Origin of the sequence: Ramlibacter sp. 2FC, assembly GCF_005503345.1 — a bacterium.
Lineage (GTDB): Bacteria > Pseudomonadota > Gammaproteobacteria > Burkholderiales > Burkholderiaceae_C > SCMQ01.
Genome location: NZ_SCMM01000008.1, coordinates 1 through 55691, shown reverse-complemented (window position 1 = coordinate 55691; position 55691 = coordinate 1). Strand labels below are relative to the sequence as shown.

Below are 55691 nucleotides of genomic sequence, written 5' to 3'. Positions count from 1 at the left end.
CATCGGCCATGCCGCTTTCTACGCGGTGGGCGCCATGGCCGGCGCCATCGTCGGCACGCAGTGGGGACTGCCGTTTCCGGTGGCCCTGCTCGCCGCCGCGGGGCTGGGCGCCGTGGTCGGCGTGCTGGCCGGCCTGCCGTCGCTGCGCGTGCGTGGCCTGTATTTCCTGCTGTCGACGCTGGCCATGCACCACATCGCCAAGTTCGTCCTGTCCGAGTACCAGTACAAGTTCTTCGATGTGGTCGGCATCCCGTTCCAGGAAGCCAAGCTCGGCTCGTTCGTGCTCGACACGCCAATGCGCTGGTACTTCTTCCTGCTGCCGGTCGTGATCCTGGTCTTCCTGGGCCTGCGCAACAGCATGCGCTCGCGCGAGGGCCGGGCGCTGCTGGCCATGCGCGACCACGAGCTGGCCGCCACGTCCGCCGGCATCGACGTGCGGGTGCTCAGGCTCAAGGTGTTCGGCCTGAGCTCGTCGATCGCGGCGGTGGCAGGCTGCCTGTATGCCTACTACATGACCAACGTGAACGCGGAATTCTTCAACCTCAACTTCGCGATCCAGTTCATCGCCATGATCATCATCGGCGGCATGGGCTCGTTGGCGGGTGCGGCCATCGGCGCGGCGCTGTGGCTGCTGCTGCCGGCCGTGATCACCGGCTTCGCGACCCAGGCCGGCGCCTCCGGCGCGGCCTGGGCCCAGTTCCTCAGCGCCAACAAGCCGCAGATGGTCAACCTGACCTTCGGCGTGCTGGTGGTGCTGCTGCTGATCTTCGCGCCGGGTGGCATCGCCGGCCTGGCTCGGCAGCTGCGCAACAAGTATCTTTCGGGACGGGGCGGCCAATGAATACGGTGCTGGAAGTCAAGGACCTGTCGGTCGCTTATGCCCGCAAGGGCTTGGCCCTGGACGGCGTGTGCCTGGCGGTGCCCCAGGGCAGCATCGTGGCCCTGCTGGGCGCCAACGGCGCGGGCAAGACCACGCTGATCCGGGCCATCTCGGGCCTGCTGAGCCTGCATGGCGGCGAGGTGGTCGCGGGTGACGTGCTGATGCAGGGCCAGCCCGTGCTCGGCCTGCCTTCGCACCGTCTGGTGCGCATGGGCATGGCCCAGGTGCCGGAAGGCCGGCTGGTCTTCAAGCAGCTCAGCGTCGAGGAAAACCTCGAGGTGGGCGCGGCCATCCTGCCGCGCTCGGCCGTGCGCGAGCGCATGGACGCGGTCTACCAGCTGTTCCCGCGCCTGCTGGAGCGGCGCAAGCAGGCCGCCGGCTGGCTTTCGGGCGGCGAGCAGCAGATGCTGGCGCTCGGGCGCGCCCTGGTGGCGCGGCCCCACCTGCTGCTGGTCGACGAGCTGTCGCTGGGGCTGGCACCGCTGATCGTCGAGGCCATCTACAAGCAATTGCGGGTGGTGGGCGAAACCCTGGGCACCTCCATGCTGATCGTCGAGCAGAACGCCAAGCTGGCGCTCGAGTTTGCCGCCACGGCCTATGTGCTGGAACGCGGCCGCATCGTGCTGTCCGGCCCCGCCGCCGAGGTGGCGGCCAGCAAGGCCATCCACGAGTCCTACCTCGGCGCGCGGCGCGAAGGCGCCGGCAAGGGCCGGGCCGTCGCTGTCAACGAGGAGTCGAACGCATGAGCGCGCCCCTGCTGGAACTGGAATCGCTGCAGATGCGGTTCCAGGGCCTGACGGCCCTGGACAAGGTGTCGTTCACCATGGCGGCCGGTTCCGTCACCTCGGTGATCGGCCCCAACGGTGCGGGCAAGACCACGCTGTTCAACTGCGTGACCGGGATGTACCGGCCCACCGGTGGGCGCGTCAGCTTCGCGGGCGCCGACATCACCGGCATGCGCGCCCACCTGGTCTCGCGCCATGGCATCGCCCGCACCTTCCAGAACCTCGCCCTGTTCTCGGGCCTGACGGTGCTGGAGAACCTGCTGGTGGGCACCTACCTGCAGGGCCGCTCCGGCCTGCTGCAAGGCATGGTGCTCTCGGGTCGGGCGCGTGCGGAGCAGGCCTCGGCGGTGGCCGCCGCCCACCAGGTGCTCGAGTTCCTCGGCATGGTCCACCTGGCGGGCGCCATGCCCGGCGAGCTGCCCTACGGCCAGCAGAAGCAGGTCGAGTTCGGGCGCGCGCTGATGCAGAAGGCGCGCCTGGTGCTGCTCGACGAACCCATGGCCGGCATGAGCGGCGCGGAGAAGAGCGCCATGACCACGCTGATCCAGCGCGTGCGGCAACAGTACGGCATGAGTTTCCTGATCGTGGAGCACGACATCCCGGTCATCATGGAAATCTCGGACAAGATCGTGGTGCTCGACTTCGGCCGCAAGATCGCCGAAGGGACGCCGTCCGAGATCCAGGTCGACCCGGTGGTCATCGCGGCCTACCTGGGCACGGCCGACGCCGCGGAGGCGGAGCCGGCCTGACACGGGCCGGCTGCCATCCTGGAGTCTTCATGAACACCCTAGAGACGGACCACGGCCCGCGCAGGCCGGCCTACGAGGCGCTGGCGCACGACCTCAAGAACCGCGGCATAGACGCGGTCTTCGGGCTGATGAGCGATGACGTGGCGCTGTTCGTCAGCACCCTCGACGCCATCGGCGTCCGGTTTCACGCCGCGCGCCACGAGAACAACGCGGTGGCGATGGCCGAAGGCTATGCCGCGGCCACCGGCCGCCTGGGCGTGGCGATCCTGGGCCGGGGGCCGGCGACGGCCAATGCCCTGAACGGCGCGATGTACGCGCTGCGCACCGGCTCCCCGGTGCTGCTGATCCTCGGCGCCTCGGCCATGGCGCAGCGCTCGTCGGGCGGGCAGGCCCCGTCGCCAGACCCCAAGGCCTTCAACGTGCAGGGCGTGCTGGGCGCGGCCGGCTTCAGAAGCTTTCTGGCCACCGATGCGCAGACCGCCAGGCAGATGCTGGCGAACGCCATCGACGCCACGCAGCAGGGCACTTGCGCGGCCCTGCTGCTGCCCAGGGACGTGCAGGCCGGGCTGGTCGACGACCCGGGGCCCATGGTCCCGCCCTGCGCCGTCCCGGCGGCGCAGGGGCCGCGCGTGGCCGCGCGTCCTGCGGCCATCGAAGCCGCCGCGACCCTGCTGGGCAGGAGCCGCAGGCCGCTGTTCGTGGTGGGGCTGGGCGCGCACCGCAGCGGCGCGCGCGAGGCCCTGGAGCGGCTGGCGGACCAGGTCGGCGCGGTGCTGGCCACCACGCTCAAGGCCAAGGACATGTTTCGCGGCCATGCCTACAACCTGGGGATCATCGGCTCCTTCTCGCATGGGGCAGCGCGCCGCCTGATCGACCAAGCGGACTGCGTCGTCGTGTTCGGCGCGGGCATGAACCCGCGCACCACCAGCTACGGCAGCGCGCTGCCGCAGGATGTGCCGCTGATCCATGTCGACCTCGCGCGGGCGAACATCGGGCGCTGGTTCCACGCCGACGTGGCGCTGGTCGCCGACGCGCGGTCCGCCGCCGAGCAGCTGATCGGTGCGCTGCCCGAACGCGCCGCGGCGGACAAGCCGTTCCACACCGAGGACACGCGCCTTCGCCTCGCCGAGTTCGACCCGGCGAGCGAGTTCCAGCCGGCCCATACGGCGCGCACCATGGACCCGCGTGCGCTGGCCATCGAGCTCGATCGCCTCTTGCCCCAGGACCGCAACGCCGTCTACGACGCGGGCAACTTCCTGCAGATCCTGCCCTACATCTCGGTGCCGGGGCCCGACCAGCTCAAGAACTCGGTCGATTTCGCCTCCATCGGCATGGGGTTCGGTACCGCCCTGGGCTTCGCGCGAGGCGCGCCGCAGCGCCCCACGGTGCTGTTCGTCGGCGACGGCGGCTTGCTCATGACCCTGGGCGAGCTGGAGACGGTGGTGCGCGAGGACATCCCGCTGGTGATCGTCGTGATGAACGACTGCGCCTACGGGGCGGAGCTGCACTTCCTCAAGATGCGGGGCATGCCGGTGACGACCTCGCTGTTTCCCGATGTGGACTTCGCGCCGGTCGCTCAGGCTTTTGGCTTCCATGCGGAGACCGTGCGCACGCTCGACGAGCTGCGCCGGCTCGCGCCGCTGCTGCAGAACCCGCAGGGCCCGATCCTGCTGGACTGCAAGATCAACGCGTCGGTGGCCGCCGCGTTTCACCTCGAATCTGCCGAGCACGAACGCAAGAAGGCGTGAGTGGACGGGGACGAAGCTTTCAACAGGAATTCATGATCATGACCATCCAGGACCCGACCGATCCGCGGCAATACGACGTGATCATCATCGGCGCCGGATTTGCCGGCCTGTACGCGTTGCACCGCATGCGCGGCATGGGTCTGTCGGCCCGCGTCTACGAGGCCGGTCCGGAAGTAGGCGGCGTGTGGTTCTGGAACCGCTATCCCGGCGCGCGCTGCGACGTGGAAAGCCTGCAGTACTCCTACTCCTTCTCTCCCGAGCTGGAGCAGGAATGGGTCTGGACCGAGAAGTACGCCACCCAGCCCGAGATCCTGCGCTACATCCGGCATGTGGCGGAGCGCTTCGACCTGCGGCGCGATATCCAGTTCAACACCCGGGTGGAGGAGGCCGTCTACGACGAGGCCGGCGCCCGCTGGGAGCTGCGCACCGAGGCCGGCGAGCGGGTGTCCGGGCGCTTCTGCGTGATGGCCACCGGCGCGCTGACGGTGCCGCAGCTGCCGGACATCCCCGGCATCGAGCGCTTCGCCGGCAAGATTTATCACACCGCGACCTGGCCGCACGAGGGCGTCGACCTGTCGGGGCGGCGGGTCGGCGTGATCGGCACGGGCTCCTCGGGCATCCAGGCGATACCGGCGATCGCCAAGCAGGCCGAGCAGCTGGTCGTTTTCCAGCGCACCGCCAATTTCTCGATCCCGGCCTGGAACGGGCCGCTGCAGCCCGAAGTCCAGCAGACCTGGAAGAAGGACTACCGTGAGCACCGCCGCCGCGCGCGCGAGGTCGGCACGCTGTACGAGTTCAGCGACAAGGCGGCCTCGCAGGTCGGCGAGGAGGAGCGCCAGCGCGAGTACGAGCGGCGTTGGCAAAAAGGGGGCGTGAACTTCGTCCATTCCTTCAACGACCTGATGGTCGACAAGCAATCCAACGACACCATCGCCGAGTTCGTACGGGCCAAGATACGCGCCACGGTGAAGGATCCGCAGGTGGCCGAATCCCTGTGCCCCAAGGACCATCCCCTGGGCTCCAAGCGCATCTGCGTGGACACGGGCTACTACGAAACCTACAACCGCGACAACGTCAAGCTGGTCGACCTGAAGAAGACGCCGATCCGCGAGGTCTCGGCCAGCGGCGTGCACGCCGGCGATGTACACCACGAACTCGACGTGCTGGTGTGCGCCACCGGCTTCGACGCCGTGACCGGCGCGCTGCGCCACATCGACATCCGCGGCCGCAACGGCCAGCAGCTGTCCAGGAAATGGGCCGAGGGGCCGCGCAGCTACCTGGGCCTGATGACCAGCGGCTTTCCCAACCTGTTCATCATCACCGGCCCCGGCAGCCCCTCGGTGCTGGTCAACATGGTCGTCGGCATCGAGCACCATGTGGGCTGGATCTGCGACTGCCTGGACCATCTGCGCCGCCAGGGCCTGGCCAGCATCGAGGCCGGCCAGGCCGCCGAGGACCGCTGGGTCGAGCATGTGAACGCGGCGGCGAACAAGACGTTGTTTCCGCTGGCCAACTCCTGGTTCCTGGGCGCCAACGTGCCCGGCAAGCCCAGGGTGTTCATGCTCTATGCGGCCAAGCTCTGGGTGTACCGCCAGGAATGCCAGGCGGTGGCGGACAAGGGCTACGAGGGCTTCACGCTGGCTGCGGTGCCGCGCCCGGCGCTGGCAGAGGCGCCATGAGGCCCGCGCCCCAGGGCCGCGACGCGGCGGGCGACGGCCCGCGGTTTCAGGGCCGCATCGCCGTGGTCACCGGCGGCGCCAGCGGCATAGGCAAGGCCTGCGCCGAGGTCCTGGCGGCGCAAGGCGCCACGGTCGCCATCGCCGACCGCGACCTAGTCAACGCGCAGGTCGTGGCTCAGGCGCTGGGTGGCAGGGCCTACGCCATCGACGTGAGTGTCCCGCAGGACCTCGAGGCCCTGGCCGAGTGCATTGAGGCGGAGCTTGGCCCGGTGGCGCTGCTGGTCAACGCGGCGGGCATCATCCAGGGCCCGTCGGTGCGGCCCGAGGAACTGCCGTTCGACACCTACGACCGGGTCTACGGCATCAACCTGCGCGGCACCCACGCCGCCTGCGTGGCCTTCGGCCGGCGCATGGCGGCCCGCCGGCGCGGCGCCATCCTGAATCTGGCCTCGATCGCCGGCATGCGCTCCACGCCCCTGCATGCCTACGGCCCGATGAAGGCCGCAGTGATCGGCCTCACGGAGAACCTCGCTGCCGAATGGGGGCGCTGCGGCGTGCGTGTCAACTGCCTGTCCCCGGGGCCGGTGCTCACGCCCGCCCTGGAGGACGCCATCGACAAGGGCCTGCGCGACCGCCGGCGCATGGAAGACAGCGCCGCCAGCGGGCGCATGGTCATGCCGCGCGAGGTGGCGCTGGCGGCCGCCTTCCTGCTGTCGGACGAGGCGTCCGCGATCACCGGCGTCAACCTGCCCGTGGACCACGGCTGGCTGGTGGCCAACTCCTGGGCATCGTTCGGAGGCTTGCGTTCGCACACATCATGAAAGACCTGGATGAGCCCGGACAGATACCTGCGCAGCTTCGACGTCATCGGTCTGCTGGCGCGGCACAAGGACGGTCTGCGCCTGACCGAGATCAAGGAGGCGCTGGCCCTGCCGGTCAGCAGCGTGCACAACATGCTGCAGACCATGGTCACGGCCGAGGTGCTGAACGTCACGCCCGAGCTGCGCTATTCGATCGGCCCGCGCGTGGTGGGCATCGCGCTGTCCACCCTGGCGTCCCTAGACGTGCGGACCCTGGCGCGCCGTCACCTGCAGGACTTGGCCAGGGCCATTGGTGACGACGTCTACCTGGGGCTGAACCTGGGCCAGCGGGTGCTCTATGCCGACCGCTGCTCGGGGACCCAGCGCGTCTCGCTGGACATACGCCTGGGCGAGCCGCTGTACCTGCATGGCACCGCGACCGGCAAGCTGTTTGCCGCCTACGACGCCCGGCTGGCCAGCCAGGCGCTGGCCAGCCCGCTCAAGAAGCTGACCGCCCACACCATCACCGACCCCCGGCAACTGAGCGCCGAGTTCGAGCGCATCCGCAGCCGAGGCTACGCCAAGAGCGAAGACGAGGCGGTGGACGGCGTGGTGGGTTATGCCATTCCCATCCGGCAGGCGGACGGCACGCTGGCCGCCGCCATCCATGTCTCGGTGATCGGCCAGCGGGCGACCAGGTCGCACGAGCGAAGGCTGATCGACGCAGCGCGGGATTGCGCCGCCCAGGTGGAGCGTAGCCTGGGCCATGTCAGTCCCGATCGCTTTCCTGCGGGCGTCGCCTGAAGTTGCAGGCAAATTCATCGATGAAGTTGATGTTTTCGCATCAAAACATGTGACTTTTTTTTATAGGAATGCCTTTCTACACTGACTTCAACTTGATGTTGATTCAGAGCAAGCATTCCAAAGGAGACTCCATGAAGCTCGGCTTTTTCACCATGCCCATGCACCCGATCGGCAAGGATTGGCAACTCTCCCTGAAGGAGGACCGCGAGGCCTTCATCCTGGCCGACCAGCTCGGCTTCGTCGAGGGCTACGTGGGTGAGCATGCGACCGACCCGGAGGAGAACATCACCTCGTCCGCGATGTTCATCGCGACCCTGGTCGACGCCACCAGGAACATGAAGCTCGGCACCGGCACGACCAACATGCCGAACCAGCACCCTGCAGCCATCGCCAGCAACATCGCCATGCTCGACCACCTGCTGGGCGGGCGCTTCATCCTCGGCATCAGCCCCGGCGCGCTGCCCTCCGATGCCGAGGTGTTCGGCAACATGGACCTGCCGCGGCCCGCCATGTTCCTCGAGTCCATCAACCACGTGATCAAGCTGTGGACCACCCAGCCGCCCTACGACCTCAAGGGCGACTTCTGGAACATCTCCACCGCGCGCACCCACATCCCGGAAACCGGCATGGGCACCATCCCGCTGCCGCTGCAGCGCCCGCACCCTCCCATCGTGGTGACAGCGGTGGCGCCCTTCTCCCAGGGCATCGCCGAGGCCGCCGCGCGCGGCTGGGATCCCATCTCCGCCAACTTCCTGCTGCCGATGTGGGTCAAGACGCACTGGACCAAGTATGTGGAAGGCTGTGCCCGCATCAACCGCACGCCCGACCCGGCCAACTGGCGGGTGGCCAAGACCGTCTTCGTGGCCAAGGACGACGCGACGGCGCGCGCCTACGCCATGGGCAGCGATGGCCCCTACTACTACTACTACCGCGCGCTGTTCAACAAGCTCAAGCGCCGTGGCGCCCTGGGCGTGTTCAAGAGCGACCCCAAGATGCCCGACGAGGCCGTGACCCTGGAGGATGTGATGGAGAAGCTGGTGATCCACGGCTCGCCGGCCAAGGTGGCGGACAAGCTTCATACGCTGAAGCAGGAAACAGGCGAGTTCGGCACGCTGCTCTACGCGGGCGTGGACTGGAAGGACCCGGCGCTGGCCCGTGACTCCATGGTGCTGATGGCGGAGAAGGTGCTTCCGCTGATGAACGCCTGACAGCGGGGCGCAGGTCGCGAGTGACGATGGAAATGAAACAGGTCCTGCTCGACGGGCAGCACGACGGCCGCCAGCTGCGCAACGCGCTCGGCCGTTTTCCGACCGGCGTGACGGTGATCACCACCCGCACGCCCGGCGGCAAGATGGAGGGGCTGACGGCGAACTCGTTCTCCGCGCTCTCCCTGGATCCGCCCCTGGTGCTGTGGAGCATCAACCGCAAATCGCAGTCGGTGGCGGGCTTCCTGGCGTCGGGCCACTTTGCGATCAACGTGCTGCGCGCCGAGCAGACCGACCTGTCGCACCGCTTCGCCACCCCGCACGAGAACAAGTTCGAGGACCTGGCCGTGGCGCAAGGCGTGGGCGGCTCGCCCCTGCTGGAGGGCGTGCTCGCGAACTTCGAGTGCGAGACCGAGACCACGATCGAAGGCGGCGACCACCTGCTGTTCGTCGGCCGTGTGCACAAGATCGCCTACGGCGAAGGCGAGCCCCTGATCTTCAATTCGGGGCGCTACTGCACGGCCCAGCCGCTGCGCGCGGGATCGGCCGAGTCCGATCTGAAGAGCATCTGGGCGGGCCTGGGCTGAAGCCGCACCGCCCGCGATTCGAGCAAGCAAGAGGAAGAGACAAGACATGACGAAAATGCCGACCAGCCGGACCATACCGGCGCTGCTGGACGAGCAGGCGGAAAAGTTCGGCGAGCGCGAGGCCGTTGTCAGCGGCAGCGAGCGCCTGAGCTACCGGGCGCTGCGTCTGGCGGTGCGGCGCGCGGCCAGGGGTTTGCTGGCGCTGGGCGTGCAGCCGGGCGACCCTGTGGCGATCCTGATGGGCAACCGCACCGAGTGGATCGTGGCCTTCCTGGCCGTGCAACAGCTGGGTGCGACGGCCGTGGGCCTGAACACCTGGGCCACGCCGCGCGAGATGGCGTATTCGCTGGCCCATGCCGAGGTGAAATACCTGATCGCGGTGGAGCGCCTGCGCAGGAACGACTACCGCGCCATGTTCGAGGCCATGCAGCCCCTGGCGAGCAGCCTGCCGGCGCTGCGCAGCATCGTCTGGCTGGCGGCCGAGCCCGACGCCCGCCCCGCGCCGCCCGGCGAGCTGACCTGGGAGCGCGTGCTGGCCATGGGCGAGCAGATCCCCGAGGCGCGGGTCGACGCCGCGGCCCAGGCGGTCGATGGTGACGCGGTGGCGCTGCTGCTCTACACCTCCGGCTCAACCGCCGCACCCAAGGGCATCCTGCTGCAGCACCGCCTGTGGATCGCCAACGCCTGGAACATCGGCGAGCGCCAGAAGGTGACCGAGCAGGACAGGCTGTGGCTGGCCGTCTCCCTGTTCTGGAGCTTCGGCAGCGTCAACGCCCTGCCCAACATGCTGAGCCACGGCGCCTGCGTGGTGCTGCAGGAGTCCTTTGATGCCGGCGAGGCCCTGGCCCTGATCGAGCGCGAACGCTGCTCCATCATGTACGGCACGCCCAACATGGTGCAGGCGCTGCTCGAGCATCCGAGCCGGCCCGGCCGCGATCTGTCGTCGCTGCGCAGCGGCGCCATGATCGGCACGCCCGAGCAGCTGATGGGGGCGGTGAACCTCGGGGCGCGCGAGATCTGCAACGTCTATGGCCTCAGCGAGACCTACGGCAACTGCGCGGTCATCGACGCCAAGGAGCCGCTGGCCGTGCGCCTGCAGTCGGTCGGCCAGCCGTTGCCGGGCGTGACGCTGCGCATCTGCCACATGGAAACCGGCCAGCCGCTGCCGGCGGGCGAGGTCGGCGAGATCCGGGTGAAGGGGCCGCTGTTCCTCGCCTACTACAAGGACGAGGAAAAGACCCGCGAGGCCTACGACGCGGACGGCTTCTTCCACACCGGGGACCTCGGCATGCTCGACGAGGCGGGTCGCCTCTACTACCGCGGCCGCCTCAAGGAGATGGTCAAGAGCGGCGGCATCAACGTCGCGCCGATCGAGGTGGAGGAGGCGCTGATGCGCCACCCTGCGGTGCGCACCGCCTACGTCATCGGCATGCCCGACCCCCATCTGGACGAGGTGCTGGTGGCCATCGTCATTGCGCGCGAGGGGGCGTCGTGCACCGAGGAGGAGCTGCTGAAGTTCTGCAAGAAGGAGCTGGCGGCCTACAAGGTGCCGGCCCGCTTCCGAATGGCCACCGACGACGAGCTGCCATTGACGACCACGGGCAAGGTGCAGAAGATGAAGCTGCGCGAGCTGCTGCAGGACGCGCCTGCGACCTGAGAAGGAAGTACCATGGACAGCAACGACACCCCCAATCTCCGGCCCAACGCGTGGGGCCGCTGGGGCCCCGAGGACGAAGCCGGCGCCCTCAATTTCATCGGCGCGGCACAGGTCAGGCGCGCAGCCGGCCTGGTGCAGACCGGCGAGGTGATCCGCCTGGCCCAGCCGCTGTCGCACAAGACGCCGGTGCCGCGGCACCGTTCCGGGCTGCAGCATTTCATGGGCCGCGACGGCGGCGACTACGCGGCCGGGGCCAAGCGCCCCGGTGGCTTCCAGTTCGCCGAGGACACGGTGGTCATGCCGCTGCACATCGGAACCCACATCGACGCGCTCTGCCACGCCTGGTGCGAAGAGAAGATGTTCAACGGCTACCGCGAGACCACCATGCGCAGCACCTCGGGCGCGACCCGGCTGGGCGTGGAGAAAATGCCGCCGGCGTTCACGCGGGGCCTGCTGATCGACATGGTCAAGCGGCGCGGCCGCACCTTGGAGGCCGGCGAGGTGGTGACGCGGCGCGACATCGAGGCCTGCCTCGCACAGGCCGGCCTGAAGGTCGAGGCCGGCGACGCGGTGCTGCTGCACACCGGCTGGCTGGCGTCGCAGCTGGGTAACCCCAACATCGACTTCAATATCGAACCCGGCATCGACCACGAGGCGGGCCTCTGGCTGGCGCAGCAGGAGGTGGCGCTGATCGGCGCCGACAACTTCGCTGTCGAGGTGCTGCCTTTCGCCGAGGGCACGGTGTTCCCGGTGCACCAGTGCGTGATACGCGACTTCGGCATTCCGCTGCTCGAGGGCCTGATGCTGGAGCCGCTGGCTCGAAGCGGGCGAAGCCAGTTCCTGTTCGTCGCCGCGGCGCTGCCGATCGTCGGCGCCACCGGCAGCCCGCTGACGCCGCTGGCCGTGCTCTGAGGCGGAACCGAAAGCCTGCATGAAAAAGAACCGACCGCTCGAGGGCATCCGCATCCTCGAGATCGCCTCGATGATCTTCGGCCCGCTGGCCGGCCAGTACCTGGGCGACATGGGTGCCGACGTGATCAAGCTCGAGCCGCCGGAGGGCGACCTGACGCGCGCCATCGGGCCGCGGCGCTCGCCGCTGATGGGCGCCTTCTTCCTGACCAGCAACCGCAGCAAGCGCAGCATCGTGGTCGACCTGAAGCAGCCCGAAGGCCGGGAGATCCTGCTCAAGCTGGTCGCCAAGACCGACGTGCTGCTGCACTCGCTGCGCACGCCGGCCGCCAGCCGGCTCGGCCTCGATTACGCCAGCCTGTCGAAGGACAACCCCGGCCTGGTGTACTGCCATGTCACCGGCTATGGCGACGAGGGCCTGTACGCCGGCCGACCCGCTTACGACGACATCATCCAGGCCGCCTCCGGTCTGGCGGACCTGCAGACCGTGGTTGCGGGCCAGCCGCGCTTCGTGCCGACCATCATCGCCGACAAGATCAGCGGCGTGCACGCCGCCTACGCGATCACGATGGCGCTGCTGCACCGCGAGCGCACCGGCGAAGGCCAGCAGGTCGACGTCGCGATGTTCGAGACCATGTCGGCGTTCAACATGATGGAGCACCAGTGGGGCCACGCCTTCGAGCCGCCGATTGACAAGATGGGCTATGCGCCGGTGGCCACTGCCTCGCGCCGGCCCTACAGGACCCAGGACGGCTACCTGGCGCTGCTGCCCTATTCGGATGCCAACTGGCGCCGTTTCTTCGAGCTGGCCGGCGAGCCCCAGATCATGGAAGACCCGCGCTTTGCCAGCTTCGCCGCGCGGCAGACGCACTTCCGCGAAGTCTGGGACGAGATCGAGCGCCAGGTCGCGCGCAAGACCAACGCCGAATGGCTGGCGCTGCTGTCCGGTGACGACATACCGTTCTCCGTGGTGAACCGGCTCGAGGACCTGCCCAGCGATCCGCACCTGCAGAGCGTCGGCTTCTGGAGCATCGTCGAGCACCCCACCGAAGGCGCGCTGCGCCTGCCCGCCAATCCCGTGAAGATGAGCGCGTCGCCTCCCGAGGTGAGGCTGCTGCCGCCGACGCTGGGCCAGCACAGCGTCGAGATCCTGCGCGAGATCGGCTACGACGAAGCCCGCATCTCGGCCCTGGTCGGCGCGGGCGGCGCCTGCAAAGGCAATGCGTGAGCGGGGCACGTAACTTGTACGCATTCCAAGCATCCGATCGAACAACATGATCCCGCGCACCATCTTCAGCCCGGACCACGAGGCTTTCCGTGATACGGTCAAGCGATTCATCGAGGAGCATGTCACCCCCTTCCATGCGGAGTGGGAGAAGGCCGGCCAGGTCCCCCGCTCGCTGTGGAAGAAGGCCGGCGAGCTCGGCCTGCTGTGCGTCAACGTCCCTGAGGAATACGGCGGCCTGGGCGCCGACTTCCTGTACAGCGCGATCCTGATCGAGGAGATGGCGCGCGTCGGTGCCACCGGCCCGACCTTCTACTTGCATTCGGACATCGTCGCGCCCTATATCGTCGACTTCGGTACCGAGGAGCAGAAGCGCAAGTGGCTGCCGAAAATGGCGACCGGCGAAGTGGTGGTGGCGCTGGGCATGAGCGAGCCGTCCGGCGGCAGCGACGTGCAGAACATCCGCACCCAGGCCATCCGCGACGGCGACGAGTACGTGATCAACGGCCAGAAGGTGTTCATCACCAACGGCCACAGCGCCGACCTGCTGCTGCTGGCCTGCAAGACCGACCCCAAGCAGAAGGCCAAGGGCGTCAGCCTGATCCTGGTGGAAACCAAGCGCGAGGGCTTCACGCGCGGCCGCAAGCTGGAGAAGATCGGCTGCAAGGCGCAGGACACCTCCGAGCTGTTCTTCGCCGACCTGCGCGTCCCGGTGTCCAACCTGCTCGGCACCGAAGGCGGCGGCTTCGCCGTGCTGATGACGCAACTGGCGCAGGAGCGCCTGATCCAGGCCATCCGCGGTGTTGCCGCTTCCGAGGCGGCGCTGGAGTGGACGCGCGCCTACGCCGCCGACCGTAAGATGTTCGGCCAGACCCTGGCCGATTTTCAGAACACCCGTTTCACGCTGGCCGGGCTGCATGCCGAGGTGCTGGCCCAGCGCGTGTTCGTCGACCGCTGCATGGAGCTGCACCTGCAGGGCAAGCTCGACCCCGTCGATGCCGCCTCCTGCAAGCTGGTCGCCACCGACCTGCAGTTCAAGGTGATGGACCAGTGCCTCCAGTTCTTCGGCGGCTGGGGCTACATGTGGGAATACCCGATCGCGCGCGCCTTCGCCGACGCCCGCATGTGCCGTATCGGCGGCGGCACGGCGGAGGTGATGAAGCAGATCATCGCCAACTCGCTGCTGCCCAAGGTCCGCAAGGACTGAATTCCAGGGATTTCGACGAGAAGAACTTCCCGTTCGGGCCCCCGCTGACCAGTTTCAATCCCCCACAAACCGAGGAGACATCCCATGACCCAGTTCCGATGCAGCTTGATCCAGGCAGCCGTTTTCGCCGCCGCCAGCGTGGCCTTCGCCGCCGCCGTCCACGCCCAGGACGCCTGGCCCGGCCCCACCGTGAAGGTGATCGTGCCCTTCACGGCCGGCGGCGCATCCGACGTGCTGACCCGCCTGCTCTCCGAAAAGCTGCAGGCCAGGCTCGGAGGCAACTGGGTCGTCGACAACAAGACCGGCGCGGGGGGCAACATCGGCATGGAAGCGGTCAAGAGCGCGCCGCCCGACGGCAACACCATCGGCTCGGCGACCATCGGCACGCTGTCGATCAACCAGTTCCTGTTCTCCAAGCTGAACTACGACCCGGTGAAGGACTACGCCTATGTCTCCAAGGTCTGGGAAAACTGCAACGCCTTCGTCGTCGCGCCCGGCAATCCGGCCAAGAACATCAATGAGTTCCTGGAGTGGGCGAAGAAGCAGCCCAAGGGCGTGAGCTACGGTTCGGCCGGCGTCGGCACCACGCCGCACCTGGCCGGCGAGATGTTCCGGCATCGCACCGGCCTCAACGCGGTCCACATCCCGTTCCGCGGCGCGGCGCAATCGATGCCCGCGCTGATGGCCGGCGATACCGACTTCGCGATCGACAACATCGCCAGCTACACGCCGCTGATCAAGACGGGCAAGGTCCGGGCGCTGGCCGTGACCTGTCCCGAGCGCTGGCCCACCATGCCCGAGGTGCCGACCATGGCGGAATCGGGCGTGAAGGACTTCGTCGTCACCTCGTGGGGCGCGTTCGTGATGCCCAAGGGCACGCCGCCCGCGATCGCCAACAAGGTCTCGGCCGCGATTGCCGAGATCGCCAGGGATCCGGCGGTCCAGGAGAAGTACCTCCAGACGGGCGCCATCCTGAAAGCCACCACGCCCAAGGAAACCGAGGCCTTCGCCGAGCAGGAGCGGGTCAAGTGGAAGGAAGTGGTCAGGCTTTCCGGCGCCAAGATGGACTGATATGGCCTTGGTATCCTCCCGCACCATCGATCCTGACGCGCTGAGGCAGCCAGTCAGCGCCGTCGCGGGCACGGGCAGGTGTCGCGTGGCCGTGATCGGGGCCGGCGCCGCCGGCCTCTGCGCCGCCCGGCACCTGATCGCTCGCGGCGTCGACGTGGTGGTCTACGAACTCGGCAGCTGCATCGGTGGCCTCTGGGTCTTCGGCAACGACAACGGCCTCGCGCCAGCCTACCAGTCGCTGCACCTGAACTCCGAAGCCAGGGTGACGGCGTACCGCGACTTCCCGTTTCCGGACGGCGGCCCGCTTTATCCGGACCACCGTCAGGTGCGCAGCTACCTCGAGGACTATGCCGAAAAGTTCAACGTCAAGCCGCGGATCCGCTTCCGCTCGCGCGTCGTCGACATCGCGCCCCTGCCCGGCGATCGCTGGCGGGTCAAGCTCGAGGACGGTGGCGGCGGCGATTTCGACGCGGTCGTGGTCGGCAGCGGGCACCAGGGCTCGCCCTCGCATCCGGGCTGGCGCAAGGACTTCAGCGGCGAATACCTGCACTCGCACAGCTACCGCATCCCCGAGCCGTTCCGCGGCAAGCGCGTGCTGGTGGTCGGCATGGGCAACAGCGCGGTGGACATCGCGTCGGACATCTGTGTCGTGACCGAGTCGACCACCATCTCGGCCCGCTCGCCGGTGCTGGTGATGCCGCGCATGCTGTTCGGCGTGCCGACCTCGCGCGTTCTGGGCAGGCTCGAAAGGAACTGGATGCCCTGGCCGGTGCGCCGCACGATCCGCGAAGTGCTGACCCGCATCGTGCACGGCCGCATGGAGCAGTGGGGCTTCACCACCCCCAAGAGCAGAACCCATCCGACCAGCCATCCCAGCCTGATGTCGCATTTCGTCTGGGACCGGATCAAGGCCAAGCCCGGCATCGAGTCGGTCAAAGGCCAGGAGGTGCGCTTCGCCGACGGCACGATGCAGACCTTCGACACCGTGATCGCCGGCACCGGTTACAACGTCGACCTGCCTTTCCTGGCGCCGGAATTGCGGCCGCTGGAAGGACACAAGCTGGAGCTGTTCCTGCGGGTCGTCCATCCGACGCGGCGCGGCCTGTATTTCATCGGGCTGTTCAACGTGGCAGGCGGCGGCAACATCCGCATGATGGACGACCAGGCCGAGTGGATCACCGATCTGGTCACAGGCGAGATCGCCCCGCCGGATGCCGCCACGATGCGGGCCGTGATGGAGGAGGAACAGGCTTTCCTGCGCAAGCACTATCCGGCGGCGCCCCGCTATGCGCTGGAACTCGACCCCGCGTTCTACCGCAAGCAGCTCAGGCGCGAACGCCGGCAGGCGCGGATGCGCCGCGCCCGACAGGCCGCGCCGGCAGCGCAGGCCGGCCAATGAACCCATGATGCAAGGAGACTGACTTGTCCCTCCGTGACAAAGCCTGCGTCACAGGCATAGGCGAGACCGCGTACATGCGCGGCTCGACCAAGACCGCGTTCGAGCTGCAGATCGAGTCGTCGCTGAAGGCGATCGCGGACGCCGGCCTCACGCCCAAGGATATCGACGGCGTGATCCCGATCGGCATCGTGAGCGGCACCGCCGACGATTTCATCGAGAACTTCGGCATCCCGGACCTGCGCTTTTCCGCCGTGATCCCGCATGGCGGCGCCAGCCCGACGATGGCTCTGCAGTGCGCGGCCGCGGCCGTGGCCGGCGGTGTCTGCAACCATGTGCTGATCACCTTCGGCCGCAACGTGACGGCTGCGGCCATCACCAAGGCTGGCGCGCGCATCCACACCATGCCGCAGTTCCACTACGTCACCGAGTTCGAGTACCCGATGGGCGCGATCGCGCCGGCGCAGCTGTATGCGCCGATGGCGCGCCGGCACATGGAGCTGTACGGCACGACGGTGGCGCAGTTCGGCGAAGTGGCGGTGGCGCACCGCGAGCACGCGCTGCTCAACGACAACGCGATCATGAAGAAGCCGATCACGCTTGAAGACCACGCCCATTCGCGCATGATCTCCGACCCGTTCCGGCTGCTCGATTGCAGCCTGGAGAGCGACGGCGGCGCCGCCTGCATTGTCAGCGCCGCCGATCGCGCCGCCGACCTGAAGCACCGCCGCGTGTTCATCTCCGGCGTCGCGGAGGGCCATCCCGACTCGCCCGGCTCGATCACGCAGCGTCCCGACATGACCAGCCTGGGCATCAAGAAGGCCGCGGCCCGCGCCTTCGCCATGGCCGGCGTCACGCATACCGACATCGATGTCGCGGAAATCTACGACTGCTTCACCTATGCGGTGATCCGCCAGCTGGAAGACCTGGGCTTCTGCGCCAAGGGCGAGGGCGGTCCGTTCGTGCAGGGCGGGCGCATCAAGCTGGGCGGCGCGCTGCCGGTCAACACCCATGGCGGCCTGCTGTCGCAGGCGCATGTCTGGGGCCTGAACCACATCGTCGAACTGGTGCGGCAGCTGCGCGGCGACGCCGGCCGCGCGCAGGTCAAGGATGCCGAAGTGGGCCTCGTGAGCGGCTACGGCGACATGGGCGATGGCGCCCTGGCCATCATGCGGAGGGGCTGAACATGACGACGACGACAACCACGACGGCGACGCTGACGGAAACCCCGAAGCCGCTGCCCCAGATCAGCGAGATCTCGCGGCCGTACTGGGAGGCGGCGGCCCAGGGCCGGCTGGTGCTGCAGTGCTGCGCCCACTGCGGCAAGGTCCGCCACTACCCGCGCCCGCTGTGCGATGCCTGCTACTGCGATGCCGCCGAATGGAAGCCGGCCAGCGGTCGCGGCAAGGTGCACAGCTGGACGGTGGCGCACCACGCGTTCCACAAGGCTTTCGCCGCCGAGCTGCCCTACACGCTGGTGACGGTGGACCTCGACGAGGGCGTGCGCGCGCTCGGCCGCTGGCAAGGCGGTGCGACGCCCGTGATCGGCCAGGCCGTGCAAGGCCGGTTTGACCGCAGCAACGAGTTCGGTGGCAACCTGGTGTTCACGCCGGCAGGAGGGTGAGCGCGGGACTCGCCGTCCTCGCACGGGCGGTGGCCGATAATCGGCGTCGAACGGCCGTCCACCGAGCGATGCGATGAAACAAGTCACCCTGCTGAACCTCGAGACCCTGTGCTGCATTGCCAAGCTCGGGACCTTTCACGCCGCGGCCCAGAAGATGAACGCGTCCCAGCCGGCGATCTCCGCCCGCATCCGGGACATGGAGTCCGCCCTGGGCGTGGCCCTGTTCCGGCGCCAGGGGCGGCGCATGGAGCTCACCTTCCAGGGGCGCGAGCTGGTGCAGATGGTCGAGCCGCTGCTGCGCCGCCTGGACAGCGTGGTGGGCGCGCTCGACAATCCGGAGGCCGCCACCGGCATCGTACGCATCGGCGCGGGCGAGATTGCGGCACTGAGCTGGTTTCCGGTCTTCATTGCCCGGCTGCGGCAGCTGATGCCCAAGGTGACCTATCAGGTCGAGATCGACCTCACGGCGGCGATGCGCCAGCGCCTGGAGGCTGGCAAGCTCGACGTGGCCCTGTTCGCCGGGCCCGTGACCAGCGTAGACACCCGATCGGCCTCGCTGGGCCGGGTGCGCATGTGCTGGATGATGGCGCCCTCCCTGATGGCGCGGTCCGAGCCCGCCCGTTCGCCGCGCGAATTGCTCGAATCTCAGGCCATCTGGTCCCTTTCCAAACCATCGGCCAGCCATTCGATGACCATGGCCATGCTGCGTGACCTGGGCGTGGCGGCCGATGCCATCGGCACCTGCAACCACATCATGGCGCTGATCGAGATCATCGTGAGCGGCGCGGGCGTGGCCTTGCTGCCCGAGATCCTGGTGCGGGGCTACGTCGCCAAGTCCGAGCTCGTGCCCCTGCTGCCGGAGCTGCCGACGCCTGAGCTGGAGTTCGTGATCGCCTGGAGCGCGGACCAGGAGCAGTCCATCATCCGCAACATCGTCGACATGGCCCTACGCTGCACGACCTTCGACGGGCCCGACGCCCCCGCGGACGCGGTGCACGTGCTCGACGACCTGGCCTCCGAGAAGGGCGATTCGGGGCCTTGACGGGCGCGCCTGCCCGGGCAGGCCGGAGGAGGGCAGCGATTACAATTTTCGCATGAGCCCCGACCGTTATCTGCGCACCTTCGACGTCCTCAACCTGCTGGTCCAGCACAAGGACGGCCTGCGTCTGACGGAGATCAAGGAGGCGCTCGACCTGCCGGTGAGCAGCGTGCACAACATGCTGCAGACCATGGTCACCGCGGAGGTGGCGGCCGTCACCGACGACCTGCGTTACTCGGTGGGCCCGCGCGCGGTGGCGCTGGCCCTGCGCACCCTGCAGTCGCTCGACATCCGCACCATCGCGCGCCGCCATCTGCAGGACCTGGCCAAGGAGATCGGCGACGACGTCTACCTGGCCCTGCCGGTAGGCAAACGGGTGATCTACGCTGACCGCTGCCTCGGCACCCAGCGCATCTCGCTGGACATCCGCCTGGGCGAGTCGCTGTTCCTGCACAGCACGGCGACGGGCAAGCTGTTCGCGGCGCTGGACCCCAAGCTCGGCGCGCAGACCCTGGCCGGGCCCCTGTCGAAGCTGACCGCGGCGACCATCACCGATCCCGCCGAGCTCGAGCGCGAGTTCAAGCGTATCCGAGCCGCCGGCTATTCGAAGAGCGTGGAGGAGTCGGTCGAGGGCATCGTGGGCTACGCCGTGCCCATCCAGGATGCGGCGGGGCATCTGGTGGCGGCCATCCATGCCTCGGTGCTGGTCAAGCGGGCGACCAAACCGCACGAGCGCAAGCTGCTGAGCGCGGCGCGCGAGTGCGCGCAGCAGGTGGAACGGCACCTGGGGAACTTCGAGGGCGGCGGCGCCTTGCGCACCGATCGGTCGGCCGCGGCGTCGGGCGGTCGATCCGCGCGCAGCGCGAGCTGAAGCTTCACCGGGAGGATCGGGTCCGGGCCTGCACGCCCCTGCGTGCGCCTTGGTCGGACGGTCTTTTGATCTTTGGCGCGGCTGGCGGGGATCGAACCCACGACCCTTGGCTTCGGAGGCCAATACTCTATCCACTGAGCTACAGCCGCATTCGCTGAAAGCGCCAAGCAGGGGATTTTCGCACATCCTGAGGCACTGCTCGCCGAAGCCAGCGGATCCAACCGACCGGCGGCATCGCCAGGCCGTAGCGTGCCGCCGAGTGCGTGGTGGGACAGGACTGGCGCGGTCCGCTTCAGGCGGCCTTGCGCCGCCCCTGGCGCTGGTCGGTCAGCAGCTCGTACAGCCGCTCGGCCGCCGGCGTGAAGCTGCGGCCCTTGCGCCGGATCAGGCCGAGGCGGCGCGTGATCACCGGCTCGTGCAGCGGCACGCTGGCCAGCACCGGGTGGTCGACCCCCGGCATGGCCAGGGCCGGCACGGCGGCCACGCCCATGCCGGCCTCGACCAGGCCGAGCAGGGTGGTCACATGCTGGGCCTCGTAGATGCTTTGCGGCCGCGCGCTGGCGCCGGCCAGGGCCAGGTCGATCAGCATGCGGTTGCCCGAGGACTTGCTGACCGACATGAAGTCGTACTGGCCGAGCTCGCTCCAGCTCACGCGCCGCTTGCGCGCCAGCGGGTGGTCCTTGCGGCAGGCCGCGACGAAGCGCTCCTCCAGGATGGTGCGGAACTCGATGCCGGGCTCGTCGCTGCCGATGAAGTTGAGGCCGAAATCGGCCTGGCCGCTGGTGACCACGGACAGCACCTCGTTGGCGCTGGCGTCGTGCACCTTGATGCGCACGCGCGGGTAGCGCGCGTGGTAGCTGCGCAGCACCGGGGGCAGGAAGTAGTAGACGGCCGAGGGCACGCAGGCGATCGTGACCTCGCCCATGCGCGCGCCGCCGACCTCGCGTATGCCCAGCAGGGTCTCGTCCAGGTCGTCGAGCAGTTGGCGCACCTTGCGCGCGAAGTCGCGCCCCACGCCGGTCAGCTCCATGCTGCGCGTGTTGCGGTCGATCAGGCGCACGCCCAGCGCCGCCTCCAGCTTGTCGATGCGGCGGCTGAAGGCGGGCTGGGAGATGTGGACCTGCTCGGCCGCCTTGCGGAAGTTCTTGAGTTCCGCTGCCGCAGCGAAGGCTTGCAGGTCGTTGAGGTCGAACTGGATGCTCATGGGGCCTCTCGGTCAATAGTTGCTTCTGGTGCATCAATTCTTCAGAAAGATGCAATTCACAGAATTCTGCATCAATCCGATGATTCGATGCATGAACACTTCGATCCCTTGCGTCCTCATGCGATCGGGCACCTCGCGCGGCCCGTTCTTCCTGCGCGACTGGCTGCCGCAGGACATCGCGACGCGTGACCGCGTGCTGGTCAGTGCGATCGGCTCGGCGGACAGCAGCCAGATCAACGGGCTGGGCGGCGGCAGCTCGCTGACCAGCAAGGTCGCCATCGTCTCGCGCGCCTCGCGCCCCGACTGCGACGTGGACTACCTGTTCGCCCAGGTCGGCGTGGGCGAACGGACCGTGGACACGCGGCCCAACTGCGGCAACATGCTGGCCGGCGTGGCGCCGTTCGCGATCGAGCAGGGCCTGGTCGCGGCCGGGCCGGGCGCGACCACGGTGCGGGTGCACAACGTCAACACCGGCGCGCGCATCGACGTCGCGGTGCAGACGCCGGAAGGCCATGTGACCTACGACGGCGATGTCCGCATCGACGGCGTGGCCGAGCCGGCGGCGCCGATCTACCTGAACTTCCTCGACGCCTGGGGCGCCAGCACCGGCAAGCTGTTTCCCACCGGGCGGCGCATCGACCGCATCGATGGCGTGCCGGTCACCTGCATCGACGCGGCCATGCCCATGGTGCTGATTCCCGCGGACAGCCTGGGCGTGACGGGCCGCGAGTCCGCCGCCGAGCTCGACGCGACGCCGGGCCTGCTCGAGCGGCTCGAGCGCATCCGCCTGCAGGCCGGGCAGCTGATGGGCCTGGGCGACTGTTCGGACAGCGTGGTGCCCAAGCCGGTGCTGGTGAGTCCGCACGAGGACGCCAAGGCCATCGTCTCGCGCTACTTCACGCCATGGCGCTGCCACAGCTCGCATGCCGTGACCGGCGCCATAGGCGTGTCCACGGCCCTGGCCCTGCCGGGCACGGTGGCCAGCCAGGCGGGCCTGGCGCCGGGCCGCCACGAATTGCGCGTGCACCACCCCTCGGGGCTCATCCAGATCGCCATGGACCTGAAGGCCGAGGCGGGCGAACTGGTGGCCGAGCGCGCCTCGGTCGTGCGCACCGCCCGAAAGATCCTGCAAGGGCAGCTGGAAGTGCCCTCGCATCTGTTCCATATTTGAAGGAGACAACCTCATGAAAACCGCATCCCATGTCCTGCGCGCCCTGATCGGCGGCCTCTGCCTGTGCGCCGCCGCGGCGGCCCAGGCCTTCCCGGATCGCACCATCACCCTGGTCGTGCCGACCGCGGCCGGCGGGGGCAACGACGCCATGGCGCGCATCCTGGCCCAGGGCATGGCGCCCCTGCTGGGCCAGAGCGTGATCGTCGAGAACAAGCCCGGGGCCAACGGCGCCATCGCCAGCGAGGCCGTGGCGCGGGCCGCCGCCGACGGCCACACCATCCTGTTCGGCTACGTGGCCACGCACGGCATGAACCCGGCCTTGCAGAAGCTGCGCTACGACCCGCAGGCTGACTTCGAGCCCGTGGGCCTGGTGGGCTACTCGCCGACGTTGATGGTGGCCAACCCCGCGCTCAAGGCCAGGGACGGCAAGGCGCTGATCGCCCAGCTCAAGAGCCAGCCCGGCAAGTTCAGCTACGCCTCGGCCGGCAACGGCACGGCGCCGCATTTCGCGGCCGAGCTGTTCAAGATGAGCGCCGGCGTGGACTTGGTCCATGTGCCCTACAAGGGCTCGGCGCCGGCGGTCGCCGACACCATCGGCGGCCACACGCAGCTGATGTTCCCCAGCCTGTTCACCGGCCTGCCGCAGGTCAAGGCCGGCAAGCTGCAGGCGGTGGCGATCGCGGGCGACAAGCGCTCGGCCGCCCTGCCCGATGTGCCGACCCTCAAGGAGCTGGGCGTGGACGGCGTCAACGTGACCCAGTGGTACGCCCTGTTCGCCCCGGCGAAGACGCCCAAGGCGGTGGTCGAAAAGCTCAATACGGCGCTCAACAAGGTGCTGAGCCGCCCCGAGGTGATCAAGCAGATCGAGGGCCATGGCGCGGACGTGGAGACCAGCTCGCCCGAGCAGCTGCGCAAGCTGGTCGGCGAGGACCTGGCCAAGTGGAAGCGCGTGGTGCAGCAGGCCAGGCTCAGCGCCGACTGATCAGGCGGACCCCGCGATCACCCCGCCGCCCAGGCAGACCTCGCCGTCGTAGAGCACGGCGCTCTGGCCCGGGGTCACGGCCCATTGCGGCTCGTCGAAATGCAGGCTGAACTGGTCGGGCATCTCGCGGCGCAGCTCGCAGGTGGCGTCGGCCTGGCGGTAACGGGTCTTGGCCGCGTAGCGGCCCGGGGCCGGCGCCTCGCCGGCGCACCAGCTGGCGTCCGCGGCCTCCAGGGTTTGCGACAGCAGCCAGGGGTGGTCGTGGCCCTGCACCACCCACAGCGTGTTCTTCTCGATGTCCTTGCGCGCGACGAACCAGGGCGCGTGCTCGCCGCCGCCCTTTTGCTCACCCTTGGCCTTGATGCCGCCTATCCCCAGGCCCTGGCGCTGGCCCAGGGTGTAGAAGGACAGGCCCACATGCCGGGCTATGGTGCGGCCGCGTTCGTCCTTGATCGGGCCGGGCTCCTTGCTGATGTAGCGGTTGAGGAACTCGCGGAACGGCCGCTCGCCGATGAAGCAGATGCCGGTCGAGTCCTTCTTCTTCGCATTGGGCAGGCCGATCTCGGCCGCGATGCGGCGCACCTCGGTCTTGTGCAGCTCACCGACCGGGAACAGGGTCTTGGACAGCTGGGCCTGGTTCAGGCGGTGCAGGAAGTAGCTCTGGTCCTTGGACGGGTCCAGGCCCTTGAGCAGCTCGTGCCGGCCGGTCGCAGCGTTCAGCCGCACCCTCGCATAGTGACCCGTGGCGATCTTCTCGGCGCCCAGGCGCATCGCATGGTCAAGAAAGGACTTGAACTTGATCTCGGCGTTGCAGAGGATGTCGGGATTGGGCGTGCGACCGGCCTGGTACTCGCGCAGGAACTCGGCGAACACGCGGTCCTTGTACTCGGCCGCGAAGTTGGCATGCTCGATCTCGATGCCGATCACGTCGGCCACGCTGGCCGCGTCGACGAAGTCGATGTTCGACGAGCAGTACTCGCTGTCGTCATCGTCCTCCCAGTTCTTCATGAAGATGCCGACGACCTCGTAGCCCTGCTGCTTGAGCAGCCAGGCGCTGACCGCCGAATCCACGCCGCCGGACAGGCCGACGACCACACGTTGTTTTGACATGCCCAAATTGTAGGCAAGCGGGCCCAGCCCGGCGCCCACGGGGGCATCGGGCGCTCAGCCCGCGCGCTGGAAGAACAGGGCGCTCATGACCAGGCCGGTGGCGATCACGATGGCGCGCACCCAGGTCACCGGCAGCCGGCGCGCCAGCCGCGCGCCAGCCAGGCCTCCGGCCGTGGCCGCCGCCATCATCAGCAGCGCCTGGGGCCAGACGATGGCGCCGGCCCAGGCGAAGGCCGCGACCGACAGCAGCGAGAGCACCAGGGAGTTGAGGTTCTTGAGCGCGTTCACCGTGTTCAGGCGCGACTCGCCGGTCAGCGTGTACAGCGCCATCAGCAGTATGCCCAGGCCGCCGTTGAAATAGCCGCCGTAGACCGCGGTCGCCAGCAGGCCGGGCTGGCGCCAGGTCTGCCAGGCCTGGCCGTCCTGGCCGGCGCTGCGCGTCAGCAGGGGGCCGAGCGCGAACAGCGCGGTGGCGAACAGCAGCAGCCAGGGCACCAGGCCGGCGAACAGCCGGGCCGGCGTCACCAGCAGCAGCAGGGCGCCGGCCAGGCCGCCCAGGGCGGACAGCAGCAGTTCCCGCCGCAGCAATGCGTCGGGCAGGGCGCGCAGTTCGGGCCGGAAGCCCAGGGTGCTGCCCAGGTAGCCGGGGCTCACGGCCAGCGCGCTCGTGGCGTTGGCGGCGATAGCCGGCACGCCGGTGAACACCAGGGCGGGAAAGGTCAGGAAGCTGCCGCCGCCGGCAATGGCGTTGAGCACGCCTGCGCCGAAGGCCGCGACGCCGAGCAGGGCGAAACCCGCTGCGCCGTCCATCAGTCCTGACCTGCAGTCACGGCCGCGTCGGTGTGGATCAGGCCCAGCGGGAAGCGCTGGCCGGCCAGGTGGTCCTCGATGCAGCGCAGCACCAGGGGGCTGCGGTGGCGCGCGGCGCTAGCGCGTACCTCTTCGGGCGTGAGCCACAGCGTGCGCACGATGCCCTGGTCCAGCGCCCGCGTGGTATCGAATTCGCCGAGCTCTCCGCAGAAGGCGAAGCGCACATAGGTGATGTCCTCGCCCGTGGCCGGGCGCTGGAAGCGCGAGAGGTAGACGCCGACCAGGGCCGTGGGCAAGAAGGCGTGGGCGGTCTCCTCCAGCGCCTCGCGCGCGCAGCCCTGGGCCGGCGTCTCTCCGGGGTCCAGATGGCCGGCCGGGTTGTTCAGGCGCAGGCCCTCGGGCGTGTGTTCCTCGACCAGCAGGTACTTGCCGCCGCGTTCGATCACGGCGGCCACGGTGACGCTGGGTTTCCATCGGGTGTCCATGCGGAGATTATCGGCGCGGCCCACGTGCTGTCGCGCGGGCGGCGGCCCTGTCATCAAAATCCCGCACAATGGGGGGGCGGGTTGTAAGCTGGCCGACAGCAAGCCTTGCACCCCTGTCTACACAAATATCAATCAACTTGTCAGAGGAGTTGCCCCATGCTGATAGGCATCCCCGCCGAGACCCAGGCGGGTGAAACCCGTGTTGCCGTCACACCCGAGACGGCCAAGAAACTCAAGGCCCAAGGCCATACGGTGCGCATCCAGTCGGGCGCGGGCGTGGCCGCCAGCGTGCCCGATGCCGCCTACGAGGCCGCCGGCGCCGAGATCTGCGACGCCGCCGGCGCCCTCGGCTGCGAGCTGGTGCTCAAGGTGCGCGCGCCGCTGGACGGCGAGCTCGCGCTCATGAAGTCCGGCACGGCCGTGGTCGGCATGCTCAACCCCTTCGACGCCGAGGGCCTGGCCCGCATGGCCGCCGCAGGCCTGACCAGCTTTGCCCTGGAAGCCGCCCCGCGCACCACCCGCGCCCAGAGCATGGACGTGCTGTCGTCCCAGGCCAACATCGCCGGCTACAAGGCCGTGATGATCGCCGCCGACCAATACCAGCGCTTCTTCCCCATGCTCATGACCGCGGCCGGCACCGTCAAGGCCGCACGCGTGGTCATCCTGGGCGTGGGCGTGGCCGGCCTGCAGGCCATCGCCACCGCCAAGCGCCTGGGCGCCGTGATCGAGGCCTCCGACGTGCGCCCCAGCGTCAAGGAGCAGGTCGAGAGCCTGGGCGCCAAGTTCATCGACGTGCCCTACGAGACCCAGGAGGAGAAGGACGCCGCCGAGGGCGTGGGCGGCTACGCCCGCCCCATGCCGCCCTCGTGGCTGGAGCGCCAGAAAGCCGAGGTCGCCAAGCGCGTGGCCCAGGCCGACGTGGTCATCACCACCGCCCTGATCCCCGGCCGAGCCGCCCCCGTGCTCGTCACCGAGGAGATGGTCAAGGCCATGAAGCCCGGCAGCGTGATCGTCGACCTGGCCGCGCCCCAGGGCGGCAACTGCCCGCTCACCGAAGCCGGCCGCACGGTCATCAAGCACGGCGTCACCCTGGTCGGCGAGACCAACCTGCCCGCGCTCGTGGCCGCCGACGCCTCGGCGCTGTACGCGCGCAACGTGCTCGACTTCCTCAAGCTGGTTTTGCCCAAGGAAGGCGCGCTCAACATCGACCTGGCCGACGACATCGTCGCCGCCTGCCTGATGACCCAGGGTGGCGAAGTCAAGAGGAAATAAGCATGGAAGCCGTCTCTCCCACCCTCGTCAACCTCATCATCTTCGTGCTCGCCATCTACGTCGGCTACCACGTGGTGTGGAACGTCACGCCCGCGCTGCACACCCCGCTGATGGCCGTCACCAACGCCATCTCCGCCATCGTCATCGTCGGCGCCATGCTGGCCGCCGCCCTGACCGAAACCACGCTGGGCAAGAGCATGGGCGTGCTGGCCGTGGCCCTGGCCGCCGTCAACGTCTTCGGCGGCTTCCTGGTCACCCGGCGCATGCTCGAGATGTTCAAGAAGAAAGACAAAAAGACCCCGGAGGGCAAGTGAAATGAGCATGAACCTCGTCACCCTGCTGTACCTCATCGCCAGCATCTGCTTCATCCAGGCCCTGAAGGGCCTGTCCCACCCCACCAGCTCTATCCGAGGCAACCTGTTCGGCATGAGCGGCATGGCCATTGCCATCCTGACCACCGCCGCGCTGATCGTCGAGCTGGCCGGCGGCGCCCAGGGCATGGTCTGGGTCTTCGTCGGTCTGCTGGCCGGCGGCGGCCTGGGCGCCGTCATGGCCAAGCGTGTGGAGATGACCAAGATGCCCGAGCTGGTGGCCTTCATGCACAGCATGATCGGCCTGGCCGCGGTGTTCATCGCCATCGCCGCCGTGGCCGAGCCGCATGCCTTCGGCATCACCGCGCGCGGCGCGCTCATCCCCGCGGGCAACCGGCTGGAGCTGTTCCTGGGCGCGGCCATAGGCGCCATCACCTTCAGCGGCTCCGTGATCGCCTTCGGCAAGCTCTCGGGCAAGTACAAGTTCCGGCTGTTCCGCGGCGCGCCCGTGCAGTTCCAGGGTCAGCACATGCTGAACCTGGCGCTGGGCCTGTCCACCCTCGCGCTGGGCGTGGTGTTCAGCGTCACCGAGAGCTGGCCGGCCTTCTTCCTGATGCTGGCCCTGTCCTTCGTGCTGGGCGTGCTGATCATCATCCCGATCGGCGGCGCCGACATGCCGGTGGTGGTGTCCATGCTCAACAGCTATTCGGGCTGGGCGGCCGCGGGCATCGGCTTCTCGCTGAACAACAGCATGCTGATCATCGCCGGCAGCCTGGTGGGCAGCTCGGGCGCGATCCTGTCCTACATCATGTGCAAGGCCATGAACCGCTCGTTCTTCAACGTGATCCTGGGCGGCTTCGGCGGCGAGACCAGCGCGGCCGCGGTCGGCAACGGCGAGCAAAGGCCGGTCAAGAGCGGCAGCGCCGACGACGCGGCCTACATCCTGGGCAACGCCGAGACCGTGATCATCGTGCCCGGCTACGGCCTGGCGGTGGCGCGCGCGCAGCATGCCGTGAACGAGCTGGCCGAGAAGCTGACCCACAAGGGCGTGACGGTGAAGTACGCCATCCACCCGGTGGCCGGGCGCATGCCGGGGCACATGAACGTGCTGCTGGCCGAGGCCGAGGTGCCCTACGACCAGGTGTTCGAGATGGAGGACATCAACGGCGAGTTCGGCCAGGCCGACGTGGCCATCATCCTGGGCGCCAACGACGTGGTGAACCCGGCGGCGCTGCAAAAGGGCAGCACCATCTACGGCATGCCGATCCTGGAGGCCTACAAGGCCAAGACCGTGATCGTGAACAAGCGCTCCATGGCCGCGGGCTATGCGGGCCTGGACAACGAGCTGTTCTACATGGACAAGACCATGATGGTCTTCGGCGACGCCAAGAAGGTGGTCGAGGACATGGTCAAGGCCGTGGACTGAGGGGCCGGGGGTGGCCTTGGCTGACAATGGCAACCCTCACAAGAAATGTATGGAGAGACAAGCATGACCGAGCGCATCTGGCTCAGCAGCTACCCCCCGGGGGTGCCCGCCGATATCGACCCCGGACAGTACCGCTCCCTGGTGGCGCTGATGGAGGAAAGCTTCCAGAAGTACGCGGACCGCACGGCCTACAGCTTCATGGGCCAGGAGATCAGCTATGCGCGCACCGACGCGCTGAGCCGCGCCCTTGCGGCCTATCTGCAGGGGCTGGGCCTGGCCAAGGGCGAGCGCGTGGCCATCATGATGCCCAACGTGCCGCAGTACCCGGTCGCCGTGGCTGCCATCCTGCGCGCCGGCTACGTGGTGGTCAACGTGAACCCCTTGTACACGCCGCGCGAGCTCGAGCACCAGCTCAAGGACTCGGGCGCCAAGGCCATCATCATCATCGAGAACTTCGCCAAGACGCTGGAGCAGTGCATCGCGAACACGCCGGTGCAGCATGTGGTGCTGTGCACCATGGGCGACCAGCTCGGCCTGCTCAAGGGCGCCGTGGTCAACTACGTGGTGCGCCATGTCAAGAAGCTGGTGCCGCCCTTCCAGCTGCCGGGCGCGGTGCGTTTCAACGACGCGCTGGCCCAGGGTGAGCGCGGCGCGTTCCGCCAGCCCGAGCTCGGCCCCGACGACGTCGCGCTGCTGCAGTACACGGGCGGCACCACCGGGGTCGCCAAGGGTGCCGTGCTGCTGCACCGCAACGTGATCGCCAACGTGCTGCAGTCCGAGGCCTGGAACGATCCGGTGATGAAGAAGGTCCCGGCCGGCGAGCAGATCACCAGCGTCTGCGCGCTGCCGCTCTACCACATCTTCGCCTTCACGGTGAACATGATGCTGTCCATGCGCAATGGCGGCAAGACCATCCTGATTCCCAACCCGCGCGACCTGCCGGCGGTGCTCAAGGAGCTGGCCAAGCACCGCTTTCACAGCTTCCCGGCGGTCAACACGCTGTTCAACGCGCTGGCCCACCATCCGGATTTCAACACCGTCGACTGGAGCAACCTCAAGGTCTCGGTGGGCGGCGGCATGGCGGTGCAGGGCGCGGTGGCCCAGCTCTGGCTGGAGAAGACCGGCTGTCCGATCTGCGAGGGCTACGGCCTGTCGGAGACCAGCCCCTCGGTCAGCTGCAATCCGGTGACCAGCACCGAGTTCACGGGCACCATCGGCGTGCCCATCCCCAGCACCGTGATGAAACTGATCGACGACGAGGGCCGCGAGGTAGCGCCGGGCCAGCCGGGCGAGATCGCCATCCAGGGGCCGCAGGTGATGGCCGGCTACTGGCAGCGCCCCGACGAAACCGCCAAGGTCATGACCGCCGACGGCTTCTTCAAGACCGGCGACATCGGCGTGGTGGACGCGCGCGGCTTCTTCAAGATCGTCGACCGCAAGAAGGACATGATCCTGGTCAGCGGCTTCAACGTCTATCCGAACGAGGTCGAGGAGGTCGTGGCGGGCTGCCCCGGCGTGCTCGAATGCGCGGCTGTCGGCGTGCCCGACGAGCGCTCGGGCGAGGCGGTGAAGCTGGTCATCGTCAAGAAGGACCCGGCGCTGACCGAGGCCCAGGTGCGCGAGTTCTGCAAGGCCAACCTCACGGGCTACAAGCAGCCCAAGCTGGTCGAGTTCCGCAGCGAGCTGCCCAAGACGCCGGTCGGCAAGATCCTGCGCCGCGAGCTGCGCGGCTAGAACCTGCGCACCGGCCTTCGCCATGACCCGCACCGCCATCGTCAGCGCCCTGCGCGAGGAGCTCGCGGCCGTGCTCGAGCTCATGCCCGACGAGCAGCGCCAGGTGGTCGCGGGCCGCGAGTTCTGGCGCGGCCACCTGCACGGCTACGAGGTGGTGGCCGCGCTCTCGGGCATAGGCAAGGTGGCGGCGGCGACCACGGCCACGCTGCTGATCGAGCGCTTCAAGGTCGACGACGTGCTGTTCACCGGTGTCGCGGGCGGCCTCGCGCCCGGCGTGCGAGTGGGCGACCTGGTGGTGGCGAGCGAATTCCTGCAGCACGACATGGACGCCTCGCCGCTGTTTCCGCGCTACGAGATCCCCGGCACCGGGCTGAGCCGCCTGCCGGCCGACCAGGCGCTGACGGCCACGCTGTCGCGCGCGGCGCAGGCTGCACTGGCGGACTTGCCGCATCTGCTCGATCCGGCCGCGCGGCAGGAATTCGGCCTGCAGGCGCCGCGCCTGCACCGGGGCCTGCTGGTCAGCGGGGACCGTTTCGTCGCCAGCGCGGCCGAGAGCCAGGCGCTGCAGCAGGCGCTGCCCGAGGCGCTGGCGGTCGAGATGGAGGGCGCGGCCTTCGCGCAGGTGTGCCGCGACTTCGGCGTGCCGCTGGCCGTGGTGCGCACCGTCTCGGATCGCGCCGACGACGCGGCCCATGTCGACTTCCTGCGCTTCCTGCGCGGCGTGGCCAGCCCCTACAGCGCGGCCGTGCTCGAGCATTTCTTCAAGACCCTGGCGATCTGAGCGCCAGGCCCTGGCCTACTTGAGCCAGCCGCGCTTGCGGAAGTACCACATCGGCACCATGGCGCTGGCCACCATCAGGGCCAGGGCCCAGGGGTAGCCCCAGCTCTGGGCCAGCTCGGGCATGTGCTGGAAGTTCATGCCGTAGATGCTGGCGATCAGCGTGGGCGGCAGCAGCGCCACGCTGGCCACCGAGAAGATCTTGATGATCTTGTTCTGGTTGATGTTGATGAAACCCACGGTGGCGTCCATCAGGAAGTTGATCTTGTCGAACAGGAAGGCGGTGTGCGAGTCCAGCGAGTCGATGTCGCGCAGGATCTGGCGCGCGTCCTCGAACTGCTCGGCGTTGAGCATCTTGCTGCGCATCATGAAGCTGACCGCGCGGCGCGTGTCCATCACGTTGCGGCGTATGCGCCCGTTCAGGTCCTCCTGGCGCGCGATCGCGCCCAGCACTTCGCCGGCCATGGCGTCGGTCACGTCGCCCGACAGCACCAGCTTGCCGGCCTTTTCCAGCTTGTCGTAGATGTCCTCCAGCGTGTCGGCCGAGTATTCGGCGTCGGCGTCGAACAGCTTGAGCAGCACTTCCTTGGCATCCTCGATCAGGCCAGGGGCGCGGCGCGCGCGCATGCGCAGCAGGCGGAACACCGGCACGTCCTCGTCGTGGATGGAGAACAGCACGCCGCGGCTCTTGAGCTCGGTGTTGTGCTGGTTCAGGATGAAGGCCACGCGCACCGTGCGCGGCTCGTCCTCGTCGGCGATCAGGAAGTCGCTGCGGATGTGCAGCTCGCCGTTGTCTTCTTCATAGAAGCGCGCGGATTCCTCGATGTCCTCGTCCATCGCGTCTTCCGGGATGGACAGGCCGTAGTACTGCTTGATCCAGCGCTTTTCCTCCAGGGTCGGCGATTCGAGGTCGACCCAGATCGGCTGGAACTTGGACAGCTCCTCCAGCGACTCGATTTCCTCCTGGAACAGTCGCCCGTTGGCAAGCGTGAAGATGTTGAGCATGGCTCACTCCCTTGGGTTGGTCGGGTCTGGCGGCGGCGATGTGACGCTTTCAACCCCCGGGCCAGCAAGGGAGTCGAAAGCTACCGACTGGGGTAGGTTTCCACGGAGCGATCTCCAAAAAGGCGGTGACAGTGCCGGTAATTATCGCACTGCGGCGTCAGATTTCGTGGTCCAGAAAGGCCAGCAGCTCGTGCCGGCGCGCATAGGCGTCGCGCTCGCCCAACGCCATCAGCGCCTCGACGAAACCGGGCTCGAACAGCAGGTAGCTGGCCAGGGCGGCGCCGCCGCCGCGCAGCGCGCCCAGGCCGCGCAGCGCGTTGCGCGTGTCGCGCGGCAATTCGTGCGCATGGGCCTGGGCCAGGGCGTCGAGCGACTCGCTGGGCTGTATCGACAGCACCTCCACGCCGCGGTAGGGCAGGCGCGCGGCCACCTCCGGCGGCAGCTGGCGCAAGGCCTGGTTGACGCGCCGCGCCTGCTCCACGTCGGCCTGCAGGGTGTCGTGGAACACGCTGGCCATGGCGTGGCCGGCGATGCTGCCCAGCGAGGGTGGGCGCATGCCGGCCGGGCCGCCGGCCAGGCTCGAGCGCTGGGGCTGGCCCACGCCTATCGCCAGCACCTTGCGCGCGCCCAGGTGCAGGGCCGGCGAGAGCGGCGCGATCTGCCGCATCGAGCCGTCGCCGAAGAACTCGCGCGCGCCGTCGACCCACAGCGGCGTGGCCGGAAACAGGAAGGGCAGGGCGCTGGAAGCCATCAGGTGCTCGATGGTGATGGGCTGGAATTCGGCGCGCCGGCCGGGCAGCCGCCAGCCCGTCACCCGCTCGTCGCGCGCGCGGTGGCAGAAGGTCCAGTGCGCGCCGCTGGTGTAGCTCGAGGCGGTGACGGCCAGCGTGTCGATCGCGCCCTCCTGCAGCGCCAGCTCCAGGTCGGCCAGCGGGATGGCGCGGTGCAGGGTGTCGACCAGGGGCATGCTGTCCAGCGCCGCGCCATGGGCGCGCGCCGCCAGCGACAGCCGCAGCGCGGTGACCCAGCGGCTCGAGCGTGCCCAGGTCGAGACATGGAGGGCGTAGACGTCGGAAGAGCGGATCTGGCGCCAGAAGCTCGCCAGTTGCTCGAACGCCGCCAGGCCCAGGCGCGCGCGGCAGGCCAGGTAGGCCGCGTTCAGCGCGCCGGCCGAGGTGCCGACCAGCAGCTGGAACGGGAAGGGCGCCGAAGGCTGGGGCCCCAGCGCCAGCATGGCGCCCAGCGCGCGCAGCACCCCCGCCTGGTAGGCCGTGCGGGCTCCGCCGCCCATCAGGACCAGGCCGCACAGCGGGCGTTGCGGCGAGGTGGCGCTGGCGTGAAACAGGGTGTCGGGGTTCATGCGGGAGGTGGTGGGGCGGTGGATTCACGGTGCCGGCGGCCCCCTGCGGGTCCTGCGCGTCACCGTGGGCTCAGGCTGCCGATGGTAGCCGCGCAGCGGCGCCCGCCCGGGGAGGATGCGGGCGGCGGTTTGTTCGGGAGCTTTGTCCTGCCTCAAGGTTTTGCACTTCAACGGTACAGGGGTATGGCCGCCGGGGATTGCATTTCACGGGCGCAGGGCGCATAGTGGATTCGCATTACAGCGTTTTGACACTCCCGAAGCAGTTCCCCCGGCCGCTGGCACGCGAGGCAGCGGCCTTTTCCACCCCGAGAGCAACAGGAGGCTACTCATGAACTTGACGATCAGCGGTCACCACCTCGAAGTCACCCCTGCCCTGCGCACCTACGTGACCACCAAGCTTGATCGCATCGCCCGGCACTTTGACCAGGTTGTGGACGTGAAAGTGCTGCTAACCGTCGAGAAGCAGAAGGAGAAGGAAAAGAGACAGCGCGCCGAATGCAATATCCATGTCAAGGGTAACGACCTGTTTGCCGAGAGTTCGCACGAGGACCTCTATGCCGCCGTCGACGAACTGGTCGACAAGCTGGACCGCCAGGTCGTGCGCCACAAGACCAAGGTGCAGTCCCACAACCATGAGTGCGCCAAGCGCCTGATGTGAGACCGCAGCGGGCGCCTGCCCGAAGCCGCACGGCCAGCCGTGCGGCTTTTTTTTTGGGTCGGCGGCGCCGGCTGGGCTCCGTCCGATTTCATTGCGCGAAATCGGGGCGGGTGCATAATCCCCAAACTGCCCATGAACCGCCTCGCGTCCATTCTTCCCCCCTCGCAAGTTCTCGTGAGCGTCGACGCCACCAGCAAGAAGCGCGCTTTCGAGGAAGCTGGCCTGCTGTTCGAGAACCTGCACGGCCTGTCCCGCGCCCTGGTCACCGACAGCCTGTTCGCGCGCGAGCGCCTGGGCTCCACCGGCCTGGGCCATGGTGTGGCCATCCCGCATGGCCGCATCAAGGGGCTGAAGGCGCCGATGGCGGCGGTGTTCCAGCTGGCCCAGCCGATAGGCTTCGACGCCCCCGACGAGCAGCCCGTGGTGCTGCTGATCTTCCTTCTTGTGCCCGAGGCCGCCACGCAGAAGCACCTGGAGATCCTGTCCGAGATCGCCGAGCTGCTCAGCGACGCGCCGCTGCGCGAGAGAATCAAGGCCAGCGCCTCGGCGCAGGAACTGCACGGCCTGATCGCCAATTGGCAGTCGGCCCAGTCCGCCTGATCCGGGCGCCAACCGACCGCAGCAAGCTTACGGCCTGTGAAGCCCACCGTCATCAGCGCCGACGTGCTGTTCGAAGACCACCGGGCCACGCTCAAGTGGGAATGGGTGGCCGGCCTGGGGGCTTCCGAGCGGCGCTTCGACGAGGTGGCCATCCGCGCCGCGCGCTCGGGCGCCGACCTGGTCGGCTACCTGAACTACATCCACCCCTACCGCGTGCAGACCCTGGGCGAGCGCGAGGTCGCCTACCTGACCAACGCCACGCCCGAGGACTGCGCGCGCCGCATCGCCCGCATCGTGACGCTGGAGCCGCCGGTGCTGGTGCTGTGCGACGGCCAGGCCGCGCCCGAGGCCCTGCTGTCCATGTGCGAGCGCGCCCAGATCCCGATGTTCGCCACGCGCGAGTCCTCGGCCTTCGTGATCGACGTGCTGCGCGCCTACCTGTCCAAGCATTTCGCCGACCGCACCTCCATGCACGGCGTGTTCATGGACATTCTGGGCCTGGGTGTGCTGATCACCGGCGAGTCGGGCCTGGGCAAGAGCGAGCTCGGGCTGGAGCTGATCTCGCGCGGCAACGGCCTGGTGGCCGACGACGCGGTCGACCTGTACCGCATCAACCAGACCACCATCGAAGGCCGCTGTCCCGACCTGCTGCAGAACCTGCTCGAGGTGCGTGGCATCGGCCTGCTCGACATCCGCGCGATCTTCGGCGAGACCGCGGTGCGCCGCAAGATGCGGCTCAAGCTCATCGTGCACCTGGTGCGCAAGGAGACGCTGGAGCGCGAATACGAGCGCCTGCCCTACGAACCGCTGACCCAGGACGTGCTGGGCATCCCGGTGCGCAAGGTGGTGATCCAGGTGGTGGCCGGACGCAACATCGCCGTGCTGGTGGAGGCGGCCGTGCGCAACAGCATCCTGCAGCTGCGCGGCATAGACACCTACCAGGAATTCGTCGAGCGGCATCGCCGCGCCATGGAGCGCGGCGAGCTCTGAAATTTAGCCCCCACGCTTGTCACTTCGTGTACTTCTCTGCCCCCCGAGGGGGCCCCAGCCGCCTTGGGGCGGTCCGGCGGCGGCTGGACGCCGGCCTCAGCCGCGCGTGTTGGGCGGCCGGTTCGGGCAGGGGTTCTTGGTGCAGTGGGCGTACAGGCTCAACGCGTGGTCGGCGATGGCAAAGCCCTTGTCCGTGGCCACGGCCTGCTGTCGCTTCTCGATCTCGGCGTCGTAGAACTCCTCCACCTTGCCGCAGTCCAGGCAGACCAGGTGGTCGTGGTGCTGCCCTTCGTTGAGCTCGTAGACCGCCTTGCCGCTCTCGAAGTGGCTGCGGCTCAGGATGCCGGCCTGCTCGAACTGCGTCAGCACCCGGTAGACGGTGGCCAGGCCGATGTCCGAGTGCTCCTGCAGCAGCACGCGGAACACGTCTTCGGCCGTCATGTGGCGCAGCGCGCCCTTCTGGAAGATCTCCAGGATCTTCAGGCGCGGCAGCGTGGCCTTCAGGCCGGTGCTCTTGAGTTCGTCGATGTTGACCATGCGTGTCCTTCCGTTCAGGGCGCTCGCGGCCAGCCCAGGGGGCTGCCGCTACAATGGCCCGATCATATTGCCTCAGCCTGATCCATGCCTGTTCTCCTGCGTTCACGCCTTCGATCGGCGCCCTTGCTGGCCCTGGTGCTCGCGGCCGGCGCGGCGCTGAGCGGCTGCGGTAGCCTCGATGGTGCCAGCAACCGCCTGTCCGGTCTGGTCACGCCCTACAAACCCGAGGTGGTGCAGGGCAATTTCGTCTCCAAGGAGCAGGTCGAGGCGCTGCAGCCCGGCATGAGCCGCCTGCAGGTGCGCGATGTGCTGGGCACGCCGCTGCTGGCCAGCCTGTTCCACGCCGACCGCTGGGACTATGTCTTCACGCTGCGCCGCCAGGGCGTGGCGCCGCAGAGCTACAAGCTGGTGCTGTTCTTCAAGGGCGACGAGCTCGAGCGCTTCGAGGGCGACACCATGCCCAGCGAGACCGAATTCGTGGCGCGCGTCGATACCGGGCGCAAGCCGGGCAAGGTCCCGGTGCTCGAGGCGTCCGAGGAGGCGCTGGCCAAGTTCCCGCCGGCGCGCGACACCGGCAAGGACGCCCCGGCCGCCGAGGCGCCGCTGCCCGCCAGCTACCCGCCGCTGGAGCCCTCGGCGCGCTGAGCCGGCCCCGGGGTCCAGGCCCTCTGATTGCGAAGGAAAAGATGAATTCCGTCACCGACACCCAGGCCGGCACGGCGCGACACCAGGTCGCCGTGGCCGGCGCCAGCGGCCGCATGGGCCATATGCTGATCGAGGCCATCCGCGCCTCGGGCGATTGCGCGATTGCGGGCGCGCTCGACATCGTGGGCAGCCCGGCCCTGGGCGCCGACGCCTGCGCCTTCCTGGGCCAGAGCAGCGGCGTGGCCGTGACGGCCGACCTGGCCGCGGGGCTGCGCAACGCCCAGGCGCTGATCGACTTCACGCGCCCCGAGGGCACGATGGACCACCTCAAGGTCTGCCGCGAGCGTGGCATCAAGCTCGTGATCGGCACCACCGGCTTCACCGAGGCGCAGAAGGCCGAGATCACCGCTGCGGCGCGGGACATCGCCATCGTCATGGCGCCCAACATGAGCGTGGGCGTCAACGTCACGCTCAAGCTGCTCGAGATGGCGGCCAAGGCCCTGTCCACCGGCTACGACATCGAGATCATCGAGGCCCACCACCGGCACAAGGTCGACGCGCCCTCGGGCACGGCGCTGAAGATGGGCGAGGTGATCGCCGGCGCCCTGGGCCGCGACCTCAAGGACTGCGCGGTCTACGCACGCGAGGGCGTGACCGGCGAGCGCGATCCCTCGAGCATAGGCTTCGCCACCATCCGCGGCGGCGACATCGTGGGCGACCACACGGTGCTGTTCGCCGGCACCGGCGAGCGCATCGAGATCACGCACAAGTCGTCCAGCCGTGCCACCTACGCCCAGGGCAGCCTGCGCGCGGTGCGCTTCCTGGCCGGCCAGGCCAACGGCCTGTACGACATGTTCGACGTGCTGAACCTGCGCTGAGCGACGGAGCCGCCGCATGAACCTGATCGAGCTGCTGGCCCAGGGTGACGCGGTCAGCCGGCTCGTGTCCCTGCTGCTGCTGGCCATGTCGGTGGCCAGCTGGGTGGTGATCCTGTGGAAGGCCTGGCTGGTCCGGCGCGCCTCGCGCGACGTGGCGCGCAGCGTCGCAGCGTTCTGGCAGGCCCCCTCGATCGACGAGGCGCGCGGCCGGGTGGCGAGCTTCGACCGGGAAGGCCTGGTCCTGCCCCTGATCGCCGCCACCGGCTTGGCCGCGATCGGCACGCTGGCGGCCGCCGGCGAGCGCTCGCAGCAGCTCACGCGCGTGCTGCGCGACGCCCTGCACGCGGTGCTGCACAAGCTGCACTTCGGCCAGGTGCTGCTGGCCACCGTGGGTTCCACCGCCCCCTTCGTCGGCCTGCTGGGCACCGTCTGGGGCATCTACCACGCGCTGACCGGCATTGCCCACACCGACCAGGTCACTCTGGACCAGGTGGCCGGCCCGGTCGGCGAGGCGCTGATCATGACGGCCGCCGGCCTGTTCGTGGCCATTCCCGCCGTGCTGGCCTACAACGTGTTCGGGCGCCACATCGGCCGCATCGAGGCCGACCTGGAGGGCTTCGCGCGCGACCTGCGCGAGCTGCTGGCGCACCGCGGCGCCGGGGACGTCTGAGCCGCCGGCCCGGCCGCAGGAGCAGCGCATGAGTTTCGGCCGCCTCGAACGCAGCAAGGGTCCCCGGCCCATGAGCGAGATCAACATGACGCCGCTGGTCGACGTGATGCTGGTGCTGGTGGTCATTTTCATCGTGACCGCGCCCCTGCTGGGCAGCTCGATCCGGCTCGACCTGCCGCGCAGCGAGGCGGCCCGCCCCGACGAGGCGGCCCAGGCCGTCACCCTGGTGGTCGACCGCAACGGCCAGGCCTACCTGGACGACCGGCCGGTGCGCGACGCCGAGCTGGCCCAGCGCCTAGCACAGGCCGCGGCCCTGGCCCCCGACACCGAGGTGCAGCTGCGCGCCGACGCCGGCGTGCCCTATGGCCGCATGGTCGAGCTGGTGGGCCTGGCGCAGCAGGCCGGTCTCAGCCGCATCGGCTTCATGGCCGAGGCGCCCCGGGCGACCGCAAATCCCCCCTGAAAAGCCCGTTCGGCCCTTTCCCGGGCTTTTTGTGATGCTATGGTTTGATGAGCGCTGCTGCCCGAGAGCCCGTCCGGCCGGCGGGGCGGCCAGCGCCTACAATTTGCAGCATGCAAGACAAGTACAGCCACCTCGACGTTGAAAAGGCCGCCCAGGACCACTGGAGCGGTCGCGACGCCTACCGCGTGAGCGAGGACGCGGGCAAGAAGAAGTTCTACGCCTGTTCCATGCTGCCCTATCCCAGCGGCAAGCTGCACATGGGCCATGTGCGCAACTACACCATCAACGACATGCTCACGCGCTACCTGCGCATGAACGGCTACAACGTGCTGATGCCCATGGGCTGGGATGCTTTCGGCCTGCCGGCCGAGAACGCGGCGCTCAAGAACGGCGTGCCGCCGGCCCAGTGGACCTACGAGAACATCGCCTACATGAAGAAGCAGATGCAGGCGATGGGGCTGGCCATCGACTGGTCGCGCGAGGTCGCCACCTGCGATCCCGGCTATTACAAGTGGAACCAGTGGCTGTTCCTCAAGATGCTGGAAAAGGGCATCGCCTACCGCAAGACCCAGGTCGTCAACTGGGACCCGGTGGACCAGACCGTGCTGGCCAACGAGCAGGTGATAGACGGCAAGGGCTGGCGCACCGGCGCCGCAGTGGAAAAGCGCGAGATCCCGGGCTACTACCTCAAGATCACCGACTACGCCGAGGAGCTGCTCTCGCACGTGCAGCACGGCCTGGCCGGCTGGCCCGAGCGCGTCAAGCTGATGCAGGAGAACTGGATCGGCAAGAGCGAAGGCGTGCGCTTCGCCTTCACCCATGGCATCCATGACGAGCATGGCCAGCCGATCGGCGACGGCTGCATGTACGTGTTCACCACGCGCGCCGACACCATCATGGGCGTGACCTTCTGCGCGGTCGCGCCCGAGCACCCGCTGGCGCTGCACGCGGCCAGGTCCAACCCCAAGCTGGCCGCCTTCCTCGAGGAGTGCAAGGCCGGCGGGACGACCGAGGCCGAGCTCGCCACCCAGGAAAAGAAGGGCATGCCCACCGGCCTGTTCGTCAACCACCCGCTGATGGAGCACGCGGTCGAGGTCTGGGTCGGCAACTACGTGCTGATGGGCTATGGCGACGGCGCTGTGATGGGTGTGCCCGCGCACGACGAGCGCGACTTCGCCTTCGCCAAGAAATACGGCCTGCCCATCACCCAGGTGGTGCATGTGGACGGCCAGCACTACGACTACGACCACTGGCACGACTGGTACGCCGACAAGCAGCATGGCGTGACCATCAACTCCGACAGCTTCAGCGGCCTGAGCTACAAGGAGGCGGTCAAGGCCGTGGCCCACGCCCTGCAGGTGCGCGGCCTGGGCGAGAAGAAGACCACCTGGCGCCTGCGCGACTGGGGCATCAGCCGCCAGCGCTACTGGGGCACGCCCATCCCCATCATCCATTGCGAGGCCTGCGGCCCGGTGCCGGTGCCCGAGCAGGACCTGCCGGTGGTGCTGCCGCAGGACCTGGTGCCCGACGGCAGCGGCAACCCGCTGAACAAGTGCGAGGCCTTCCTCAAGGTCGACTGCCCCTGCTGCGGCAAGCCGGCGCGGCGCGAGACCGACACCATGGACACCTTCGTCGACAGTTCCTGGTACTTCATGCGCTACTGCGACCCCAAGAACGACCAGGCCATGGTCGCCGAGGGGGCACAGTACTGGATGCCCATGGACCAGTACATCGGCGGCATCGAGCACGCCATCCTGCACCTGCTGTACGCGCGCTTCTGGACCAAGGTGATGCGCGATATCCGGGTGCAGGGCCCCGGAGACTCCGAAGCCCGTGGCCTGGTCCAGGTCGACGAGCCCTTCACCAAGCTGCTGACCCAGGGCATGGTGCTCAACCACATCTACTCGCGCAAGAGCGAGAAAGGCGGCATCGAGTACTTCTGGCCGCACGAGGTCGAGGACGTGGTCGACGCCAACGGCAAGGTGGTGGGCGCCCACCTCAAAGAGGCCAAGGGCGATCTGCCGGCCGGCACCCTGGTGAACTACGAAGGCGTGGGCACCATGAGCAAGTCCAAGAACAACGGCGTCGACCCGCAGGACCTGATCGAGAAATACGGCGCCGACACCGCGCGCCTGTACACCATGTTCACCGCGCCGCCCGAGGCCACGCTGGAGTGGAACGACGCGGCCGTGGAGGGCAGCTACCGCTTCCTGCGCCGGGTCTGGAACTTCGGCGTCAAGCTGTCGGCGATCGAGAACCTGGCCTCGCTGGCCTTGCTGGCCGGCCCCGAGGGGCGCGAGGTCCATGCCTTCGACAAGGCCGCCAAGGCGCTGCGGCGCGAGGTCCACAGCGTGCTCAAGCAGGTCGACTACGACTACCAGCGCATGCAGTACAACACCGTGGTCTCGGGCGCGATGAAATTGCTCAACGCGCTCGAGGGCCTGGCCGACGATGGCTCGACCGGCGCCCGCGCCGCGCAGGCCGAGGGCTTCGGCATCCTGCTGCGCTGCCTGTATCCGGTCACGCCGCACATCGCCCACGCATTGTGGGAGCAGCTGGGCTATGCCGCCGGCTTCGGCGACCTTCTGGACGCGCCCTGGCCCCAGGCCGACGAGAGCGCGCTGCAGCAGGACGAGATCGAGCTCGTGCTGCAGGTCAACGGCAAGCTGCGCGGCGCCATCCTGGTGCCGTCCCAGGCCAGCAAGCACGAGATCGAGGCCATCGCCCTGGCCAGCGAGGCCTTCCTCAAGCAGGCCGGCGGGGCGCACGCGAAAAAGGTCATCGTGGTGCCGGGCCGCCTGGTCAACGTGGTGGTCTGAGCATGAAGGCCACCCTGCCCGCGGCGGCGCTGCGGCGCCGCCAGCTGCTCGCCCTGGCGGCGCCGCTGGCGCTGGCGGCCTGCGGCTTCCAGCTGCGCCAGCCGCCGAACTTCGCGTTCCGCAGTTTCTACACCGACGCCCCCCAGAGCTCGACCCTGGTCAACGAGCTCAAGCGCCAGCTGGCCGGCACCGGCGCGGTCGAGGTGCTGGCCGATGCGCGCCAGCTCAACCGCGCCGAGGTGCTGCTGGACGTGCTGAACGACCAGCGCGAGCGCGTGGTGGTGGGCGTCAACGCCTCGGGCCAGGTGCGCGAGCTGCAACTGCGCGTGCGCTTCAAGTTCAGGCTGCGCACGCCCCAGGGCAAGACTCTAATCCCCGAGGTCGAGCTGCTGCAGGAACGCGACGTCAGCTACCGCGAGGCCGCAGCCCTGGCCAAGGAGGCCGAGGAGGCCCTGCTGTACCGCGACATGCAGAGCGACATCGTGCAGCAGGTCATGCGCCGCCTGGCCGCGGTGCGCGCGCTGTAAGCCGCGGCGCCGCTATGCAGCTCGCCGCCGCCCAGCTCGCCGCTCACCTGCAAAAGGGCCTGCGCCCGCTCTACACCCTGCACGGGGACGAGCCGCTGCTGGTGCAGGAAGCGGCCGACGCGATCCGCGCCGCCGCGCGCGCTCAGGGCTACACCGAGCGCAGCGTGCACAGCGTGGCCGGCGCGCATTTCGACTGGAGCGAGGTGCTGGCCGCCGGCGGCTCGCTCAGCCTGTTCGCCGAGCGCCAGATCGTCGAGATCCGCATCCCCTCGGGCAAGCCCGGCAAGGACGGCAGCGCCGCCCTGCAGCAGCTGGCCGAGAGCAGCCGCGGCAACGACAGCACCCTGACCCTGGTGGTGTTGCCGCGCCTGGACAAGGCGACCCGAACTGGCGCCTGGTTCGGCGCGCTCGAGGGCGCCGGCGTGACGGTGCAGATCGACCCGGTCGAGCGCCAGGCCCTGCCGCCCTGGATCGCCCAGCGCCTGGCGCGCCAGGGCCAGCGCGTGGCTGCGGGCGAAGAGGGCCAGCGCACCCTGCAGTTCTTCGCCGACCGCGTCGAGGGCAACCTGCTCGCCGCGCACCAGGAAATCCAGAAGCTGGGCCTGCTCCACCCCGAGGGCGAGCTCGGCTTCGACCAGGTCGAGGCGGCCGTGCTCAACGTCGCGCGCTACGACGTGTTCAAGCTCTCCGAGGCGGTGCTGGCCGGCCAGGCCGTGCGCGTGCAGCGCATGCTCGACGGCCTGCGCGCCGAGGGCGAGGCCGAGGTGCTGGTGCACTACACCCTGGCCGAGGACATACGCGCGCTCAAGCGCGTCAAGGACGCGGTGGCCGGCGGCCGCCCCCTGCCCATGGCGCTGCGCGAGCAGCGCGTCTGGGGCCCGCGCGAGCGCCTGTTCGAGCGCGTGCTGCCGCGCCTGTCGCCGGCCCTGCTGCGCGAGCTGCTGCAGGCCGCGCACCAGGTGGACGGCATCGTCAAGGGCCTCAAGCAGCCCGACTGGCCGGCCGATGGCTGGCAGGCCCTGCACCGGCTGGCGCTGCAGCTGTGCCGCGCCTGCAGGGTCTCCGGATAGCAGGGACAATACACCCCATGAATGCGCTGAACATCGCCGAATACTCGCAAACCCTGGGCCTGCAGGCCAAGATGGCCTCGGCCCTGATGGCCAAGGCCAGTGCCGCGGTCAAGAACCGGGCGCTGCGCCGCCTGGCCGGGCTGCTGCGTGAGAACCAGTCGTCCCTGCAGGCCGACAACGCGCGCGACCTCGAGCGCGCGCTGGCCGCCGGCCTGGCCGCGCCCATGGTCGACCGGCTCAAGCTCACGCCGCAGGTCATCGAGACCTGCGCCCAGGGCTGCGAGCAGCTGGCCGCCATGCCCGACGCGATCGGCGAGATCATCGGCCTGCGCCAGCAGCCCAGCGGCATACGCGTCGGCCAGATGCGCGTGCCTATCGGCGTGTTCGGCATGGTCTTCGAGAGCCGCCCCAACGTGACCATCGAGGCGGCCAGCCTGTCGATCAAGAGCGGCAACGCCTGCATCCTGCGCGGCGGCTCCGAGGCCATCGAATCGAACAAGGCGCTGGCCCGCCTGGTGCAGCAGGCGCTGATCGACAGCGGCCTGCCGGCGCAGGGCGTGCAGCTGGTGCAGACCACCGACCGCGAGGTGGTGGGCCAGCTGATCGCCATGCCGCAGTACGTGGACGTGATCATCCCGCGCGGCGGCAAGGGCCTGATCGAGCGCATCAGCGCAGGCGCCAAGGTGCCGGTGATCAAGCACCTGGACGGCAATTGCCACACCTATGTCGACGACCCCAGCGACCTGGACATGGCGGTCAAGGTGGCCGACAACGCCAAGACCCAGAAGTACAGCCCCTGCAATGCCAGCGAGAGCCTGCTGGTGGCGCGCGGCGTGGCGGCGGCCTTCCTGCCGCGCATCGCCGCGGTCTACGCCGCCAAGGGCGTGGAAATGCGCGGCTGCCCCGAGTCCCTGGCCATCCTCGCCGCCGTGCCCGGCGCCAAGCTCCAGCCCGCCACCGAGCAGGACTGGTCCGAGGAATACCTGGCGCCCATCATCAGCGTCAAGCTGGTCGAGGGCGTGGACGAGGCGATTGCCCACATCAACCGCTATTCCTCGCACCACACCGACGCCATCCTCACCCGCGACCACATGCACGCGCAGAAATTCCTGCGCGAGGTCGACTCGGCCAGCGTCATGGTCAACGCCAGCACGCGCTTCGCCGACGGCTTCGAGTACGGCCTGGGCGCCGAGATCGGCATTTCGACCGACAAGTTCCACGCGCGCGGCCCGGTGGGCATCGAGGGCCTGACCTCGCTCAAGTACGTGGTGCTCGGCGAGGGCGAGATCCGCAGCTAGACCGCACCCGCATTCTCCTGCGGCTGGGGCGGGCCCCGGCACGCAGCCTTGAACGGGGCGGTATCGTCCCCAAGTCCTAGAATTCAGCTCCAACTTCTGCAGCAGAGGGCCGCATGGTTCCGCATCTCATCACGGCGCTCACGGGCCCGATCAACGAACTCGAGCAACGCATCCTCGACTCCATGCCGGCCATCGAGCGCTGGTTCCGCCTGGAGTGGATGGAGCACACGCCGCCCTTCTACAGCTCGGTCGACATCCGCAACGCCGGCTTCAAGCTGGCGCCGGTGGACACCAACCTCTACCCCGGCGGCTGGAACAACCTGACGCACGAGATGCTGCCGCTGGCGGTGCAGGCGGCCCAGGCCGCGATCGAGAAGATCTGCCCCGAGGCCAAGAACCTGCTGATCATTCCCGAGAACCACACGCGCAACACCTTCTACCTCAGCAACGTGGCGCAGCTCACGCGCATCTTCCACATGGCGGGGCTGAACGTGCGCATAGGCTCGATCAGCCCCGAGATCAAGCAGACCACCACGCTGGAGCTGCCGGGCGGCGACCAGGTCACGCTGGAGCCGGTGATCCGCGGCAAGCGCCGCCTCGGGCTGAAGGACTTCGACCCCTGCACCATCCTGCTCAACAACGACCTGTCGGCCGGCGCGCCGGGCATCCTGGAGGACCTGCACGAGCAGTACCTGCTGCCGCCGCTGCACGCGGGCTGGAGCGTGCGCCGCAAGAGCCACCATTTCCAGAGCTACGAGGAGGTGTCCAAGCGCTTCGGCAAGCTGCTGGGCATAGACCCCTGGCTGATCAACCCCATGTTCAACCGCTGCGGCGAGGTCGATTTCGCCGAGGGCTCGGGCCTGGAATGCCTGCGCGGCAACGTCGACGCCCTGCTGTCCAAGATCCGGCGCAAGTACAAGGAATACGGCATCAACGAGAAGCCCTTCGTGGTGGTCAAGGCCGACAACGGCACCTACGGCATGGGCATCATGACGGTGCGCGACGTCAAGGACCTGGACGCGCTGAACCGCAAGACGCGCAACAAGATGAGCGTGATCAAGGACGGCCAGGCCGTCAGCGACGTGATCATCCAGGAGGGCGTGCTGACCAACGAGCGCATCAACGAGGCCGTGGCCGAGCCGGTGGTCTACATGATGGACCGCTACGTGGTCGGCGGCTTCTACCGCGTCCATGCCGAGCGCGGGGTCGACGAGAACCTCAACGCGCCGGGCGCGAGCTTCGTGCCGCTGGCCTTCGCCGAAAGCTCCCACCTGCCGCAGCCCGGCGTCAAGCCCGGCGCCAGCGTGCCCAACCGCTTCTACATGTACGGCGTGATCGGCCGCTTGGCCATGCTGGCGGCCAGCTACGAGCTCGAGTCCACCGATCCGGACGCCGAGATCTACGACTGAGGGCCGCGGCCTCAGTTGCTGCGCTGCAACATTTTGTAACGGGTGCCCGTCCGGAGGGCGGGGAGTGGCTTGCGCGGCGGCCCGGCGGGCGCACAATAGCCGCTTCTGCGTTCCGGAGCCCCGCTGGCAAGACGGGGCAGCTTTGTGTCAGCATCCACATCATCCCTCGCGGCGCTCACCCTGGGCGCCATCGGCGTCGTCTACGGCGACATCGGCACCAGCGTGCTGTACGCGGTCAAGGAAGTATTTGGCTCGGGCCATGTGCCCTTCACCCCGGACAACGTCTACGGCATCCTGTCGATCTTCTTCTGGACGCTGACCACCATCGTCTCGGTCAAGTACGTGGTGCTGGTGCTGCGCGCCGACAACCACGGCGAGGGCGGCCTGGTGGCCATGCTGGCCCTGGCCTCCCAGTCGGTCAAGGACAAGCCCGAGCTGCGCCGCTGGCTGCTGGGCATAGGCATCTTCGGCACCTGCCTGTTCTACGGCGATGGCGTGATCACCCCGGCGATCTCGGTGCTGTCGGCGGTCGAGGGCCTGGAGGTGGTGTCGCCGGCCTTCAAGCAGTACGTGATCCCGCTCACCCTGGTCATCCTGTTCGGCCTGTTCGCCCTGCAAAAGCACGGCACGGCCGGCATAGGCAAGTTCTTCGGGCCCATCACCCTGGTCTGGTTCGCCACCATCGCGGTGCTGGGCCTGGTGCAGATCGCCGGCCAACCGACCATCCTCTGGGCCCTGAGCCCGCACCACGCCCTGCGCTTCATGTGGGCCCAGCCGGGCACCACCTTCGTGATCCTGGGCGCGGTGGTGCTGTGCGTGACCGGCGCCGAGGCGCTGTACGCCGACATGGGGCATTTCGGCAAGCGGCCGATCCGACTGGCCTGGTTCTCCGTCGTCATGCCCTCGCTCACCATCAACTACTTCGGCCAGGGGGCGCTGCTGCTGCAGAACCCGGCCGCTGTCAAGAACCCGTTCTACCTGATGGCGCCGGACTGGGCCCTGCTGCCCATGGTGGGCCTGGCCACCATGGCCACGGTGATCGCCTCTCAGGCCCTGATCTCGGGCGCCTTCAGCGTGTCCAAGCAGGTCATTCAGCTCGGCTACCTGCCGCGCCTGCAGGTGCTGCACACCAGCGTCAAGGACACCGGCCAGATCTACATGCCCTTCGTCAACTGGGGCCTGTTCGTGGCCATCGTGCTGGCCGTCGTGATGTTCCGCTCCTCCAGCAACCTGGCCGCGGCCTACGGCATCGCGGTCACGCTGGACATGCTGATCACCACGGTGCTGACCTTCTTCGTGGTCCGCTATGGCTGGGGCTATCCGCTGGCCCTGTGCTTCGGCGCCACCGGCTTCTTCTTCGTCGTCGACCTGGCCTTCTTCAGCTCCAACCTGATGAAGCTGATCGACGGCGGCTGGTTCCCGCTGCTGATCGGCGGCGCGATCTTCACCCTGATGATGACCTGGCACGAGGGGCGCGGCCTGCTCAATACCGCGCTGCGCTCGGATGCGCTGGACCTCAAGAGCTTCCTCGACGCGGTGTTCGTCAGCCCGCCGGTGCGCGTGGAAGGCACGGCCGTATTCCTCACCGCCGAGCCCGGCATCGTGCCCAATGCGCTGATGCACAACCTCAAGCACAACAAGGTGCTGCACCAGCACAACCTGTTCGTCACCGTGCGCAACCACGAGACGCCCTGGATAGGCATGAACAAGCGGGTCGAGATCGAGTCGCTGGGCCATGACTGCTGGCAGGTGATCGTGCACTACGGTTTCAAGAACGACCCCGACCTGCCGCGCGCCCTGGAGCAGCTCAAGGGCCGCGGCTGCGAGCTCGAGACCATGACCACCAGCTACTTCCTCTCGCGCGACATCGTGATCCCGACCCTGGGCAGCGGCATGGTGGCCTGGCGCGAGAAGCTGTTCTCGCAGATGCACCACAACGCCAGCGCCGCGGCCGAGTTCCTGAACCTGCCCAGCAACGCGGTGGTCGAGCTGGGCAGCAAGATCGAAATCTAGGGACAATCACGGCATGAACCTGCTCTTCATCGCCGATCCGCTCGAATCCTTCAAGACCTACAAGGACAGCACCTTCGCCATGATGCGCGAGGCCCAGCGGCGCGGCCACGCCATCGCCGCCTGCGAGCCGCAGGACCTGCTGTGGCAGCGCGGCAGCGCCGTCACCGCCCATGTGCGCGACATCACGCTGACCGGACAGGAGCAGGCCTGGTTCAGCGAGCGCGGGCAGCGCGCCGTGGCCCTGCAGGACTTCGACGCCGTGCTGATGCGCAAGGACCCACCCTTCGACGCCGAGTACTTCTACGCCACCCACCTGCTCGAGCAGGCCGAGCGCGACGGCGCGCGCGTGTTCAACAAGCCGGGCGCGCTGCGCGACCACCCGGAGAAGCTGGCCATCATGGAGTTCCCGCAGTTCATCGGGCCGACCCTGGTGACGCGCGACGCCGAGGACATCAAGCGCTTTCACGCCGAGCACCAGGACATCATCCTCAAGCCGCTGGACGGCATGGGCGGCATGGGCATCTTCCGCGTCGGCCCCGACGGCCTGAACCTGGGCAGCATCACCGAGACGCTGAACCGCCATGGCGCGCAGAGCCTGATGGTGCAGAAGTTCCTGCCCGAGATCGTGGACGGCGACAAGCGCGTGCTGGTCATCGGCGGCCGTCCCGTGCCCTACTGCCTGGCGCGCATTCCCCAGGGCAGCGAGGTGCGCGGCAACCTGGCGGCCGGCGGCAAGGGCGTGGCGCGGCCGCTGACGGCGCGCGACCGCGAGATCGGCGAGGCCCTGGGCCCCGTGCTGCAGGCGCGCGGCCTGCTGCTGGTGGGGCTGGACGTGATCGGCGACTGCCTGACCGAGATCAACGTGACCAGCCCGACCTGCTTCCAGGAGATCCACGACCAGACCGGCTGCGACGTCGCGGCCCTGTTCGTCGACGCGCTGGAGGCGGCTTAGAACCGAAGGGCTGCGCTTTGGCGTGTGGCGCGCAACACAGGAGAGGTGGCGGGTTTCATGGTCAAATTTAGTTCTGTGTTTTTGTCCACCCTATCGACGGAAAAGCCTTGTGGCAAGAGCCTTCCCGCACTTTTTCCGGGTCAATTTAGACCGCAAGCGCCAGATATGGACTGCGTCTGCAGGCAGTCTACATTACGGTGGGCATTTCAGTAGCGAGGCGCCAATGTACAGACACGCACTTCCGGTTTTTGTGTTCTTGGCTTTACCTCTCTCATCTACGGCGCAACAGGCCATCAATCTCGATTGTCCAGTGGCAAAAGTGAGCCCTATTTTTGACCTCGCCGATTTTCCTGCGGGTGCAGCAATGGTTCGAATGGAGCGTTATCGGTTTGCTATACCGACCGGAGGAGACTCCGGCTTGGCTTCTACACCTCGGTCCAACAGCATTCCCACTCAAATAGTCAAATCCGAAACACTGTTCCAAATAGATTTCGAAAACAAGCGCGTGATCATTGATCGGATGACTGCAGAGTTTCAGGTGTTTTTGCAAGGTGCGGAACAGCCGTTCGGTGGCGGAACGTGCACGCGATTGGAGCAAAGGAAATTTTGATGGAAATGTCTCGCAACTGGCTGCAGAGCTAAGACATTGGGCAGAAACGGACGTCGTTCAGTCCGGCAAGGTAATGGTCCGCCATCGAAATTTTAAGAAGATGGAAGGAGTGCAGATGAACTTGGCCGAATGGCTCATGGTGTGCCTCACATTTGTTACTGCCGTTTTCACTATTCTTGCGTGGCGTGTTTACGTGCGGATAGCCCTTTTTACCGGGGCAATGGAAAGCCACTCAACCATGATGCTTCGCATCGAAGCAAAGAAGGAAGGCATTCCAATTACTTGGTGGGACCCTACCCTTGAAGGTCCATGCACAAAGTCTTGGCCCCAGTTCCAAGGAGAGCACGGAAAGGACACCGTGCTCGAGAAAATCTACATAGGCATTCCGGCTGATCAACGAAAACACCAGCCGACTTGCTGCTGCGCTGTTCGGGCTGCCCTGCGTACTACTTGGTTTTGTATCGTCTCTCTCACCAGGTGCTGGCGTAGCGCCCCAAGGCATGATGCCCAACAGGGTGTTCCAGGGGACGCACCGAATAAAGCCTCGACGCGCCCCTGAACTCTGACGTTGGGTGATATAGAAATATGGTTGCTACGACCACTCCGCGAGGCATGACGTCGGATGTGCGTCGGCTTTGTAAGCACATGAGCTTCGAGTCGCTTCCGGTGTTCGTTGAGGTTCGGGCCAGAGCCGATTCAGAATCTGGAGAGTGTTTCGGCGCCACAGCAAAACAAGTGGCTGAGCATGATGGCTCCTGTGTTTATGGCTGGCTCATTTGGGAGTGGCCTGGCATATTGATTGAAGCGGAATTTCATGCAGTGTGGCAGCAACCAAATGGCACGTTGCTCGACGTAGCAAAGAAAGACGACGGTGAATCTGTAGTGCTCTTTCTTCCTGACCCGAGCAAATCGTTCGAAGGCGTCAGAGTGGATAGCATTCGGCTGCCAATCGGAAAAAACCCTGCAATTAAGACTCTCATCGCAGGCAAAGAACGTTTTTACAGGCTGTTTCAGCAAAAACATGGAAACGCTACCGGGCATGTGGTCCTTGATGGAGACTTAGCTGATCTTCATGACCAGCTTGCTGTTCTAAGTCATCAGCTTTCGGTTTCACGCGAGGCAATCCGTGGCTGGTCTCTGTTTTCCCGCAAGCAGAGGTTGCGTTGAATGTCACCAAACCATCGCTTCTAGCCGACGTATTTGCCTCCGCTTCGCTACGGCAAATCCGCAGCTGAAGCTCGGTGTTGGGCGCCACAACAAGTTGGAGAATGAGCCGTGGCGCTAAAGCCAAAGAGAGAGAGCCTAAGGCCAAGCCCGGTGCGGAAGCGGGGCGCGCGACCGCGATGGCGGCCACTCATCTCATCGACGAGCGGACCCGGTCTCTGGGTGGCTGGCGCGCCGAGACCCTGGTGGAGGTTCGCCGCCTTATTCACGAGGCGGACCCGGACATCATGGAGGAATGCAAATGGATCAAGCCCAGCAACCCACTGGGGGTGCCCGTATGGTCCCACGCTGGGATCGTTTGCACCGGAGAGGCCTACAAACAGGTGGTCAAGCTGACCTTCGCCCGGGGTGCCTCCTTGGTGGACCCTTGGAGACTCTTCAACGCCAGCCTCGATGGGAACACGCGTCGCGCCATCGACATCCGGGAGGGAGAGGTGCTCGATGCTGAGGCGTTCAAGGCCTTGATCAAGGCCGCGATCGCGGAGAATCTACGGTCCAGCCCCCCGAAGTCACAGGGCCGTGGCCGGACGTGAGTCTAGGGCCTGTCATCAATTATTCCGGGCCCGCGCTCATGGTTTTTCGGGCGGTCTGCGGCGTTGCGATGCTTGCCAATAGCTCGGCTATTGGCGGCGCATCCCGCCTTGCATCCCATCCCGAAAAGGCATCTGCGCGGCCCCATAGAGATCGTAAACAGGCTCTCAGACCGGCGCGCCGTCCACGAACACCAGCAACTCGCCCGGCGCGCAGGGCGTCCAGGCCTCGTTGGTGGTCAGCGGCGCGGTGACCACCACCGCCACGCGGTCGCTGGGCCGCGTGTGCTCGGCGAAGTTCACGCTCAGGTCCTCGTCACTGAGCGTGGCCTGGGTGAAGGGGTGCTGGCGCACCACGTAGCACAGCTGGGTCGAGGCATGGGCCCACAGCGCCTGGCCGTTGGAGAGCAGGAAGTTGAAGCTGCCGTGTCTCGCGATGCGCGGCACCAGCTCGCGCAGGGTCAGCGTGAGCTCGGCCACGCTGGGCACGTCGGCATGCGACTTGGCCAGCTCCTGCATCAGCCAGCAGAAGGCCCGCTCGCTGTCGGTGCTGCCCACGGGATGGAAGCTGGCGTGCAGGCGCGGGTGGAAGTCCTTGAGGTCGCCGTTGTGCGCGAACACCCAGTAGCGGCCCCAGAGCTCGCGCACGAAGGGGTGGCAGTTCTCCAGCGCCACCTGGCCCTGGGTGGCCTTGCGGATATGGGAGATGACGTTCTGGCTCTTGATCGGATAGCGGCGGATCAGCTCGGCCACCGGCGAGGCGCTGGCGCTCTCGCGGTCGACGAACAGGCGCACGCCCTTGCCCTCGAAGAAGGCGATGCCCCAGCCGTCGCCGTGCTGGTCGGTGCGGCCGCCGCGCTGGGCGAAGCCGCTGAAGCTGAAGGTCAGGTCGGTGGGCGTGTTGCAGTTCATGCCGAGCAGCTGGCACATGGTGGCTTCCTCCGCTTCAGGGGGCGCGCCCGGCGCTGGGATGGGGCACGGGTTCGCGCAGCTGCCAGGCCGCCACCATCGCGAGGGCGCACAGGCCGGCCAGCAGCATGAAGGACTCGTTGAACGCAGCCAGCCGCGCCGGGCTGCTGCCGGCGCGGGCCAGCGAGTCGCCGTGCGCGGCCAGCCGCCATTCGAGCACGATGGCGCACAGGCTGACGCCGGCCGCGCCGCCGAGCATGCGCAGGAAGCCGATCACGCTCGAGCCCTGCGGGATCAGCGGCGCGTCCAGGCCGCGCATGGACCCGAGGTTCAGCGAGGGCAGGATGAAGCCCAGGCCGATGCGCCCCAGCGTGGCCCAGGCCACGAGCAGCCAGACGCTGCTGGTGAGGCCCACGGTCAGCATCAGCGCGAACGAGGCCGCCAGCAGGGCCAGGCCGGTACAGACCAGCAGGTGGGTGGGCTGGCGGTCGGCCAGGCGGCCGACCCCGGCGATGGTGACCGCCAGCACCAGGCCCGAGGGCAGCAGGATGGTGCCCACGTAGGACGGGGACAGCGACAGCCCCAGCTGCAGGTAGACCGGCAGCAGGTAGGTGGAGCCGAACAGCGCCGTGCCGTAGATGAAGGCCACGATGCCGCCCATGGCGAAGCGGCGGTGGGTGAACAGCGCGAGGTTCATCAGCGGCTCGCCGCCGCGCCCGCCCAGGCGGCGCTGCCAGGCCACGAAGGCCAGCAGGGCCGCCGCGGCGCCGGCCAGCAGGGCGCCGGCGTCCAGGGCCGTGCCGTCGCGCAGCGCCACCAGGCCGTTGAGCAGGCACAGCGTGCCGGCCGCGCCGAGCAGCAGGCCGCCCCAGTCCAGCGCCGCGCCCTCGCGATTGGCCGCCACGCCGCCCGGCGCCGTCACCGGCACGAAGCGCCAGGCCAGCCACAGCGAGGCCAGGCACAGCGGCACCACCATGAAGAAGATCGAGCGCCAGCCGAACCAGTCCACCAGCAGGCCGCCTATGCTGGGGCCCAGCGCCGGCGCCAGCACCACGCCCATGCCGAAGATGCCGCTGGCGCGGCCCTGCTCGTGCGGCTCGAAGGCGCGCATGATGATGATGGCCGGGATGGGCTGCACCACGCCGGCGGCCAGGCCCTCGGCCACGCGCGCCGCCAGCACCAGGCCGAACTGGCCGGCCAGCCCGCCCACCATGCCGCCGGCCAGCAGCAGCCACATGCAGCCGGCGTAGGTGGCGCGGTAGCCGTAGCGCGCGAGCAGCCAGGGCGTGGTCAGCATGGACACCGTCATGGCCACCATGAAGCCCGAGCTGACCCATTGCGCGCGGTCCTGGCTCAGCAGGAAATGCTGGCTCATGTCGGGAATCGCCACGTTGACGATGGTGGACGACATGATGGAGGCCATGGTGCCCGTCATCACCGCCAGCAGCAGCAGCCAGCGGTAGCGCTCGCCGTAGCGCTGGCGCAGCGAGACCAGGTCGGAGGAGGCGGGGGGACTGGACATCTTGGGCGCAGGATAGCAGGCAGGCCGCCTGCGCCGCGGGTGCGTTCCCGGCGCTCAGGCTCCGTCCGCGGCCTGGGCGCAGGCGAGGCAGATGCAGGCCTTGCGGCGCGCGGACTCGGGCACGCGCGACAGCAGCTCGGCCTCGAAACGCACTTCGGTGCACCAGCAGGGCGGCTGCTTCACGCCGGTGGCGCGTTCGATCTCCTGGGCGCATTGGTTGACTGCGCCGCACAGCGGGCAACGTACCGGGTCTATGGGCGGCAGGGCGGACATGGCGGCGGCTGGGCGCGAATGCGGATGCCGCCAGTCTAGCGCCGCCGTCCGGGCGCTCAGTGCACCACGACCGGGTTCTGCGCCAGCCCGGCGTAGCGGTCCAGCGTGTCTTCGACCTCTTCCTGGGTCGGCGTGTTCTGCTGCCAGGCGTCGATCTGCCGCTGGAACAGCTCGGCCCAGGAGCCGTCGAGGTAGACCTCCTTGCCCGAGCGCTTGTCCACGATCTCGAAACCGTGGCGCGCGAGCTGGGGCCCCTGCGTCTGCACATGCTCGTCCGCCGGGAAGTCAGCCAACAGGTGCATCACCGCGAATTGTTCGGAGTCGTAGAGCATGTGCATGGTGTCATTGTCCTTGAAACACTCACCCTACTTGGTAACGCGCGAGGCGGTTTCAAGGCCGACAGGGTTTTTCGCCAACCCGTCATTTCAGGGCGCTTCGATCGAGCGCAGGGTCTGGTCCAGGTAGTCGCCGTTGGACTGGGTGATGCGCGTGCGCACCGGCAGGTGGGGCGGTGCGCGGTCCAGCCACAGCTCGACCCGGATGTCGTAGGTCTTGCGCGGCTGGCGCACCAGCTTGAGCGTGTCCACCGCGCGTCCGGCCGCGCTCAGGGTTTCGGGGCCCTCGACCGTGAACTGCCAGGCTTCGGCCTCGCGCGGGCCGGCGGTCTGGAAGCTGAGCTGGGAGCCCGGCGCAAAGCGCGCCGGGTCGCCGCCCATCAGGGCGCCGAGCTGCAGCAGCAGGCTCAGGCGGTCCTGTGCGCCGGGCTGCAGCGGCGCCTCGGGTGAGTTGGCGCTGAACACGATGCGCTCGCGTGCCCGGTCGAAATGGGTGGCCTGCTCGCCGCGCCGCCGCTTGTCGGAAAAGCGGCTCGGTGCCAGCCCCTGGGGCGTGAGGCTGCCCTCGCTGCTCTGGGTGCGCGAGCCCACCAGGAAGGCGCTGACCGTCAGGCGTGCCTCGTACTTCTGGCCGTCGTGCCGCCACAGCAGCTCGGCCTGGGCGTGGTACTGCATCTGGCGCACCTCGCCGACCAGGTCGTAGACCAGGCGCGCGGCCGGGGCCACGACCGCCGGCCCGACCGTGGTCTCGGCACCGGGAGCCTCGGCCGGCGGTGCGGCGGGCGGTGCGGCGGGCGCCGGCGCTGCTGGTGCACTCTCGGCGGGGGCCGGGCTGCCGTTGCCGGCCAGGCTGTCCGTCGCTGGAGGTGCCGGCG

General features: G+C 68.2%; 55 protein-coding genes and 1 tRNA gene (1 of these 56 running past the window's edge). 43 read left to right on the top strand and 13 right to left on the bottom strand.

Annotated elements, in window-relative coordinates; translation table 11 throughout:
• From FFS10_RS05590 to FFS10_RS05500, 19 genes are all read left to right on the top strand, one after another.
• Positions 1 to 841 carry the 3' portion of a branched-chain amino acid ABC transporter permease gene (locus FFS10_RS05590; RefSeq protein WP_137892415.1) on the top strand. Its footprint begins 254 nt before the window's first position, so the window shows 841 of its 1095 coding nt (coding positions 255–1095); its start codon lies off the left edge, out of view; the stop codon is at positions 839 to 841.
• Positions 838 to 1626 (top strand): ABC transporter ATP-binding protein, encoded by a 789-nt coding sequence (locus tag FFS10_RS05585; protein ID WP_137892413.1) that lies wholly within the window; start codon positions 838 to 840, stop codon positions 1624 to 1626. The genes FFS10_RS05590 and FFS10_RS05585 overlap by 4 nt, the downstream gene beginning before the upstream one ends.
• Entirely contained in the window at positions 1623 to 2414 is a 792-nt protein-coding gene (locus tag FFS10_RS05580) for an ABC transporter ATP-binding protein (RefSeq protein WP_137892411.1), read from the top strand. The genes FFS10_RS05585 and FFS10_RS05580 overlap by 4 nt, the downstream gene beginning before the upstream one ends.
• Before the next feature lie 29 nt (positions 2415 to 2443).
• Positions 2444 to 4162: a thiamine pyrophosphate-binding protein gene (locus tag FFS10_RS05575; protein WP_137892409.1), complete on the top strand. Its 1719-nt coding sequence runs from the start codon at positions 2444 to 2446 to the stop codon at positions 4160 to 4162.
• A gap of 32 nt (positions 4163 to 4194) precedes the next feature.
• The gene (locus FFS10_RS05570) at positions 4195 to 5841 is read left to right on the top strand and encodes a flavin-containing monooxygenase (protein WP_137892407.1); all 1647 of its coding nucleotides are present in this window, start codon (positions 4195 to 4197) and stop codon (positions 5839 to 5841) included.
• Positions 5838 to 6662, top strand: coding sequence for an SDR family NAD(P)-dependent oxidoreductase (locus FFS10_RS05565; protein ID WP_137892405.1), 825 nt, complete (start codon positions 5838 to 5840; stop codon positions 6660 to 6662). Before FFS10_RS05570 ends, FFS10_RS05565 begins: the two co-directional genes overlap by 4 nt.
• A gap of 9 nt (positions 6663 to 6671) precedes the next feature.
• The gene (locus FFS10_RS05560) at positions 6672 to 7445 is read left to right on the top strand and encodes an IclR family transcriptional regulator (RefSeq protein ID WP_137892402.1); all 774 of its coding nucleotides are present in this window, start codon (positions 6672 to 6674) and stop codon (positions 7443 to 7445) included.
• Positions 7446 to 7576: 131 nt separating this feature from the next.
• Positions 7577 to 8653, top strand: a complete 1077-nt coding sequence (locus FFS10_RS05555) for an LLM class flavin-dependent oxidoreductase (RefSeq protein ID WP_137892400.1) — start codon at positions 7577 to 7579, stop codon at positions 8651 to 8653.
• A gap of 32 nt (positions 8654 to 8685) precedes the next feature.
• Complete coding sequence (locus tag FFS10_RS05550; RefSeq protein ID WP_249931178.1) at positions 8686 to 9237, top strand: flavin reductase family protein; 552 nt, start codon at positions 8686 to 8688, stop codon at positions 9235 to 9237.
• 46 nt (positions 9238 to 9283) lie between these two features.
• The gene (locus tag FFS10_RS05545) at positions 9284 to 10894 is read left to right on the top strand and encodes an AMP-binding protein (protein WP_137892396.1); all 1611 of its coding nucleotides are present in this window, start codon (positions 9284 to 9286) and stop codon (positions 10892 to 10894) included.
• 12 nt (positions 10895 to 10906) lie between these two features.
• Entirely contained in the window at positions 10907 to 11806 is a 900-nt protein-coding gene (locus FFS10_RS05540) for a cyclase family protein (protein ID WP_137892394.1), read from the top strand.
• Positions 11807 to 11825: 19 nt separating this feature from the next.
• On the top strand, positions 11826 to 13031 hold the full coding sequence (locus FFS10_RS05535) for a CaiB/BaiF CoA transferase family protein (RefSeq protein WP_137892392.1): 1206 nt from the start codon (positions 11826 to 11828) through the stop codon (positions 13029 to 13031).
• 46 nt (positions 13032 to 13077) lie between these two features.
• Complete coding sequence (locus FFS10_RS05530; protein ID WP_137892391.1) at positions 13078 to 14235, top strand: acyl-CoA dehydrogenase family protein; 1158 nt, start codon at positions 13078 to 13080, stop codon at positions 14233 to 14235.
• Between the two features lie 84 nt (positions 14236 to 14319).
• Entirely contained in the window at positions 14320 to 15306 is a 987-nt protein-coding gene (locus FFS10_RS05525; protein WP_137892389.1) for a Bug family tripartite tricarboxylate transporter substrate binding protein, read from the top strand.
• A 1-nt stretch (position 15307) separates the two neighbouring features.
• The gene (locus tag FFS10_RS05520; RefSeq protein WP_137892387.1) at positions 15308 to 16705 is read left to right on the top strand and encodes a flavin-containing monooxygenase; all 1398 of its coding nucleotides are present in this window, start codon (positions 15308 to 15310) and stop codon (positions 16703 to 16705) included.
• Between the two features lie 23 nt (positions 16706 to 16728).
• Positions 16729 to 17886 carry a thiolase family protein gene (locus FFS10_RS05515; RefSeq protein ID WP_137892385.1) on the top strand — a complete coding sequence of 386 codons (1158 nt, stop codon included), beginning with the start codon at positions 16729 to 16731 and terminating at the stop codon, positions 17884 to 17886.
• A 2-nt stretch (positions 17887 to 17888) separates the two neighbouring features.
• A complete protein-coding gene (locus tag FFS10_RS05510) occupies positions 17889 to 18326 on the top strand; it encodes a Zn-ribbon domain-containing OB-fold protein (protein ID WP_137892383.1) in 438 nt (145 codons plus the stop codon).
• 73 nt (positions 18327 to 18399) lie between these two features.
• Positions 18400 to 19368, top strand: coding sequence for a LysR family transcriptional regulator (locus FFS10_RS05505; RefSeq protein ID WP_137892381.1), 969 nt, complete (start codon positions 18400 to 18402; stop codon positions 19366 to 19368).
• A 52-nt stretch (positions 19369 to 19420) separates the two neighbouring features.
• Entirely contained in the window at positions 19421 to 20236 is an 816-nt protein-coding gene (locus FFS10_RS05500) for an IclR family transcriptional regulator (RefSeq protein ID WP_137892379.1), read from the top strand.
• Between the two features lie 73 nt (positions 20237 to 20309).
• On the opposite strand, the gene FFS10_RS05495 is transcribed toward FFS10_RS05500, so the two are convergent.
• Both FFS10_RS05495 and FFS10_RS05490 read right to left on the bottom strand, forming a co-directional pair.
• Positions 20310 to 20385, bottom strand: a tRNA-Arg gene (locus FFS10_RS05495).
• A gap of 143 nt (positions 20386 to 20528) precedes the next feature.
• Positions 20529 to 21440, bottom strand: coding sequence for a LysR family transcriptional regulator (locus FFS10_RS05490; protein ID WP_137892377.1), 912 nt, complete (start codon positions 21438 to 21440; stop codon positions 20529 to 20531).
• Between the two features lie 91 nt (positions 21441 to 21531).
• Between FFS10_RS05490 and FFS10_RS05485 the strand changes: the two genes are divergently transcribed.
• Positions 21532 to 22611, top strand: a complete 1080-nt coding sequence (locus FFS10_RS05485) for a 4-oxalomesaconate tautomerase (protein ID WP_137892375.1) — start codon at positions 21532 to 21534, stop codon at positions 22609 to 22611.
• Between the two features lie 13 nt (positions 22612 to 22624).
• Positions 22625 to 23593 (top strand): tripartite tricarboxylate transporter substrate binding protein, encoded by a 969-nt coding sequence (locus FFS10_RS05480; RefSeq protein ID WP_137892373.1) that lies wholly within the window; start codon positions 22625 to 22627, stop codon positions 23591 to 23593.
• Here FFS10_RS05480 and mnmA read toward each other — a convergent pair whose 3' ends face one another.
• Genes mnmA through FFS10_RS05465 form a run of 3 tightly spaced genes read right to left on the bottom strand, consistent with a single transcriptional unit; the run spans position 23594 to position 25998 of the window.
• Positions 23594 to 24703 (bottom strand): tRNA 2-thiouridine(34) synthase MnmA, encoded by a 1110-nt coding sequence (mnmA, locus tag FFS10_RS05475; protein ID WP_137892371.1) that lies wholly within the window; start codon positions 24701 to 24703, stop codon positions 23594 to 23596.
• Between the two features lie 54 nt (positions 24704 to 24757).
• Positions 24758 to 25513 carry a sulfite exporter TauE/SafE family protein gene (locus tag FFS10_RS05470; protein ID WP_137892369.1) on the bottom strand — a complete coding sequence of 252 codons (756 nt, stop codon included), beginning with the start codon at positions 25511 to 25513 and terminating at the stop codon, positions 24758 to 24760.
• Positions 25513 to 25998, bottom strand: coding sequence for an NUDIX hydrolase (locus FFS10_RS05465; protein ID WP_137892367.1), 486 nt, complete (start codon positions 25996 to 25998; stop codon positions 25513 to 25515). The genes FFS10_RS05470 and FFS10_RS05465 overlap by 1 nt, the downstream gene beginning before the upstream one ends.
• Before the next feature lie 156 nt (positions 25999 to 26154).
• Between FFS10_RS05465 and FFS10_RS05460 the strand changes: the two genes are divergently transcribed.
• The 5 genes from FFS10_RS05460 (at position 26155) to FFS10_RS05440 (ending at position 31522) form a co-directional block, all read left to right on the top strand.
• A complete protein-coding gene (locus FFS10_RS05460) occupies positions 26155 to 27270 on the top strand; it encodes a Re/Si-specific NAD(P)(+) transhydrogenase subunit alpha (protein WP_137892365.1) in 1116 nt (371 codons plus the stop codon).
• 2 nt (positions 27271 to 27272) lie between these two features.
• A complete protein-coding gene (locus FFS10_RS05455) occupies positions 27273 to 27584 on the top strand; it encodes an NAD(P) transhydrogenase subunit alpha part 2 (RefSeq protein ID WP_137892363.1) in 312 nt (103 codons plus the stop codon).
• A 1-nt stretch (position 27585) separates the two neighbouring features.
• The gene (locus FFS10_RS05450) at positions 27586 to 29007 is read left to right on the top strand and encodes an NAD(P)(+) transhydrogenase (Re/Si-specific) subunit beta (RefSeq protein ID WP_137892361.1); all 1422 of its coding nucleotides are present in this window, start codon (positions 27586 to 27588) and stop codon (positions 29005 to 29007) included.
• 63 nt (positions 29008 to 29070) lie between these two features.
• Positions 29071 to 30741, top strand: coding sequence for a long-chain-fatty-acid--CoA ligase (locus FFS10_RS05445; protein WP_137892359.1), 1671 nt, complete (start codon positions 29071 to 29073; stop codon positions 30739 to 30741).
• A gap of 22 nt (positions 30742 to 30763) precedes the next feature.
• The gene (locus FFS10_RS05440) at positions 30764 to 31522 is read left to right on the top strand and encodes a 5'-methylthioadenosine/adenosylhomocysteine nucleosidase (protein ID WP_137892357.1); all 759 of its coding nucleotides are present in this window, start codon (positions 30764 to 30766) and stop codon (positions 31520 to 31522) included.
• Between the two features lie 15 nt (positions 31523 to 31537).
• On the opposite strand, the gene corA is transcribed toward FFS10_RS05440, so the two are convergent.
• Both corA and FFS10_RS05430 read right to left on the bottom strand, forming a co-directional pair.
• Positions 31538 to 32524, bottom strand: coding sequence for a magnesium/cobalt transporter CorA (gene corA, locus FFS10_RS05435; protein ID WP_137892355.1), 987 nt, complete (start codon positions 32522 to 32524; stop codon positions 31538 to 31540).
• A gap of 157 nt (positions 32525 to 32681) precedes the next feature.
• Entirely contained in the window at positions 32682 to 33884 is a 1203-nt protein-coding gene (locus tag FFS10_RS05430) for a patatin-like phospholipase family protein (RefSeq protein WP_137892353.1), read from the bottom strand.
• 328 nt (positions 33885 to 34212) lie between these two features.
• Between FFS10_RS05430 and hpf the strand changes: the two genes are divergently transcribed.
• From hpf to hprK, 3 genes are all read left to right on the top strand, one after another.
• Positions 34213 to 34542: a ribosome hibernation-promoting factor, HPF/YfiA family gene (gene hpf / locus FFS10_RS05425; RefSeq protein ID WP_137892351.1), complete on the top strand. Its 330-nt coding sequence runs from the start codon at positions 34213 to 34215 to the stop codon at positions 34540 to 34542.
• Positions 34543 to 34674: 132 nt separating this feature from the next.
• The gene (locus FFS10_RS05420; RefSeq protein ID WP_137892349.1) at positions 34675 to 35142 is read left to right on the top strand and encodes a PTS sugar transporter subunit IIA; all 468 of its coding nucleotides are present in this window, start codon (positions 34675 to 34677) and stop codon (positions 35140 to 35142) included.
• Positions 35143 to 35178: 36 nt separating this feature from the next.
• Positions 35179 to 36132 (top strand): HPr(Ser) kinase/phosphatase, encoded by a 954-nt coding sequence (gene hprK / locus FFS10_RS05415; RefSeq protein WP_137892347.1) that lies wholly within the window; start codon positions 35179 to 35181, stop codon positions 36130 to 36132.
• 96 nt (positions 36133 to 36228) lie between these two features.
• Here hprK and fur read toward each other — a convergent pair whose 3' ends face one another.
• On the bottom strand, positions 36229 to 36669 hold the full coding sequence (fur, locus tag FFS10_RS05410) for a ferric iron uptake transcriptional regulator (RefSeq protein ID WP_137892345.1): 441 nt from the start codon (positions 36667 to 36669) through the stop codon (positions 36229 to 36231).
• A gap of 84 nt (positions 36670 to 36753) precedes the next feature.
• Here fur and FFS10_RS05405 point away from each other — a divergent pair, with 84 nt between their 5' ends.
• The 14 genes from FFS10_RS05405 (at position 36754) to FFS10_RS05340 (ending at position 51780) form a co-directional block, all read left to right on the top strand.
• Positions 36754 to 37314 carry an outer membrane protein assembly factor BamE gene (locus FFS10_RS05405; RefSeq protein ID WP_137892343.1) on the top strand — a complete coding sequence of 187 codons (561 nt, stop codon included), beginning with the start codon at positions 36754 to 36756 and terminating at the stop codon, positions 37312 to 37314.
• A 41-nt stretch (positions 37315 to 37355) separates the two neighbouring features.
• Positions 37356 to 38192 (top strand): 4-hydroxy-tetrahydrodipicolinate reductase, encoded by an 837-nt coding sequence (gene dapB / locus FFS10_RS05400; protein WP_137892342.1) that lies wholly within the window; start codon positions 37356 to 37358, stop codon positions 38190 to 38192.
• Positions 38193 to 38208: 16 nt separating this feature from the next.
• A complete protein-coding gene (locus tag FFS10_RS05395) occupies positions 38209 to 38862 on the top strand; it encodes a MotA/TolQ/ExbB proton channel family protein (protein WP_137892340.1) in 654 nt (217 codons plus the stop codon).
• Positions 38863 to 38890: 28 nt separating this feature from the next.
• Positions 38891 to 39325, top strand: coding sequence for an ExbD/TolR family protein (locus tag FFS10_RS05390; protein WP_137892338.1), 435 nt, complete (start codon positions 38891 to 38893; stop codon positions 39323 to 39325).
• Between the two features lie 110 nt (positions 39326 to 39435).
• Positions 39436 to 42144, top strand: coding sequence for a leucine--tRNA ligase (gene leuS / locus FFS10_RS05385; RefSeq protein WP_137892336.1), 2709 nt, complete (start codon positions 39436 to 39438; stop codon positions 42142 to 42144).
• Positions 42145 to 42146: 2 nt separating this feature from the next.
• Positions 42147 to 42671, top strand: coding sequence for an LPS-assembly lipoprotein LptE (locus FFS10_RS05380; RefSeq protein ID WP_249931177.1), 525 nt, complete (start codon positions 42147 to 42149; stop codon positions 42669 to 42671).
• Positions 42672 to 42685: 14 nt separating this feature from the next.
• Positions 42686 to 43741, top strand: coding sequence for a DNA polymerase III subunit delta (gene holA / locus FFS10_RS05375; RefSeq protein WP_137892334.1), 1056 nt, complete (start codon positions 42686 to 42688; stop codon positions 43739 to 43741).
• 17 nt (positions 43742 to 43758) lie between these two features.
• Positions 43759 to 45039 carry a glutamate-5-semialdehyde dehydrogenase gene (locus FFS10_RS05370; protein WP_137892332.1) on the top strand — a complete coding sequence of 427 codons (1281 nt, stop codon included), beginning with the start codon at positions 43759 to 43761 and terminating at the stop codon, positions 45037 to 45039.
• A 113-nt stretch (positions 45040 to 45152) separates the two neighbouring features.
• Positions 45153 to 46448 carry a glutamate--cysteine ligase gene (gene gshA, locus FFS10_RS05365; RefSeq protein ID WP_137892330.1) on the top strand — a complete coding sequence of 432 codons (1296 nt, stop codon included), beginning with the start codon at positions 45153 to 45155 and terminating at the stop codon, positions 46446 to 46448.
• Between the two features lie 144 nt (positions 46449 to 46592).
• Complete coding sequence (locus FFS10_RS05360) at positions 46593 to 48461, top strand: potassium transporter Kup (RefSeq protein ID WP_137892328.1); 1869 nt, start codon at positions 46593 to 46595, stop codon at positions 48459 to 48461.
• Positions 48462 to 48474: 13 nt separating this feature from the next.
• Positions 48475 to 49413 carry a glutathione synthase gene (gshB, locus tag FFS10_RS05355; protein WP_137892326.1) on the top strand — a complete coding sequence of 313 codons (939 nt, stop codon included), beginning with the start codon at positions 48475 to 48477 and terminating at the stop codon, positions 49411 to 49413.
• Positions 49414 to 49522: 109 nt separating this feature from the next.
• Entirely contained in the window at positions 49523 to 50023 is a 501-nt protein-coding gene (locus FFS10_RS05350; RefSeq protein WP_137892324.1) for a hypothetical protein, read from the top strand.
• Between the two features lie 645 nt (positions 50024 to 50668).
• Positions 50669 to 51190 (top strand): hypothetical protein, encoded by a 522-nt coding sequence (locus FFS10_RS05345; protein WP_137892322.1) that lies wholly within the window; start codon positions 50669 to 50671, stop codon positions 51188 to 51190.
• Between the two features lie 176 nt (positions 51191 to 51366).
• Positions 51367 to 51780, top strand: coding sequence for a DUF1801 domain-containing protein (locus FFS10_RS05340; RefSeq protein WP_212744092.1), 414 nt, complete (start codon positions 51367 to 51369; stop codon positions 51778 to 51780).
• Between the two features lie 165 nt (positions 51781 to 51945).
• Here the strand turns inward: FFS10_RS05340 and FFS10_RS05335 are convergent, their stop codons facing one another.
• The 5 genes from FFS10_RS05335 to FFS10_RS05315 form a co-directional block, all read right to left on the bottom strand.
• Positions 51946 to 52707, bottom strand: coding sequence for a class II glutamine amidotransferase (locus tag FFS10_RS05335; RefSeq protein ID WP_137892318.1), 762 nt, complete (start codon positions 52705 to 52707; stop codon positions 51946 to 51948).
• Between the two features lie 16 nt (positions 52708 to 52723).
• Positions 52724 to 54208: an MFS transporter gene (locus FFS10_RS05330; protein ID WP_137892316.1), complete on the bottom strand. Its 1485-nt coding sequence runs from the start codon at positions 54206 to 54208 to the stop codon at positions 52724 to 52726.
• Positions 54209 to 54262: 54 nt separating this feature from the next.
• The gene (locus FFS10_RS05325) at positions 54263 to 54481 is read right to left on the bottom strand and encodes a cysteine-rich CWC family protein (RefSeq protein WP_137892314.1); all 219 of its coding nucleotides are present in this window, start codon (positions 54479 to 54481) and stop codon (positions 54263 to 54265) included.
• Between the two features lie 56 nt (positions 54482 to 54537).
• Positions 54538 to 54819 (bottom strand): BTH_I0359 family protein, encoded by a 282-nt coding sequence (locus FFS10_RS05320; RefSeq protein WP_137892312.1) that lies wholly within the window; start codon positions 54817 to 54819, stop codon positions 54538 to 54540.
• An 87-nt stretch (positions 54820 to 54906) separates the two neighbouring features.
• Positions 54907 to 55691 (bottom strand): DUF3108 domain-containing protein (locus FFS10_RS05315; RefSeq protein WP_137892309.1); only part of this gene is annotated, 785 nt, incomplete at its 5' end.

What these genes read in the sequence shown, in the direction of transcription:
- FFS10_RS05585 (WP_137892413.1), top strand. Translation starts at nt 838, where the DNA reads ATGAATACGGTGCTGGAAGTCAAGGACCTGTCGGTCGCTTATGCCCGC.
- FFS10_RS05580 (WP_137892411.1), top strand. Translation starts at nt 1,623, where the DNA reads ATGAGCGCGCCCCTGCTGGAACTGGAATCGCTGCAGATGCGGTTCCAG.
- FFS10_RS05575 (WP_137892409.1), top strand. Translation starts at nt 2,444, where the DNA reads ATGAACACCCTAGAGACGGACCACGGCCCGCGCAGGCCGGCCTACGAG.
- FFS10_RS05570 (WP_137892407.1), top strand. Translation starts at nt 4,195, where the DNA reads ATGATCATGACCATCCAGGACCCGACCGATCCGCGGCAATACGACGTG.
- FFS10_RS05565 (WP_137892405.1), top strand. Translation starts at nt 5,838, where the DNA reads ATGAGGCCCGCGCCCCAGGGCCGCGACGCGGCGGGCGACGGCCCGCGG.
- FFS10_RS05560 (WP_137892402.1), top strand. Translation starts at nt 6,672, where the DNA reads ATGAGCCCGGACAGATACCTGCGCAGCTTCGACGTCATCGGTCTGCTG.
- FFS10_RS05555 (WP_137892400.1), top strand. Translation starts at nt 7,577, where the DNA reads ATGAAGCTCGGCTTTTTCACCATGCCCATGCACCCGATCGGCAAGGAT.
- FFS10_RS05550 (WP_249931178.1), top strand. Translation starts at nt 8,686, where the DNA reads ATGAAACAGGTCCTGCTCGACGGGCAGCACGACGGCCGCCAGCTGCGC.
- FFS10_RS05545 (WP_137892396.1), top strand. Translation starts at nt 9,284, where the DNA reads ATGACGAAAATGCCGACCAGCCGGACCATACCGGCGCTGCTGGACGAG.
- FFS10_RS05540 (WP_137892394.1), top strand. Translation starts at nt 10,907, where the DNA reads ATGGACAGCAACGACACCCCCAATCTCCGGCCCAACGCGTGGGGCCGC.
- FFS10_RS05535 (WP_137892392.1), top strand. Translation starts at nt 11,826, where the DNA reads ATGAAAAAGAACCGACCGCTCGAGGGCATCCGCATCCTCGAGATCGCC.
- FFS10_RS05530 (WP_137892391.1), top strand. Translation starts at nt 13,078, where the DNA reads ATGATCCCGCGCACCATCTTCAGCCCGGACCACGAGGCTTTCCGTGAT.
- FFS10_RS05525 (WP_137892389.1), top strand. Translation starts at nt 14,320, where the DNA reads ATGACCCAGTTCCGATGCAGCTTGATCCAGGCAGCCGTTTTCGCCGCC.
- FFS10_RS05520 (WP_137892387.1), top strand. Translation starts at nt 15,308, where the DNA reads ATGGCCTTGGTATCCTCCCGCACCATCGATCCTGACGCGCTGAGGCAG.
- FFS10_RS05510 (WP_137892383.1), top strand. Translation starts at nt 17,889, where the DNA reads ATGACGACGACGACAACCACGACGGCGACGCTGACGGAAACCCCGAAG.
- FFS10_RS05505 (WP_137892381.1), top strand. Translation starts at nt 18,400, where the DNA reads ATGAAACAAGTCACCCTGCTGAACCTCGAGACCCTGTGCTGCATTGCC.
- FFS10_RS05500 (WP_137892379.1), top strand. Translation starts at nt 19,421, where the DNA reads ATGAGCCCCGACCGTTATCTGCGCACCTTCGACGTCCTCAACCTGCTG.
- FFS10_RS05490 (WP_137892377.1), bottom strand. Translation starts at nt 21,440, where the DNA reads ATGAGCATCCAGTTCGACCTCAACGACCTGCAAGCCTTCGCTGCGGCA.
- FFS10_RS05485 (WP_137892375.1), top strand. Translation starts at nt 21,532, where the DNA reads ATGAACACTTCGATCCCTTGCGTCCTCATGCGATCGGGCACCTCGCGC.
- FFS10_RS05480 (WP_137892373.1), top strand. Translation starts at nt 22,625, where the DNA reads ATGAAAACCGCATCCCATGTCCTGCGCGCCCTGATCGGCGGCCTCTGC.
- mnmA (WP_137892371.1), bottom strand. Translation starts at nt 24,703, where the DNA reads ATGTCAAAACAACGTGTGGTCGTCGGCCTGTCCGGCGGCGTGGATTCG.
- FFS10_RS05470 (WP_137892369.1), bottom strand. Translation starts at nt 25,513, where the DNA reads ATGGACGGCGCAGCGGGTTTCGCCCTGCTCGGCGTCGCGGCCTTCGGC.
- FFS10_RS05465 (WP_137892367.1), bottom strand. Translation starts at nt 25,998, where the DNA reads ATGGACACCCGATGGAAACCCAGCGTCACCGTGGCCGCCGTGATCGAA.
- FFS10_RS05460 (WP_137892365.1), top strand. Translation starts at nt 26,155, where the DNA reads ATGCTGATAGGCATCCCCGCCGAGACCCAGGCGGGTGAAACCCGTGTT.
- FFS10_RS05455 (WP_137892363.1), top strand. Translation starts at nt 27,273, where the DNA reads ATGGAAGCCGTCTCTCCCACCCTCGTCAACCTCATCATCTTCGTGCTC.
- FFS10_RS05450 (WP_137892361.1), top strand. Translation starts at nt 27,586, where the DNA reads ATGAGCATGAACCTCGTCACCCTGCTGTACCTCATCGCCAGCATCTGC.
- FFS10_RS05445 (WP_137892359.1), top strand. Translation starts at nt 29,071, where the DNA reads ATGACCGAGCGCATCTGGCTCAGCAGCTACCCCCCGGGGGTGCCCGCC.
- FFS10_RS05440 (WP_137892357.1), top strand. Translation starts at nt 30,764, where the DNA reads ATGACCCGCACCGCCATCGTCAGCGCCCTGCGCGAGGAGCTCGCGGCC.
- corA (WP_137892355.1), bottom strand. Translation starts at nt 32,524, where the DNA reads ATGCTCAACATCTTCACGCTTGCCAACGGGCGACTGTTCCAGGAGGAA.
- FFS10_RS05430 (WP_137892353.1), bottom strand. Translation starts at nt 33,884, where the DNA reads ATGAACCCCGACACCCTGTTTCACGCCAGCGCCACCTCGCCGCAACGC.
- hpf (WP_137892351.1), top strand. Translation starts at nt 34,213, where the DNA reads ATGAACTTGACGATCAGCGGTCACCACCTCGAAGTCACCCCTGCCCTG.
- FFS10_RS05420 (WP_137892349.1), top strand. Translation starts at nt 34,675, where the DNA reads ATGAACCGCCTCGCGTCCATTCTTCCCCCCTCGCAAGTTCTCGTGAGC.
- fur (WP_137892345.1), bottom strand. Translation starts at nt 36,669, where the DNA reads ATGGTCAACATCGACGAACTCAAGAGCACCGGCCTGAAGGCCACGCTG.
- FFS10_RS05405 (WP_137892343.1), top strand. Translation starts at nt 36,754, where the DNA reads ATGCCTGTTCTCCTGCGTTCACGCCTTCGATCGGCGCCCTTGCTGGCC.
- dapB (WP_137892342.1), top strand. Translation starts at nt 37,356, where the DNA reads ATGAATTCCGTCACCGACACCCAGGCCGGCACGGCGCGACACCAGGTC.
- FFS10_RS05395 (WP_137892340.1), top strand. Translation starts at nt 38,209, where the DNA reads ATGAACCTGATCGAGCTGCTGGCCCAGGGTGACGCGGTCAGCCGGCTC.
- FFS10_RS05390 (WP_137892338.1), top strand. Translation starts at nt 38,891, where the DNA reads ATGAGTTTCGGCCGCCTCGAACGCAGCAAGGGTCCCCGGCCCATGAGC.
- leuS (WP_137892336.1), top strand. Translation starts at nt 39,436, where the DNA reads ATGCAAGACAAGTACAGCCACCTCGACGTTGAAAAGGCCGCCCAGGAC.
- FFS10_RS05380 (WP_249931177.1), top strand. Translation starts at nt 42,147, where the DNA reads ATGAAGGCCACCCTGCCCGCGGCGGCGCTGCGGCGCCGCCAGCTGCTC.
- holA (WP_137892334.1), top strand. Translation starts at nt 42,686, where the DNA reads ATGCAGCTCGCCGCCGCCCAGCTCGCCGCTCACCTGCAAAAGGGCCTG.
- FFS10_RS05370 (WP_137892332.1), top strand. Translation starts at nt 43,759, where the DNA reads ATGAATGCGCTGAACATCGCCGAATACTCGCAAACCCTGGGCCTGCAG.
- gshA (WP_137892330.1), top strand. Translation starts at nt 45,153, where the DNA reads ATGGTTCCGCATCTCATCACGGCGCTCACGGGCCCGATCAACGAACTC.
- gshB (WP_137892326.1), top strand. Translation starts at nt 48,475, where the DNA reads ATGAACCTGCTCTTCATCGCCGATCCGCTCGAATCCTTCAAGACCTAC.
- FFS10_RS05345 (WP_137892322.1), top strand. Translation starts at nt 50,669, where the DNA reads ATGAGCTTCGAGTCGCTTCCGGTGTTCGTTGAGGTTCGGGCCAGAGCC.
- FFS10_RS05340 (WP_212744092.1), top strand. Translation starts at nt 51,367, where the DNA reads ATGGCGGCCACTCATCTCATCGACGAGCGGACCCGGTCTCTGGGTGGC.
- FFS10_RS05335 (WP_137892318.1), bottom strand. Translation starts at nt 52,707, where the DNA reads ATGTGCCAGCTGCTCGGCATGAACTGCAACACGCCCACCGACCTGACC.
- FFS10_RS05330 (WP_137892316.1), bottom strand. Translation starts at nt 54,208, where the DNA reads ATGTCCAGTCCCCCCGCCTCCTCCGACCTGGTCTCGCTGCGCCAGCGC.
- FFS10_RS05325 (WP_137892314.1), bottom strand. Translation starts at nt 54,481, where the DNA reads ATGTCCGCCCTGCCGCCCATAGACCCGGTACGTTGCCCGCTGTGCGGC.
- FFS10_RS05320 (WP_137892312.1), bottom strand. Translation starts at nt 54,819, where the DNA reads ATGCACATGCTCTACGACTCCGAACAATTCGCGGTGATGCACCTGTTG.